This is a genomic window from Paenibacillus sp. FSL R7-0333 (genome assembly GCF_038000365.1).
Taxonomy (GTDB): Bacteria; Bacillota; Bacilli; order Paenibacillales; family Paenibacillaceae; genus Paenibacillus_AQ; species Paenibacillus_AQ silagei.
Genome location: NZ_JBBOBZ010000001.1, coordinates 3,862,546 through 3,920,216 on the forward strand (window position 1 = coordinate 3,862,546; position 57,671 = coordinate 3,920,216).

The 57,671-nt window shown below is 53.4% G+C and carries 52 protein-coding genes (1 of these 52 running past the window's edge); 11 read left to right on the plus strand and 41 right to left on the minus strand.

Features of this window, described 5'->3' with window-relative positions; all coding sequences use genetic code 11:
* The 8 genes from MKY86_RS16100 to MKY86_RS16135 form a co-directional block, all read right to left on the minus strand.
* Positions 1–90 carry the beginning of a molybdopterin molybdotransferase MoeA gene (locus tag MKY86_RS16100; RefSeq protein WP_076079306.1) on the minus strand. 1,257 nt of this gene lie to the left of the window's left edge, so the window shows 90 of its 1,347 coding nt (coding positions 1–90); it begins with the start codon at positions 88–90; its stop codon lies beyond the left edge, outside the window.
* 183 nt (positions 91–273) lie between these two features.
* Positions 274–780, minus strand: a complete 507-nt coding sequence (locus MKY86_RS16105) for a DUF4178 domain-containing protein (RefSeq protein WP_036726503.1) — start codon at positions 778–780, stop codon at positions 274–276.
* A gap of 41 nt (positions 781–821) precedes the next feature.
* Positions 822–1,232: a DUF350 domain-containing protein gene (locus tag MKY86_RS16110; protein WP_036726501.1), complete on the minus strand. Its 411-nt coding sequence runs from the start codon at positions 1,230–1,232 to the stop codon at positions 822–824.
* 126 nt (positions 1,233–1,358) lie between these two features.
* Positions 1,359–2,027, minus strand: a complete 669-nt coding sequence (locus MKY86_RS16115; protein WP_036695416.1) for a PspA/IM30 family protein — start codon at positions 2,025–2,027, stop codon at positions 1,359–1,361.
* Positions 2,028–2,095: 68 nt separating this feature from the next.
* Positions 2,096–2,446, minus strand: coding sequence for a prenylated flavin chaperone LpdD (gene lpdD / locus MKY86_RS16120; RefSeq protein ID WP_339248860.1), 351 nt, complete (start codon positions 2,444–2,446; stop codon positions 2,096–2,098).
* Positions 2,447–2,533: 87 nt separating this feature from the next.
* On the minus strand, positions 2,534–3,466 hold the full coding sequence (locus MKY86_RS16125; RefSeq protein ID WP_076079308.1) for a dihydroorotate dehydrogenase: 933 nt from the start codon (positions 3,464–3,466) through the stop codon (positions 2,534–2,536).
* Complete coding sequence (locus tag MKY86_RS16130) at positions 3,459–4,163, minus strand: dihydroorotate dehydrogenase electron transfer subunit (RefSeq protein WP_036726496.1); 705 nt, start codon at positions 4,161–4,163, stop codon at positions 3,459–3,461. The genes MKY86_RS16125 and MKY86_RS16130 overlap by 8 nt, the downstream gene beginning before the upstream one ends.
* Before the next feature lie 86 nt (positions 4,164–4,249).
* On the minus strand, positions 4,250–5,290 hold the full coding sequence (locus tag MKY86_RS16135) for an NADH:flavin oxidoreductase/NADH oxidase (RefSeq protein WP_076079309.1): 1,041 nt from the start codon (positions 5,288–5,290) through the stop codon (positions 4,250–4,252).
* A gap of 174 nt (positions 5,291–5,464) precedes the next feature.
* Here MKY86_RS16135 and MKY86_RS16140 point away from each other — a divergent pair, with 174 nt between their 5' ends.
* Entirely contained in the window at positions 5,465–6,367 is a 903-nt protein-coding gene (locus MKY86_RS16140) for a polysaccharide deacetylase family protein (RefSeq protein ID WP_083685079.1), read from the plus strand.
* 115 nt (positions 6,368–6,482) lie between these two features.
* Here MKY86_RS16140 and MKY86_RS16145 read toward each other — a convergent pair whose 3' ends face one another.
* Entirely contained in the window at positions 6,483–7,166 is a 684-nt protein-coding gene (locus MKY86_RS16145; protein ID WP_076079310.1) for a 3D domain-containing protein, read from the minus strand.
* A 299-nt stretch (positions 7,167–7,465) separates the two neighbouring features.
* Here MKY86_RS16145 and ppk1 point away from each other — a divergent pair, with 299 nt between their 5' ends.
* On the plus strand, positions 7,466–9,586 hold the full coding sequence (gene ppk1 / locus MKY86_RS16150; RefSeq protein ID WP_076079311.1) for a polyphosphate kinase 1: 2,121 nt from the start codon (positions 7,466–7,468) through the stop codon (positions 9,584–9,586).
* On the opposite strand, the gene MKY86_RS16155 is transcribed toward ppk1, so the two are convergent.
* The 4 genes from MKY86_RS16155 to MKY86_RS16170 all read right to left on the minus strand — a co-directional run bounded on the left by MKY86_RS16155 (position 9,534) and on the right by MKY86_RS16170 (position 13,496).
* The gene (locus tag MKY86_RS16155) at positions 9,534–11,060 is read right to left on the minus strand and encodes a Ppx/GppA phosphatase family protein (protein WP_076079312.1); all 1,527 of its coding nucleotides are present in this window, start codon (positions 11,058–11,060) and stop codon (positions 9,534–9,536) included. The two genes, ppk1 and MKY86_RS16155, sit on opposite strands and share 53 nt — an antisense overlap.
* Before the next feature lie 108 nt (positions 11,061–11,168).
* Positions 11,169–11,891: an amino acid ABC transporter ATP-binding protein gene (locus MKY86_RS16160; protein ID WP_036726484.1), complete on the minus strand. Its 723-nt coding sequence runs from the start codon at positions 11,889–11,891 to the stop codon at positions 11,169–11,171.
* On the minus strand, positions 11,878–12,537 hold the full coding sequence (locus tag MKY86_RS16165; RefSeq protein ID WP_076079313.1) for an amino acid ABC transporter permease: 660 nt from the start codon (positions 12,535–12,537) through the stop codon (positions 11,878–11,880). Before MKY86_RS16165 ends, MKY86_RS16160 begins: the two co-directional genes overlap by 14 nt.
* A gap of 134 nt (positions 12,538–12,671) precedes the next feature.
* Positions 12,672–13,496 carry a transporter substrate-binding domain-containing protein gene (locus MKY86_RS16170; RefSeq protein ID WP_076079314.1) on the minus strand — a complete coding sequence of 275 codons (825 nt, stop codon included), beginning with the start codon at positions 13,494–13,496 and terminating at the stop codon, positions 12,672–12,674.
* Positions 13,497–13,728: 232 nt separating this feature from the next.
* On the opposite strand from MKY86_RS16170, the gene MKY86_RS16175 reads away from it, so the two are divergent.
* Positions 13,729–15,480 (plus strand): alpha-glycosidase, encoded by a 1,752-nt coding sequence (locus MKY86_RS16175; protein WP_076079315.1) that lies wholly within the window; start codon positions 13,729–13,731, stop codon positions 15,478–15,480.
* A gap of 127 nt (positions 15,481–15,607) precedes the next feature.
* On the opposite strand, the gene glgA is transcribed toward MKY86_RS16175, so the two are convergent.
* Entirely contained in the window at positions 15,608–17,044 is a 1,437-nt protein-coding gene (gene glgA, locus MKY86_RS16180) for a glycogen synthase GlgA (RefSeq protein ID WP_076079316.1), read from the minus strand.
* A 45-nt stretch (positions 17,045–17,089) separates the two neighbouring features.
* The gene (glgB, locus tag MKY86_RS16185; RefSeq protein ID WP_076079317.1) at positions 17,090–19,006 is read right to left on the minus strand and encodes a 1,4-alpha-glucan branching protein GlgB; all 1,917 of its coding nucleotides are present in this window, start codon (positions 19,004–19,006) and stop codon (positions 17,090–17,092) included.
* A 216-nt stretch (positions 19,007–19,222) separates the two neighbouring features.
* On the opposite strand from glgB, the gene MKY86_RS16190 reads away from it, so the two are divergent.
* Positions 19,223–20,446: a glucose-1-phosphate adenylyltransferase gene (locus MKY86_RS16190; protein WP_076079318.1), complete on the plus strand. Its 1,224-nt coding sequence runs from the start codon at positions 19,223–19,225 to the stop codon at positions 20,444–20,446.
* 89 nt (positions 20,447–20,535) lie between these two features.
* On the opposite strand, the gene MKY86_RS16195 is transcribed toward MKY86_RS16190, so the two are convergent.
* The 5 genes from MKY86_RS16195 to MKY86_RS16215 all read right to left on the minus strand — a co-directional run bounded on the left by MKY86_RS16195 (position 20,536) and on the right by MKY86_RS16215 (position 25,973).
* On the minus strand, positions 20,536–21,969 hold the full coding sequence (locus tag MKY86_RS16195; protein WP_076079319.1) for a sensor histidine kinase: 1,434 nt from the start codon (positions 21,967–21,969) through the stop codon (positions 20,536–20,538).
* A complete protein-coding gene (locus tag MKY86_RS16200) occupies positions 21,966–22,664 on the minus strand; it encodes a response regulator transcription factor (RefSeq protein WP_076079320.1) in 699 nt (232 codons plus the stop codon). The genes MKY86_RS16195 and MKY86_RS16200 overlap by 4 nt, the downstream gene beginning before the upstream one ends.
* Positions 22,657–23,964: a hypothetical protein gene (locus tag MKY86_RS16205; protein WP_076079321.1), complete on the minus strand. Its 1,308-nt coding sequence runs from the start codon at positions 23,962–23,964 to the stop codon at positions 22,657–22,659. Before MKY86_RS16205 ends, MKY86_RS16200 begins: the two co-directional genes overlap by 8 nt.
* Positions 23,965–23,997: 33 nt before the next feature.
* Complete coding sequence (locus tag MKY86_RS16210) at positions 23,998–24,723, minus strand: phosphonate ABC transporter ATP-binding protein (RefSeq protein WP_036726471.1); 726 nt, start codon at positions 24,721–24,723, stop codon at positions 23,998–24,000.
* A gap of 89 nt (positions 24,724–24,812) precedes the next feature.
* Positions 24,813–25,973 (minus strand): MFS transporter, encoded by a 1,161-nt coding sequence (locus MKY86_RS16215; protein WP_076079368.1) that lies wholly within the window; start codon positions 25,971–25,973, stop codon positions 24,813–24,815.
* A 160-nt stretch (positions 25,974–26,133) separates the two neighbouring features.
* On the opposite strand from MKY86_RS16215, the gene MKY86_RS16220 reads away from it, so the two are divergent.
* The 3 genes from MKY86_RS16220 (at position 26,134) to MKY86_RS16230 (ending at position 28,675) form a co-directional block, all read left to right on the plus strand.
* Positions 26,134–27,051, plus strand: coding sequence for an ArsR/SmtB family transcription factor (locus tag MKY86_RS16220; RefSeq protein ID WP_076079322.1), 918 nt, complete (start codon positions 26,134–26,136; stop codon positions 27,049–27,051).
* 24 nt (positions 27,052–27,075) lie between these two features.
* On the plus strand, positions 27,076–27,828 hold the full coding sequence (locus tag MKY86_RS16225) for an HAD family hydrolase (RefSeq protein WP_076079323.1): 753 nt from the start codon (positions 27,076–27,078) through the stop codon (positions 27,826–27,828).
* A gap of 109 nt (positions 27,829–27,937) precedes the next feature.
* Positions 27,938–28,675 carry a DsbA family protein gene (locus MKY86_RS16230; RefSeq protein ID WP_076079324.1) on the plus strand — a complete coding sequence of 246 codons (738 nt, stop codon included), beginning with the start codon at positions 27,938–27,940 and terminating at the stop codon, positions 28,673–28,675.
* A gap of 84 nt (positions 28,676–28,759) precedes the next feature.
* On the opposite strand, the gene MKY86_RS16235 is transcribed toward MKY86_RS16230, so the two are convergent.
* Both MKY86_RS16235 and MKY86_RS16240 read right to left on the minus strand, forming a co-directional pair.
* Positions 28,760–31,039, minus strand: coding sequence for a type IA DNA topoisomerase (locus tag MKY86_RS16235; protein ID WP_076079325.1), 2,280 nt, complete (start codon positions 31,037–31,039; stop codon positions 28,760–28,762).
* 86 nt (positions 31,040–31,125) lie between these two features.
* A complete protein-coding gene (locus MKY86_RS16240; protein ID WP_076079326.1) occupies positions 31,126–32,832 on the minus strand; it encodes a proline--tRNA ligase in 1,707 nt (568 codons plus the stop codon).
* A gap of 522 nt (positions 32,833–33,354) precedes the next feature.
* On the opposite strand from MKY86_RS16240, the gene MKY86_RS16245 reads away from it, so the two are divergent.
* Positions 33,355–35,355, plus strand: a complete 2,001-nt coding sequence (locus MKY86_RS16245; RefSeq protein WP_076079327.1) for a methyl-accepting chemotaxis protein — start codon at positions 33,355–33,357, stop codon at positions 35,353–35,355.
* A gap of 115 nt (positions 35,356–35,470) precedes the next feature.
* On the opposite strand, the gene MKY86_RS16250 is transcribed toward MKY86_RS16245, so the two are convergent.
* The 7 genes from MKY86_RS16250 to pdhA all read right to left on the minus strand — a co-directional run bounded on the left by MKY86_RS16250 (position 35,471) and on the right by pdhA (position 43,875).
* Complete coding sequence (locus MKY86_RS16250; protein WP_076079328.1) at positions 35,471–36,958, minus strand: glutamate synthase subunit beta; 1,488 nt, start codon at positions 36,956–36,958, stop codon at positions 35,471–35,473.
* A 156-nt stretch (positions 36,959–37,114) separates the two neighbouring features.
* Positions 37,115–37,606 (minus strand): dihydrofolate reductase, encoded by a 492-nt coding sequence (locus tag MKY86_RS16255; RefSeq protein WP_076079329.1) that lies wholly within the window; start codon positions 37,604–37,606, stop codon positions 37,115–37,117.
* Positions 37,603–38,397 (minus strand): thymidylate synthase, encoded by a 795-nt coding sequence (gene thyA / locus MKY86_RS16260; protein WP_076079330.1) that lies wholly within the window; start codon positions 38,395–38,397, stop codon positions 37,603–37,605. Before thyA ends, MKY86_RS16255 begins: the two co-directional genes overlap by 4 nt.
* Positions 38,398–38,639: 242 nt before the next feature.
* The gene (lpdA, locus tag MKY86_RS16265; RefSeq protein ID WP_076079331.1) at positions 38,640–40,052 is read right to left on the minus strand and encodes a dihydrolipoyl dehydrogenase; all 1,413 of its coding nucleotides are present in this window, start codon (positions 40,050–40,052) and stop codon (positions 38,640–38,642) included.
* Positions 40,053–40,055: 3 nt separating this feature from the next.
* Entirely contained in the window at positions 40,056–41,708 is a 1,653-nt protein-coding gene (locus MKY86_RS16270; RefSeq protein WP_076079332.1) for a 2-oxo acid dehydrogenase subunit E2, read from the minus strand.
* 106 nt (positions 41,709–41,814) lie between these two features.
* On the minus strand, positions 41,815–42,792 hold the full coding sequence (locus MKY86_RS16275) for an alpha-ketoacid dehydrogenase subunit beta (RefSeq protein WP_036726449.1): 978 nt from the start codon (positions 42,790–42,792) through the stop codon (positions 41,815–41,817).
* Between the two features lie 15 nt (positions 42,793–42,807).
* Positions 42,808–43,875: a pyruvate dehydrogenase (acetyl-transferring) E1 component subunit alpha gene (gene pdhA / locus MKY86_RS16280; protein ID WP_036726447.1), complete on the minus strand. Its 1,068-nt coding sequence runs from the start codon at positions 43,873–43,875 to the stop codon at positions 42,808–42,810.
* A 265-nt stretch (positions 43,876–44,140) separates the two neighbouring features.
* On the opposite strand from pdhA, the gene MKY86_RS16285 reads away from it, so the two are divergent.
* Complete coding sequence (locus MKY86_RS16285) at positions 44,141–44,872, plus strand: alpha/beta hydrolase (protein ID WP_076079333.1); 732 nt, start codon at positions 44,141–44,143, stop codon at positions 44,870–44,872.
* Between the two features lie 213 nt (positions 44,873–45,085).
* On the opposite strand, the gene MKY86_RS16290 is transcribed toward MKY86_RS16285, so the two are convergent.
* Positions 45,086–45,547, minus strand: coding sequence for a low molecular weight protein-tyrosine-phosphatase (locus MKY86_RS16290; RefSeq protein ID WP_076079369.1), 462 nt, complete (start codon positions 45,545–45,547; stop codon positions 45,086–45,088).
* 166 nt (positions 45,548–45,713) lie between these two features.
* Between MKY86_RS16290 and MKY86_RS16295 the strand changes: the two genes are divergently transcribed.
* Both MKY86_RS16295 and MKY86_RS16300 read left to right on the plus strand, forming a co-directional pair.
* The gene (locus MKY86_RS16295; protein WP_036726443.1) at positions 45,714–46,355 is read left to right on the plus strand and encodes a thiamine diphosphokinase; all 642 of its coding nucleotides are present in this window, start codon (positions 45,714–45,716) and stop codon (positions 46,353–46,355) included.
* Between the two features lie 281 nt (positions 46,356–46,636).
* A complete protein-coding gene (locus MKY86_RS16300) occupies positions 46,637–47,191 on the plus strand; it encodes a C40 family peptidase (RefSeq protein WP_036726441.1) in 555 nt (184 codons plus the stop codon).
* A gap of 74 nt (positions 47,192–47,265) precedes the next feature.
* On the opposite strand, the gene MKY86_RS16305 is transcribed toward MKY86_RS16300, so the two are convergent.
* The 11 genes from MKY86_RS16305 to MKY86_RS16355 form a co-directional block, all read right to left on the minus strand.
* The gene (locus MKY86_RS16305; RefSeq protein ID WP_076079334.1) at positions 47,266–48,024 is read right to left on the minus strand and encodes a winged helix-turn-helix domain-containing protein; all 759 of its coding nucleotides are present in this window, start codon (positions 48,022–48,024) and stop codon (positions 47,266–47,268) included.
* Between the two features lie 133 nt (positions 48,025–48,157).
* Entirely contained in the window at positions 48,158–48,463 is a 306-nt protein-coding gene (locus tag MKY86_RS16310; protein ID WP_076079335.1) for a Dabb family protein, read from the minus strand.
* A gap of 15 nt (positions 48,464–48,478) precedes the next feature.
* A complete protein-coding gene (locus MKY86_RS16315) occupies positions 48,479–49,546 on the minus strand; it encodes a ThiF family adenylyltransferase (protein ID WP_076079336.1) in 1,068 nt (355 codons plus the stop codon).
* A 79-nt stretch (positions 49,547–49,625) separates the two neighbouring features.
* A complete protein-coding gene (locus MKY86_RS16320) occupies positions 49,626–51,185 on the minus strand; it encodes an ABC-F family ATP-binding cassette domain-containing protein (protein WP_076079337.1) in 1,560 nt (519 codons plus the stop codon).
* Between the two features lie 145 nt (positions 51,186–51,330).
* Positions 51,331–52,851, minus strand: a complete 1,521-nt coding sequence (locus MKY86_RS16325; protein ID WP_076079338.1) for a serine/threonine protein kinase — start codon at positions 52,849–52,851, stop codon at positions 51,331–51,333.
* A gap of 127 nt (positions 52,852–52,978) precedes the next feature.
* The gene (locus MKY86_RS16330; protein WP_143803720.1) at positions 52,979–54,016 is read right to left on the minus strand and encodes an SAM-dependent methyltransferase; all 1,038 of its coding nucleotides are present in this window, start codon (positions 54,014–54,016) and stop codon (positions 52,979–52,981) included.
* The gene (locus MKY86_RS16335; protein ID WP_076079340.1) at positions 54,013–54,795 is read right to left on the minus strand and encodes an ABC transporter ATP-binding protein; all 783 of its coding nucleotides are present in this window, start codon (positions 54,793–54,795) and stop codon (positions 54,013–54,015) included. Before MKY86_RS16335 ends, MKY86_RS16330 begins: the two co-directional genes overlap by 4 nt.
* Entirely contained in the window at positions 54,795–55,118 is a 324-nt protein-coding gene (locus MKY86_RS16340; RefSeq protein WP_076079341.1) for a thioredoxin family protein, read from the minus strand. Before MKY86_RS16340 ends, MKY86_RS16335 begins: the two co-directional genes overlap by 1 nt.
* Positions 55,119–55,121: 3 nt before the next feature.
* Complete coding sequence (locus MKY86_RS16345) at positions 55,122–55,973, minus strand: deoxyribonuclease IV (RefSeq protein WP_076079342.1); 852 nt, start codon at positions 55,971–55,973, stop codon at positions 55,122–55,124.
* Positions 55,963–56,778, minus strand: a complete 816-nt coding sequence (locus tag MKY86_RS16350; protein ID WP_036726428.1) for an Fpg/Nei family DNA glycosylase — start codon at positions 56,776–56,778, stop codon at positions 55,963–55,965. The genes MKY86_RS16345 and MKY86_RS16350 overlap by 11 nt, the downstream gene beginning before the upstream one ends.
* Before the next feature lie 45 nt (positions 56,779–56,823).
* Complete coding sequence (locus MKY86_RS16355; protein ID WP_036726426.1) at positions 56,824–57,612, minus strand: TIGR01457 family HAD-type hydrolase; 789 nt, start codon at positions 57,610–57,612, stop codon at positions 56,824–56,826.
* Positions 57,613–57,671 lie beyond the last annotated feature (59 nt).

Consider the following 57,671-nt stretch of genomic DNA (forward strand, 5'->3'; position numbering starts at 1 on the left):
GCGCTGAAATTTATCATTACTATAATCCTTATTGGATTCCTTGTTATTTTCCTCGCTATATTCCTTGTCATGATTCTCTCGGTTAGTCACTGTTGAACTCACTCCTTCTGCTTCTCCGGTAGATTGCTGCTCATTAAACCAATTACGCCCTATTCTAACATGAAGGCATGGCAAAAGGGATGCACAGGCCTGTAACAAGCGCTTGCATCCCTTATTCCATTCCGATTCTATTCCGATGTCAGCAGCGCAGCCGCAGCCCTGCTTCAGTTCAGCTTAAGATGCGCGGATCACTCTTACATCAGCCGAAAGGACACTTTCACCCTCATAGAGCATGAACCGTCCATTCTGCCATTCCACGCGCAGCAGCCGCGAATCATCCGCCTGGTATTGCCAGACATGCTGCTCCCCGCCGTTCATATAAGGTGTCTGCCCGGTAACGGCGGCATATCCTTCATATTCTTCCTCCAGATAAAAGGTCCGGTCATCCAGCTCAAGGGTAGCCGGAACCTCGGAGGGACTGTCCAGACGCCCGTCTATCGGGTGATACAATCTGTATTGCAGCTCTTCCCGCTCTTCTATATACAGATAAGCGATCCGGCTCCCGTCACGCAGCGTCAGTACAACTGCATTACGGCCGCTTGTCTTCGTCCGGCCTGTCACTTCATAAGTGACCAGGGAGACCTCACAGATATCTCCGGGAGACAGGGTCAGCATGCTTGCGGGCGCTTTAGGCGCCTCCGGCTTCGAGAACAGATTGCCGATTCTTTTCCAAAGACCCAAAGCCATCATCCTCCTACAGATTGGTACGCTAACCCTTCTTCTTATCCGCGAATAAAGGCCGCAATAATCAAGGCTCCCGTCACATGCAGCGAGCCTGCCATCAGGCCGTAGCCGACCTTGCCAAGCTGAGTGCCATGATCCAGTTCAAGGTTCCCCCACCGGCTGAGGAGCTGCTCTACCGTCTTCTCCAGCACAAATAACAGGATAAAAGAGACAATCGAGACGATAAGGGCGGTCCCGAGCCGGTTCGCCGCAGCAATGGATGCCGATAAAATATAGCCTTGTGACAGCAGCTTCAACACCAGCCGGGTAGTCACGGCCATATTCCCTGCCTTCAGCTCTTCCATATCATTATAACGGGTAAACAGCGAATCCACGAGCATCAGCACACACAGCAGTACTGCGCCGCTGACCGTCCATACTACCATGGACACCAGGGTATCGAAATCCATTACTCCAGCCCCCGCTTGTTCATATTTCACAACAGGTAAGACAAACATAAAGCGAAGGAGAAACCGCTGGTTCTGTCTCCCCTTCGCCTGTGGACAATTGCCTAAAGTCCGGCTTATGCCAATATGTTATTGTTTCTCGTATTGCTTCATCAGCGCAGCCAGCTCATCTTCAACCGCCTGGTCTTTGCCCAGCTTCTCGAACTCATCATCGAGCGACTTGTTGCCCGAGCTCATCTCGTTGCTGGCTTCTGCCTGTGCTTCGGCCTGCAGCATCTTGTCTTCCATCCGTTTGAGTCCGGCAGAAGCAGAGTCGGAGCTGAAGCCGCTCATCGCTTTGTTGATTTCGGTCTGGGCCTTCGCAGCGTTGTAACGGGCAACGAGTGTCTCCCGCTTGTTCTTCATCTGGGTAAGCTGTTTGCGCATTTCATCAAGCTTGCCGCGCAGGTTGTCGGCGGAAGCCTTGTTCTGGTCGAAGCTGGCCTTGTACTCTACAAGCTTGGCTTCTGCCGATTTCTTCTCTTCAAGAGCACGGCGGGCCAGATCGGCGTTACCGGCCTGCGCGGCTGCATGTGCTTGCTGATTGCGCTTGTTCACCAGCGCTTCCTGCTCTTCATACAACTGTTTGAATTTCTTCTCGATAGCGATCTGGGCAGCTACCGCTTTCTCAGCATCCTCCAGATCCTCCGTCATGTCACGAATGTACTGGTCGGTCATTTTAACCGGATCTTCAGCTTTATCGATAATCGCATTCACATTGGACATGGTCAGATCACGCAATCTTTTAAATATAGACATCGTTCATTCCTCCAAAATAAAAGTTAGTTGTTCAATGGTATCTTTTACGCAGGGAGATGGGGATCGTTTCAAAAATTTGTTCCGGCCTTCTGTACTAAATATTGCTCCACCTTATCATTCACAATATTTACGACCGCAAGGATGCCCTCTTTGCTCAGATCGTCATAGTGAATGCCCATCACAACCGTGACTGTCCGGTTCAATGCGGCAGCAGCCTTCAGCGCAATGGCTTCACTGATCGTATGCTCCTTATGATGGGGAACGGCAGAGGTCATCACCCGTGCGAATTCTCCGTCCATGTACGCCGTGCTTGCTGCACCGATATGGCGCACTCCCCCGGTAATCAGCAGCAGCAGATCACGGCCCACCTCGGTCTCGGACAGCACAATATCGTCAGGATGCACCAGATTCGTTGTCAAGCAGAACTCCCCTCCCTTTATATTAACCATAGGCTGTAGAGATCTCTCATTCTGCGGTAAAAAGATCATTGCAAACCGGCTTGCTGCCTATACAATACCACGGATCTCATCCAGTGAGGAAATATTCTCTTCCTTCATAAACTGCTGCAATTCTTCTACAAGTGTGCTGCCCGCCCGCAAATTCATGAAATTGTAGGTTCCAACCTGTATTACAGTCGCTCCCGCCATAATAAATTCAATAATATCCGTGGCTGAAGTGATGCCGCCCATGCCGATTACCGGAATGGTTACCCGGCGGGCTACCTGATGCACCATACGCAGAGCCACCGGCTTAATCGCTGGTCCGGATAGTCCCGCATAGAGGTTATTGAACACACTGCGGCGGCGGCGGACGTCGATCTTCATCCCGGAGATCGTGTTGATCAGAGAGACGGCGTCCGCCCCCTCTGCTTCACACATCACAGCCATCTCCGCAATATCCTCGGCATTGGGCGACAGCTTCACGGCCAGCGGCAGACTTGTAGCCGCCCGTACCGCACGAACCACTTCCTGCGCTGCCGGAGTCTTCACGCCAAAAGCAATTCCGCCCTCCTTCACGTTCGGGCAGGAGATATTCAGCTCAATCATATCCACGGCCGGCTTTCCGGCCAGAAGACGGGCATCCGCATCCCGCTGGATCAGCTCAGCACCCAGCACGTAATCCGCCAGCGTGTTACCGCCCAGATTCACGATACGTGCGGTATCCAGTGTCTCCCAATACGGCAGCTCTTTGGCCAGAAAGGCCTCTACTCCCGGATTCTCAAGCCCTACGCTGTTCAGCATCCCGGAAGGGGTCTCATAGATGCGGATTCCGGGATTACCGGCTTTGGCATGAAGCGTAAGCCCCTTGCCGGAGATTCCGCCCAGCAGGGACACATCATATAACCGGCCATACTCACGGCCGAAGCCGAAGGTACCCGAAGCCATTACAATCGGGTTCTTGAAGGACACACCGGCAATCGTTGCAGTTGTATTAATCATGGAATAATACCTCCTCAGCCAGGAAGACAGGACCGTCTGCGCAGGCTTTGCGTTGCCCGTCCTTGCAGGAGACGCTGCAGACCAGACAAGCGCCGATTCCGCAGGCCATCCGGTTCTCCAGTGACAGATAGACGTCAGGGCGCTTACCCGCAGGATCTGGAGCGCTGCCCTTGAGCTGTGCAGCCTTCAGCATCGGATGCGGGCCGCAGACGAAGATATGGTCATACGCCGAGAAATCCACGCTGTCCAGAATCAGTCCGCCTACATCGACGGTCAGCTCAGCAGCCAGAGGACGGAAGGCTTCTGTACGGAACGGCTCGCGGCTGAAGCCGAGATAGATATCGCTCTCTGGAAGCTTCTGCGCACAATAATAAAGCGGAGCAATTCCGATCCCCCCGCCCACTAAAGCTACCCTGCCTTCCACCTGCGGGAAGCCTGTGCCGAACGGTCCCTCCAGCTCCAGCGGATCGCCCGGATTCAGTCCGGCAAGGATCTCTGTTCCTTCACCCACTACGTGATATAAGAATTCAACACCGTTATCATTCACCTGATGTATGCTAAGCGGTCTGGACAGCAGCGGATAGGCTCCCCATGCCCGCAGCATGTAGAACTGACCCATCTCCCCGCTGTTTCCTCCTTCAACTACCAGGTGGTACACTCCTTCAGCCAGCCGCTCATTACTAATTACCGTCGCCACGTTATCAAGCTCCTTCAAATTTAATCTTATTAACCATGCCTGAGAAGGAACTTAAAATCTGTGACATTATTCACAAATGATACCCTCTATTTCTTGTTCCAGATTCCGCGCACATAAGGTGCGGGCAGCTCGGACGGATCAATTCCACCCAGCGCCTCAGCAGCATGAAGTACCCAGTAAGGATCGCTGAGCATACCTCTGCCTATAGCTACCAGCTCTGCCTTCGCCTCCGTAATCACCGCCTGCGCTTCCGCATATGACTCCAGACGCCCTACAGCGATAACAGGGACCTGTAATCCGCTGCGTATGTATTCAGCAAGGCCCACCTGATAAGCCGGCCCGGCATTCGGGCCGCCATTCGAGCCAATCGGCCCCTCCCCGCCCGAGGATACATGGAACAGGTCTACGCCTGCATCCTTGTAGCGGCGGCAGAATTCCAGCGCATAAGCTTCATCATAACCGCCCTCGACGTATTCCTTGGCGGACACCCGCATGATTAGCGGCATCTCAGCCGGCAGCACCTCACGCACCGCCTCTACCACCTGTTCACCGAACAGGATGGGGTCTTGGCCATACTCATCATCCCGGACATTGGATAGCGGGGAAAGGAACTGGTGAATGAGGTATCCATGGGCTCCATGTAGCTCAACGGTATCGAATCCCGCTTCAACCGCGCGCCGCGCCGCTTCCCGGAAGGCGATAATCAGCTCCGCAATCTCTTCACGGCTAAGCGCCTTGGGCATAGCATAGGTATCATCAAACGGGATTGCCGAAGGTGCAACCGGCGGAGCGGCATCGACGGCCTTGCGGCCGGCATGTCCTAGCTGGATGGCAACCTTAGCACCATGGGCATGAACGGCATCCGTCAGCCGCCTGAACGCCGGAATCTGCCCGTCCTCCCAGATCCCGGTGTCCCGGTTCGTGATCCGTCCATCGGGGTGAACTCCGCTCATCTCTACAATAATGAAGCCGCTCCCGCCGACAGCCCGGCTGACATAATGCACATGATGCCAATCCGTCGGAATACCGTCCTGCTTCTCAACTGCATACTGGCACATTGGAGGCATGACCACGCGGTTCTTCAGGGTCAGAGCCTTCAGTTCATAAGGTGTGAACAAATCGGTCATTCTTGTCTCCATCCTTCCCGTATCTATGATCCATTTCAGTATACAACGATTTGCGGATGTGATAAATCTTTGAATGCTCTGCTGCCTGTACGGCATAATTTCACGGCTGCTTGGAAATAACAACCCTTATATTCTAAAATAACCGGACCCGTGGTTGGAGGAGGCATCATTCCGATGAAACTGGTAATATTCCGCCGCATTGTGCTGCTCATAACCGTCATTGCCCTGGCCCTGTCTGCTCCTGCACCGGCTGCGGAGCTTGTGTCTGTCTCTGCTACAGCGGCTGATAGTCCTGCGCCAGTGCCAGCACAAGAGATCCTGCCATCTTGCCGGCCACAAGCTTCTATTGAAGAGCAAACGGCGGTACCGGCGGGATCAGCGGCCTCCCAGTCTTCAGTAAGGCGCCATAAAAAAAGCAAAGGCCTCTCCCTCAGCCAGCTGCTGCGCAAATACCCGGAGACCCTCAAGACCCAGGGTCCCCGCCGCAAAATGATCGCTCTCACCTTCGATGATGTGCCTGATCCGCGCTTCACCCCGCAGCTCCTGGATGTGCTGCGCAAATATAAAGTCAAAGCTACATTCTTCGTGGTCGGCAGCCGTGCGGAGAAGCATCCCGCCCTGGTAGCCCGGATGATCCGCGAAGGCCATGCTATCGGCAATCACTCCTATAATCACCCCCAGTTCAGCAAGCTGAGTATGAATGCCTTCCGCATCCAGATTATCCGGACGGAGAATATTCTGCAGCTGTTGGCCGGATACAAGCCAAAGCTGATCCGCCCGCCGTATGGCGATATCAACGAGCCGCAGCTTAAATGGGCGAAAGCGCATGGCTATAAGCTGGTGAACTGGAACGTCGACTCGCTCGACTGGAGAGGGCTGTCCAAAAATCAGGTCAAGCATAACATCCTCTCCCGGGCCGGCAGAGGGGCCATCATCCTACAGCACGGGGGCGGCGGCAGGGGCAGTAATCTTCAGGGAACATTGCAGGCCTTGCCCGAGATTATCAGCAATCTGCGCCAGCGCGGATACAGCTTCGTAACCGTTCCCCAGATGCTCCAGGTCAGCAAAAGCAAATAACCGCTTGATAAGCAGGGTAACAAAAAAGGAAACAAAACCGGCGAAGCTGCCTGGTTTTGTTTCCTTTTCATTAATAACTGTTATGCTTGCAGTGGTGCAACTTATCATTATCGGTTTATTCAATAATATATAAATGTACATACTGATAACCGAAATCGGCTACAAAGCTCTGGCTGCCCGGAATAAAGATATCGATCCGGTTGCCCTTGATCGCGCTCCCCATATCCGTGGCTGTAGCTACGAAAGCTTGCTTCGGAAGGCCCGGATGGGTATACCCGGTTACGAGCACCTTCGTTCCCAGCGGAATCACGCTCGGGTCAACGGCGATGGTTCCGAGCTTCAGCGTATTGCCGAAATAATCGACTGCGCCCCACTTGCCATTCTCGCTGGCTGCTGAGGAATAGGCGGAAGCCTTGACCTGCAGCACTTTGGCATAATTGAATTCTTTGCCCCAGGCTTGAACAGTGTTGGTTGCCGGCTGCACACTCAAGGCTTGAACTTCTGCAGCATCCACAGCTTCTACTGAAGCTGCTGCAGTATTGGCTGCAGCCACAGTCTTGGCTTGAACATCACCCGGGATGGTGAATTTCAGCCCGGGATAAATATTTAGCGCTGAAATCTGCGGGTTCGCATTCATAAGCTCTTCTACGCTTATGCCATAATGATTGGATAGAGTATAATAGGTTGTAGTCTCTCCAGCGATATGTACGCTGTTGGCTTGAACGGGAGCTGCGTGAAGCAAGGTGCCGAGTCCCAGTACGGCCGCCAGGGCGGTGATGGCTCTGATCTTGAGTTTCATGAATTGCCTCCTTCAATGGTGACGCGCGGTTTGTAAACTAACAGTAATGAATATATCACAACTTTGTAACCATTGGCTATGTTTTTGTGGATATTGGAAATAATTAGCCCTAATAAAGCGTTATCAAGGATGTAAATATTACATATTCTTAATCATTTTGAAGAGACTCTGCAGAATTATGCCATGTTTCCTGAATATTCGCAAAAATTTTACACAGTTTTAACATTTCTCGCTTAAGCAAATAGTAGAATGAAAGAATACGATATCTTAACTAGACATTGAAGCAACTTGGAGGGTCCATGAACGTGAATACAGATGAGAAAAAAATCAACAATATCAGTCCTGCAACAGCCTATCTTAACCGTGACCTCAGCTGGATCGAGTTCAACCGCCGGGTGCTCGGCGAGGCACAGGACCCGGAGAACCCGCTGATTGAGCGGGCCAAATTCCTGGCCATTGTGTCGAGTAACCTGGATGAGTTCATCAGTGTCCGGGTAGCGGGCATCCAGGATCAGATCCGGGCGGGATATACCAAAAAAGATTTTACCGGCTACACACCCTCCGGCCTCTATAAACGCCTCAGCAAACGGGTGACCAAAATCGTCGCCGACCAGTACCGCACCTTTAAGGATATTTCACGCAGCCTGCACAAAGAGGGCATTGTGTTCGTTGATTATGAAGACTTGACACCGGCACAGGAGCTGTCGGTTGAGGAATACTACCGTGATATTATTTTCCCTGTGCTGACTCCGATGGCCGTGGACCAGAGCCGTCCGTTCCCGCTGGTTCACAGCCAATTCATCTATCTGGCTGTCGTGCTGACACGCAAGGACAGCCAGGAGGATGAGCCTTACTTCGCCATTCTGCAGATTCCGTCCAATCTGCCGCGTTGCATTCCCTTGCCTCACCGCTCGAACAGCAAAAAACGGCAATTCGTATTCATTGAAGATGTGATCCGCCATCATATTCAGACCTTATTCAGCGGTTATGATCCGGTAGCTGTCAGCGAATTCCGCCTGACCCGTAACTCCGACCTGACGATAGATGAAGAAGGTGCGGAGGATCTGCTGGAGGAGATTGAGAAGGAGCTCCGCAAACGCCGGCGTGGTGTGCCTGCCCGTCTGGAGGTCCAGAAAGGCATCCATCCCTATGCACTGGAGCAGCTTCAGGCTGAATTCGAGCTGGAGGACTTCCTCTTCGAAATTGAAGGTCCGCTTGATCTCGGCTTCCTGCGCAGCTTCACCGGCAGTCTGAAGGGCTTCAGCTATCTGCTCAACCCGCCTGTCGAGCCGATGTATCCGGCAGAATTCGAGGAGAATGAGGATTTCTTCGAGGTGCTGAGCACCCGTGATGTGCTGGTCTATCATCCGTATGAATCCTTCGATGCCATGGCGGATTTCATTACCCAGGCTTCCGAGGATGAGCAGGTCATGGCGATCAAGATGACGCTGTACCGGGTCAGCGGCAAGTCTCCGCTGATTGCGGCGCTGGCCAACGCTGCCGAGTCAGGCAAACAGGTAACCGTTGTGGTGGAACTGAAGGCCCGTTTCGATGAAGAACGCAATATTGCCTGGGCACGCAAGCTGGAGCAATCCGGCTGCCACGTGGTCTACGGTCTTGTCGGCCTCAAGACCCATGCCAAGGTGACGCTGATCGTCCGCCAGGAAGGCTCAGAGCTGCGCCGCTATGTTCACGTGGGAACAGGCAATTACAATGACAGTACCGCCAAAGCCTATACCGACCTTAGCCTGTTCACTGCCAATCATGAGATTGGCCTGGATGCGTCAGAGCTGTTCAATCAAATGACGGGCTACTCTGCCAATTACAATTGGAACTCCTTCATCGTAGCGCCGACCAACATGAGCTTGTCGCTCCAGAAGCTGATTCTGCGTGAAGCGGAGCATGCCGCCGCAGGCCGGCCTGCACGGATTATCGCCAAGATGAACTCTCTGTCGAACCAGGAGGTTATTGATTATCTGTACAGCGCTGCCCAGGCGGGAGTGTCTATCGACCTGATCGTCCGGGGAGTCTGCTGTCTGCGTCCGGGAATTGAAGGCCTCAGTGAGCGCATTACGGTACGCAGCATTGTGGACCGCTTCCTGGAGCATTCACGCATCTATTACTTCGAGAACGGCGGCGATCCTGAGGTCTACCTGTCCAGTGCCGACTGGATGACACGCAACCTGACCCGGCGGATCGAGCTGATGTGTCCGGTGAAGGATAGCAGTATCCGCGGTCAGATTGTCAAGATTCTGGAGCTGTCGCTGATGGACAATGTCAAATCCAGCTTCCTTCAGCCCAACGGATATTATGAACGGATCGACGACAAAAAGGCCCCGCTCCGGAGCCAGTTCGCCGCTATGGATGTTACCCGCTGGAAGGGAAGCCGAGCTTTACCTTCACCGACCAAGCATTCCTGAAGGCTTTGAGTGCATTCTCAATGTCCTCCAGGCCGATAAGCACTTGTCCGCCCTGAAGCTCCAGATCCAGCGTATGATTATGCAGACGGGACTTCAGCCCGCTGACAATGCCGATCTCGGTGCTGTCCAGCGCAATGCTTAACTGCACTAATGTACCCAGCTTATGAATCCATTCCTCGTCGGAAGGCAGCAAAATGTCCTTATGCATCAGGGACAGTTTCTGCTTCCGGCTTTTTGTGCTGTAGGAAGCGATGTACGCGCTCAGAATCAGCTGGCGGTGCGTCAGTCCCCGGATGGGTGAATTCATCAGCCAGTAGTGAGTGTGCCGCTTGGATTGATAATAGTTAATGTTGGAGCCTGTCCGGTGCAGCATAATCGCCACATAGACCAGCATCTCCTGCTCCTCCCGGTCCCCTTCCCGATCAAAGGCCTCCAGCAGGCTCAGCGCCAGCTTGTTGATATGGTCGAGATGCCGCTTGGAGGTACGGATATCGAAGCGGATAATCGTATCCAGACTGTACTCCAGCGCGCTGTCACGCACCGGCTGCTCCGGCTCCAGCAGATCATGCAGCATGCCCTCACGCAGGCCTTCGCCGCTGATCAGCGCCCGGCTGGCACCAATGTAATGATAGACGGTATGGAAAATAATCAGCCCGGACACGATGATATCCGCCCGGCTTTTGGACAGCCCGTCCAGATCCTTGCGCTTCTCAAACGAAGTAGCAGGCAGAACCTCCATGAACCGTTCGATCGTCTCGTTCTCCAGCGCGTAACCATGGGAATTAGGCAGCGAATAATCCCGGTTCCTCTGATCGAGCTTAGCCAGTGAGCGAAGCGTTCCTCCCAGCCCGTATAGCGGAAGTCCAGTGCCCGTCGATAGCCAGTCATGCTCCACCAGCCTGCCGGTTACGTATAATTGCAGCTTGCGGAGCTGATCCGCATTCCAGTTGCCGCCCTGGCTGAACATCTGATTGGTGTTGACCGCACCGAACGGGAACGAGATACTCTGCTGATAACGCCGTCCGCGGAATAAGGTAACCTCGGTACTGCCCCCGCCGATATCAATCACGAAGCCATCCTGGACGTCAAAAGCATTAATCACCCCAAGGAAGCCGAAATACGCCTCCTGATATCCGCTGACCACCTCAATCGGAATCGACGAAGCCTCTGAGAGATAGCTGATGATCTCCGCTGAGTTCGCTGCATTCCTAATGGCGGCGGTGGCGCCTGCGCGGATTCTCTCTACTTCAAAATCATCACAAATCTCCTTGAACTGCTGAAGAACAGGTATGATCGTATCCATATCCTTCTTCTCCAGCCTGCCCTCCTTCGTAATCTTCTCGCTCAAACGGGCAGAGTACTTACATTCCTTGATGATTTTGTAGCCGCCTGCCTGCGTCGTGTCATAAATTACAAGTCGTATAGAGTTGGAACCAATATCAATAATGCCGATCCGGCAAAGATCATCTCTCATCTGTATGTACTCCTTTTCAAGTAGATTGATCATTTGTATACTATATCACCCATTGTGCACTCCGCCAAAATAAAATAACCCCATACAGCGGGGTTATTAGCCAGTCTACTATAATACCTTGCTGAGAAAATCGCGCGTGCGGGCATGCTTGGGATGGCCGAATACCTCTGCCGGTGTCCCCTGCTCCACAATCACTCCGCCGTCCATGAACAGGATCCGGTCCCCCACTTCACGGGCGAAGCCCATCTCGTGCGTCACAATCACCATGGTCATGCCGTTCACCGCCAACTGCTTCATAACCTCCAGCACTTCACCGACCATCTCCGGGTCCAGCGCCGAGGTTGGCTCGTCGAACAGCATGACATGCGGCTGCATAGCCAGCGCCCGGGCGATTGCGATCCGCTGCTTCTGTCCGCCGGAGAGCTGCGCCGGATAAGCATCGCGCTTGTCTTCAAGGCCTACAGTCCGCAGCAGCTCCATCGCGTACTTCTCGGCCTCAGCAGCCTGCTGCTTCTTCACCTTGAGCGGAGCGAGCATAATGTTCTGCAGCACGGATTTGTGCGGGAACAGGTTGAATTGCTGGAACACCATCCCCATTTTCTCGCGGGTCACGTTGATGTCATGCCGCTTCGCGGTAATGGATTGACCCTCGAAGCTGATCTCCCCGCCTGTGGGCTGCTCCAGCAGGTTCAGGCAGCGCAGGAAGGTGCTTTTACCCGATCCGCTGGGACCGATGACAACAACGACCTCACCCTTGTGAATATTCAGATCAATGCCCTTCAGGATCTCCAGCTTTCCAAAGCTCTTCCGCAGGTTCTTAACCTCGATCATCCGTGTTCAGCCTCCGTTCCAATATACCCAGCAGCTTGGATAGTGTGAATGTTAGTACGAAATACATGACCGCAATCACAAGCAGCGGACTAAGTCCTTCATAAGTAATGGTGGTTATTGTTCTGGCTTGGAACAGCAGATCCGCTACACCAATCATCGATACGATAGAGGACTCCTTAATAATTGTAATGAATTCGTTGCCGATGGCAGGCAATACGTTCTTCAATGCCTGCGGCAAAATGATGTAACGCATGGTCATACCCTGCTTCATTCCGAGTGAACGAGCCGCCTCCATCTGGCCGCGGTCCACCCCTTGAATTCCGGCACGGAAAATCTCAGCCAGATATGCCGAGCTGTTAATCGTAAGTGTGATCGCACCCGACTGAATCGGGGACAGCGAAATACCAAACTCCGGCAGGCCGTAGTGAATCAGAAACAATTGCACCAGCATCGGCGTCCCGCGTAAGAATTCCACCCATGCGGTGGCAATAAAGCGCAGAATTCTCCATTTGGACATCCGCAGGAGCGAAACCAGGATGCCTAGTACGAAACCGAAGAATACCCCCAGCACCGCAAGCAGCAGTGTGTACTGCAGACCGGATAAGAATAAATTGCGGTACTCATAAGCCATATCGAATATATTCATTGCCTCAAACCCTCCTCTTCTCAAAAAAATAGAAAACGGCGGATCACCGCCATTTTCTGCATGGTAGAGCATGATCCCGCAACCAGCTGCGGGCCTATCTTGATCTCCGCTAACCGTATATGCGGCTTCGCGTGTTATTTGCTCTCAGCTAGCTCGCTCGCTGCCGCTACGAATTCATCAATCTTGCCTTCGGAGTTCAGCCGTCCGAGTGTCTTATTCACTTGATCGAGCAGCTCGGTGTTGCCCTTCTTCACACCGATGACATAGCCGTCATCTTCAACCTCCGGCTTAGCATCCGTGATCACGAGGCCTTTGACGTTCTTCACAAAGGACTTGGCAACAGGTCCTTCCATGATGGAAGCATCCACCCGGTTCGACTGCAGCTGCAGGACGATTTCGGAGATTTTGCTGAGGGAGGTCAGCTGTGCGCCTTCGATACCCTTGGCGATCCCCTCCTGGATGGAACCGGTCTGAATTCCGATCTTGGCGCCCTTCAGTGCGTCCATGGTAGCGAATTTGTCCTTGTCGGCTTCACGCACTACGACAGCCTGCTCTGCCTTATAGTAGATGTCCGAAAGACCTACAGCTTCAGCGCGTTCCGGTGTCGGGCTAAGTCCCGAGATCACCATATCGATCCGGCCGCTTGCCAGCTCATTCAGCAAAGAGTCAAACGGAAGATCCTTAACCTCCAGCTCCTGGCCCAAATCAGCGGCGATCTCCTTGGCAATCTCGATATCGAAACCAACAATCGTATCCGTACCTTCAACCATCTTGTGGAATTCATATGGAGGAAAGTCTGCGCTTGTACCCATAATCAGCTTCTTGGCTGGCGCCTCCGTGCTTGCAGCACCGCCATTTCCGCTTGCTGCGGTATTGTTCTTATCGTTATTGGAGCCGCATCCGGCCAAGAGTCCTGCTGCCAGCAGCAGTCCCATAGAAAGTTTACCCCATTTGTTCATTTGTCTCGTCTCCCTGTTCTATTTATATTCTCTATTCTATCCGTCCCATGGACCGACTTATTATAAATCACTTCGCATGAATATGCAAAGACGATTTTGTGACAAAAACCTGTTACGGCGACAAAAAAATGCACATCCTATGAAGGTGGTATATAATACTATCTACTATAGATTATCTCCAAATGCCGCACGAATCATTACAGCTTCCACCCAACTTACAGGAGGTGCTACTATGCTGCTTGAAGCGATGTACCATGTTCCCCGTGACAAATGGGCCTATGCCTATGATACTGAAACGATTCATCTGCGTGTGCGCACCAAACGTGATGATGTGGACTACGTAGTCGCCCTCACCGGCGACAAGTATGATTGGCAGCATACCTCTTATGACATTATTATGGAGAAGGCCGCCTCCGATGACAAATTCGACTACTGGGAAGCGGCGGTCCGGCCCAAATATAAGCGGCTTAGCTATACTTTTCGCGTAAGTAAGGGTATGGAGACGGTCTATCTGCTCGATAACGGTATTCGCTCTGAGTGTCCTCCGCCGCCGAATCACTTCTACGAATTCCCCTATATCCACGGGATCGACTTGTTCCGGGTTCCTCCCTGGGCAAAGGATGCCGTATTCTACCAGATCATGACCGAGCGTTTCGCGAATGGCAATCCCCTGATTAATCCGGAAGGCACGCAGCCTTGGGGCGGCAAGCCCGAGCTGAATAATTTCTTCGGCGGTGACCTTCAGGGCGTGCTGGACCATCTGGATGATCTGCAGGAGCTGGGCGTCAACGCCCTCTACTTCACGCCGCTATTCGTCTCCCCTTCCAACCATAAATATGACATTGTGGATTACCGGAGAGTTGACCCGCATTTCGGCGATAATGAGCTGCTGAAGCAGGTTGTCGAGGAATGCCACAGACGGGGCCTGCGCGTCATGCTTGACGCGGTGTTCAACCATTGCAGCGATCAGTTCCCGCCCTTCCAGGATGTGCTGGCCAAAGGGGAGTACTCCGTCTACCGGGACTGGTTCCATGTGAACTCTTTTCCGGCTGAGATTGTAGACGGTATTCCCACCTATGACACGTTCGGCTTCTACGGCAATATGCCGAAGTTCAACACCGCCAATCATGAAGTAAAATCTTATCTGCTGGAGGTGGCCGAATACTGGATCAAGGAGATCAAGGTGGACGGCTGGCGGCTGGATGTGGCCAACGAGGTGGACCATCACTTCTGGCGTGATTTCCGCAAGGTGGTCAAGGCCGCGAACCCGGATGCCTACATCGTCGGCGAGGTATGGAGCGACTCCTTAACCTGGCTGCTCGGCGACCAGTTCGATTCGGTGATGAACTATCCCTTCTCGGGGACGGTGCTGGAATTCTTCAACGGCGGGATGGACGGCATCACCTTCGGTCACCGGATCGGCGGCCTGCTCATGCGTTATCCGCAGCAGACGAACGAGGTGGTCTTCAATCTGCTTGGCAGCCATGACACCCCCCGCCTGCTCACCGTGCTTGGTGAAGACAAACGGAAGCTGAAGCTGACGGTCGTCTTCCTGTTCACCTTCATGGGCACCCCCTGCATCTATTACGGCGATGAGATTGGCCTGACGGGCTACGAGGACCCGGATTGCCGCAAATGTATGGAATGGGATCAGGGCAAGCAGGACCGCGAGCTGTATGACTTTTACCGGATGATGATTAGTTTGCGCAAGGAGCATAAGGCGCTTCGTGAAGGCCGCTTCCGGATTCTTCAGGCCTGTGAGCATGACCCGTGCATTGTCTATGAGCGCGCAGATGAGCTGATCCACTTCACGGTCTGGATGAACAATTCACCGCAGCAACGCACGCTCAGCCACCCGATGGAGACCAGTGACTGGCTGGATGCGCTGACCGGCGAAGCAGTAGCCCCGGAACGCGGGATGATGAATGTGGCACTGGAGCCGTACGAGTACCGGATTCTGTTCCGGCATATTGTGGAGGCTTGATGAAATTAGACACATTTAAGTTTTGAACACGTTGCATGGTCGCCGTTGCGGTGAACAACGTCAAAAAGGCATCCCTTAGTTCATCATGAACTGAGGGGTGCCTTTTCCCATCTAAACCTTACTGTACCTATTCCGCTGCAGTCACAGTAATCTTGTTATAAATATCAATATACTGCTGAGCGGATACGTTCCAGCTGTAGTCGCCGGAGAATGCGTTTTTGGCTACTTTTTTCCAGTGCTCGGGCTTGTGGTAGAACGATACGGCGCGGCGGAGCGTATGCATCATATCATGGGCGTTATAATCCTTGAAGGTGAAGCCGTTGCCCTCTCCGGTGTATTCGTTGTATGCCTGCACGGTATCGTTCAGCCCGCCTGTCTCACGGACCACCGGAATGCTGCCGTAACGCAGCGCGAGGAGTTGGCTGATGCCGCAAGGCTCGAATTTGGACGGCATCAGGAAGATGTCGCTGGCGGCGTAGATTTTGCGGGACAAGGCATCACTGAAGGTAATCTGTGAGGACAGCTTGTTCGGATAACGCCACTGTGCCTCGCGGAACCAGCGTTCGTAAACTTCATCCCCCGTCCCCAGCAGTACGAACTGAATATCATCATAGTACAGCAGCTCATCCAGCACACGGGTTAGCAGATCCAGTCCCTTGGAATCCACCAGACGCGTAACCATAGCTACCATTGGAATGTAAGGGGCCACCGGCAATCCAAGCTCCTGTTGGAGTCCCAGCTTGTTCTCGGCTTTCTTAGCCAGGTTGGAACGGTACTTGGTGAAGATTGCACTGTCACTGGACGGATTATAGCTCTTAGTATCAATTCCGTTCACAATGCCGCTGAGCGCGTCAGAGCGCGCAGTCAGGAGACCATCGAGACCATAGCCGTAGTACGGGGTCCGGATCTCATCGGCATAAGTCGGGCTGACGGTGGTGACATGGTCACTGTAGACAATCCCGCCCTTCATATAATTCACATTCCCGTAATACTCCACGCCCAGGAAATAACTGTCGTCCAGACCCAGCAGCTCACCTAGCACGGTATACGGGAAGACTCCCTGATACAGGAGATTATGTATGGTGAATACCGTACGCATCTCACTGTAGAACGGATTATGCCGGTAATGTGCCTGCAGCAGCAGCGGTACAACCGCAGCATGCCAGTCATGGCAATGGATTACATCCGGCTGGAAGCTAATGGCCGGCAGGCATTCCAGCACCGCCCGGTTGAAGTACGCGAACCGCTCGCCGTCATCCATATAGCCATAGATTCCGTCACGGCCGAAGTAGTACTCATTGTCGATGAAATAGACGGGAATCCCTTCAAATACCACCTTTTCGATCCCGCAATACTGATTGCGCCAGCCAATCGGGACCTCCAGAGTAGCGACATGCTCCATCTGAGCGGAATACTTCTCAGGAATTCCTTTGTATTTGGGCAAAATTACCCGGACATCGACCCCGGCCGCCTTGAGGGCCTTTGGCAAAGCGCCGATGACATCGGCCAGTCCGCCTGTTTTGATAAATGGATGGGCTTCCGCCGCGGCAAATAATACTTTCATTCCATCTCCCCCTTATATAGTGGCTTATTCGGACACTTCCTGCCCTTAAACGGTCTTGCGGCCTGACTTCTTAAGCACCAAGAAGCTAAGTGGCGGCAGGGTCAGTTCTATACTGTTCACCTGATTATGCCACTCGGTCTTGGTGCTCTTCAGCGGCTCATTATGGAAGCCCGATCCGCCGTATTCGTTGCTCTCCGAGCTAAATAACTCTTCATAAACACCCGGACGCGGCACGCCAATACGGTAATGGCGGCGCTCGGCCGGCTGGAAGTTGATGATAATCAGCAGTGTATCCACCGGACGTTTGCCTCTGCGGATATAAGATACGATACTCTGCCCGCTGTCATCGGCATCGATCCACTGGTAGCCCGTCATGTCATGATCGAGCTCCCACAGCGCTTTTTCGGCAAGGTATAGCTTATTCAGCGCAGCTGTATAGGCCTGCATCCGCCGGTGGCTCTCATAATCCAGCAGTAGCCAGTCGAGCTGATCCTGATCCTTCCATTCAATGAATTGCCCGAACTCTCCGCCCATGAACAGCAGCTTCTTGCCCGGATGGCTGATTTGATATCCGAGAAGCTGGCGCAGACCGGCGAATTTCTGCTCATAGGACCCCGGCATTTTGTCCAGCAGCGACTTCTTACCGTGCACCACTTCGTCATGCGACAGCGGCAGTGTATAGTTCTCGGCATACGCATAGCATATCGGGAAGGTCAACAAATTATGATGATAAGGGCGCGAATCGAAATCCCGTTCTATGTAGCCCAAGGTGTCATTCATCCAGCCCATATTCCATTTGTAGTTGAAGCCTAGGCCCCCTTCATGCACCGGCGAGGTTACTCCCGGCCAGGCACTGGATTCTTCCGCCATCATGAGCGCCTTCGGATAATACCGGAAGATCGTCTGGTTGAGCTGCTGAATGAACCGGATGGCCTCCAGATTCTCCAGCCCGCCATGCTCATTCGTCCGGTACTGATGGGGTTCCTTCTCGAAATCAAGCCGCAGCATACTCGTAACCGCGTCCACGCGCATGCCGTCAATATGATACTTCTCGAACCAGAACAAGGCATTGGAAATCAGGAAGGATGAGATTTCCGGCTTGCTGAAATCGAAGGACAAGGTGCCCCAGCCCGGCTTCTCCGCCAGCATCGGATCAGCATACTCATACAGCGGCGAACCATCGAACAGGCGTAGGCCATGAGCATCCTTGGCAAAATGGGCAGGAACCCAGTCCAGAATGACCCCGATGCCGGCCTGATGCAGCTGATCGATCAGATACATCAGATCCTGCGGCTCTCCGAAGCGGCTGGTAGCCGCAAAATAACCGGTTCCCTGGTAGCCCCAGGACAGATCATAAGGATGTTCAGCGAGCGGCATAAACTCCACATGGGTATAGCTCATTTCGCTCAGGTAAGGAATCAGCAGACTGCTGATCTCCCGATAAGTATAGAGTTCGCCGTCTTCCTTTTGCCGCCAGGTGCCCAGATGCATTTCATAAATATTCATGGGTGCCTGATACGGACCTTTGCTCTTCCGCCTCCAAGCAGCATCCCCCCATTTGTAGCCGTCCAGATTCGCTACAACGGATGCTGTTGCCGGGCGAACTTCCGCGTGGAAGGCATATGGGTCTGCTTTGAGGAAGCTTGTACCATCTGCTCCTGTAATCCTGTATTTGTAAAAAGTTCCCGGCTCCATTCCCGGAAAAAAACGACTCCAAAATCCTGAATCGGGTATCTTATATAACGTATCAAGATCGGATGTTCCATCCCAGCTGTTATGATCTCCCGCCAGTCCTACATATGCCGCATGAGGAGCCCACACGGTAAAGCGAACGCCGGCCTGCCCTTCTTGGACGGCAATGTGCGCGCCAAGCATCGTATAGCTGCGATAATTCGTGCCCTCATGGAACAGATAAATATCTTCAGCGGACGGGAGGTTTTCTGTTTTTGGTAAATCGGCCAAATCATCACCACCTTAGGATATATGATGCACCTATTACATTACCCGAATATATAGATTTTGAAAATGATTTTGAGAGAAGTCGGGGCAATTTCTGAATACTGAAAATAAACATGTAATTTTTGCAGATATGCAGCAATATAATTCACCTATGTCGTTTCAAGCGCTTGTTCTGCGTGTATATTACAAGCATTGACAAAAAAATGGGAGGGATAACACATGAGTAAGAAAGAATGTATCGCCATGCTCCTGGCAGGCGGGGAAGGCCGCAGATTAGCCCCGTTGACTTCCAGCATGGCTAAGCCTGCAGTCCCTTTCGGCGGACAGTACCGAATTATTGATTTTCCCCTAAGCAATTGTGTGAATTCCAAGATCGACACCATCGGAGTATTGACTCAGTACGAAGCAGAATCCTTGCATCAACATATCGGTGAAGGCGAGCCCTGGGGCTTGCATAGCCGCAGTGACCGGGGTGTAAGGCTGCTCCCTTCTGGGATTGAAGGCAGAGACAGCTATACAGGCACCGCCGATGCTATTTATAAGAATATTGAATATATTGACAGTCAGAATCCGGAGCATGTTCTTATCCTGTCGGGAGACCATATCTATCACATGGATTACCGCAAAATGCTGGATTATCACATCGCCAAGTCTGCGAAGGCAACGATATCGGTTATGGAGGTTCCTTGGGATGAAGCGAGCCGCTTCGGCGTGATGAACGTGGATGAAGATTTCAAGATCTCTGAATTTGCCGAGAAACCGAAGGCGCCGAAGAGCAACCTGGCTTCCATGGGTATTTATCTGTTCGAGTGGGCGTATTTGAAGGCTCATTTGCTGCGGGATGCTGCAAATGCGGAGTCCGGTCATGACTTCGGTAAGGATGTCATTCCATCCATGCTGGATGCGAATGATGAACTGTTCGCTTACCGCTTCGAGGGCTACTGGAGAGATGTGGGTACCGTTGGCAGCCTCTGGGAAGCTCATATGGATCTCTTGCAAGAAGACGGCTTCCAGCTTGATAACTCACGCTGGCCGATGTACAGCCGTGCACAACGCACCAAGCTGGCTGCGATCAGACCTCGCACTCAACAAGCGGCTTCAGCAGATTGCCTGATTCACGAAACCTGCCAGCTCGAAGGCAGCCCTCAGCGCTCGGTCATCTTCAGCGGTGTAGAGATCGGCAAGCAGAGCAGAATCAAGCAGAGTGTGGTAATGCCCGGTGCCCGTATTGGACGCGGTGTTCTGATTGAACACGCCATTATCGGTGAAGGTGCTGTGATCAAGGACGGCGCTGTGATCAAAGGCAGTGCAGACAACATTGTCGTTGTCGGCCCGCATGAGATTGTAGCTGCCAAGCCGCTGGTCCGTACCCAGCCTGCCCGCCTGCTTCAGGAGGTCTATGAGAAGGCCGGCCGTCTGCGTGCGGAAGGAATGCCTTCATAAATAATCGTTCAGCCCTTAGGGCTGCTACATACAAAGGGATACAGCTCCGGTCTGTCCGGACGAATGCTGTATCCCTTTTGTATGCTTGCTTATGAAGTTACCGGTGAGTTGCTGGGACGGGCATTCCCCTGCTGGCTGTCCTCAAGCGGCAGAATGACGGTAACCTGAGTACCCTTGCCCAGCTCACTGTCCATTTCCAGCTTGCCGTTATGAAGCTCCACAATCTGCTGGGAGATCGCCAGCCCGAGGCCCGTTCCCCCGTTAAGGGCATCGACCTGGAAGAAGCGGTCCCGTACTCTGGCCAGGTGCGCTTCACTAATGCCAATACCGCTGTCACGGACAGTGACAGCCATCTCGGTACCGGATAGACGCTCCGCCGACAGCACGATGCTCGAATCCTCCGGCGAGAACTTCACCGCATTATCCACCAGATTGAGGAAGACCTGCTTGAGGCGGTTGGCATCCGCCTTGATGAAAATCGTCTCCTCACATTCCAGCAGCAGATGAATCCGTTTCTTCTCGGCCTTGGCCCAGATATTGAGCAGTGTCTCCTGCAGCAGAACCTTAATATCCACCTGCCCCATCGACAGCTTCATTTCGTTCTGCTGCAGCTTCGAGAAGTCGAGGATCTCCTCCACCAGCCCGATCAGCCGGTCACTCTCCCTGGAGATAATTCCGACCCCAAGCTTGGTCTCTTCAGGGTCATAGCCGCCGGAGACCAGCGTCTCGCTCCAGCCCTTGATGCTGGTCAGCGGAGTGCGCAGCTCATGAGAGATCGAGGAGATGAAATCATCCTTAATCTGGTTGCTGCGGACAATCTCGTCCGCCATATAGTTGAGCGTTGAAGCGAGTTCGCCGATCTCGTACCGGTAATCGCCTTTGATCCGGGTCGTGAACTTGCCCTTCGCCATCTGCGCCGACACGGCCGTAATATTATTCAGCGGACGCACAATCGAATTGGCGAGCCCGAAGCTGAGCAGCAGCACGATGGTGAGGACTGCTACACCGATGGCAATGGAGAGCAGAGTAAGGTTAAGCAGATTATTGTTCACGCCTTCCATCGACGTCAGATAGCGCAAGACATAAGTGTCATGAGCGGTGATCTGCACCATTTTGGATACTGCCATGACATTCTCATTGGTACCTGCCTGGCGGCCCACCCAACGTCCGATACTACCGCCTACTGCCTCGGGAACATCACTGGTGGTAATCGTCCGGTCCGGCTGGAACCCGGTTGAACTGGTAATAATATCCCCTTTAAGCGTCAGGACCTCCAGCTCGGTAAACTCCACATTGAATAATCTAAGCAGCTTCTGCAGCTGGGCCTGTGACCTGTCTCCTGAAAATTCATATTTCACCAATGTCTCGGCCACACTGATGTGCGTGGTGATTTTGCTGTAGATACTGTTGTAATAATAGGTGCGGATCGACAGAAGGAAGATCGTCTCGACCAGGAGAAGCGCTACAAAGACTACAAGAATATAGTGCAGTACAATCTGTCTGCGCATCCCCTTCTTAATCATTGTACCTGGCCCTTCCATTTATAGCCATGTCCCCACACCGTCTGCAGGTATTCAGGCTCCGATGGATTATTCTCAATTTTTTGGCGCAACCGGCGGATATTGACGTCAACAATCTTGGGGTCCCCCATATATTCCTTGCCCCAGACATGATCAAGCAGGGAGTCACGGCTGAGCGGCGTATTCTCCTTCTCCAGGAAGAACTGCACCAGCGAGAACTCTGTTGGCGTAAGCTCAATGGCTTCCCCGCTCCGCTTGAACTGCTTGGAGATCAGATCCAGAGTGAATGGCCCTGACTGGAACGATACCTTGGCTGACTGCTCGCGGTGAACATTGACCCGGCGCAGCAGCGACTGGATACGTGCGATCAGCTCAGTGGGACTGAACGGCTTACTGACATGGTCATCTGCTCCCACCGACAGCGCATAGACCTTGTCCTGCTCCTGTACCTTGGCTGTCAAGAAAATAATCCCCAGCCGTTCATTGGTCTCCCGGATGCGTCTGCATACCTCAAAGCCGTCGATGCCGGGCACCATCACATCCAGCAGGGCGATATCAATATCATGTATAGTGGTCAGCTTGTGCAGCGCCTCGTTACCGTCTGCCGCCTCCAGCACCTCAAAGCCATTGCGCTTCAGGTTAATGACAATAAAACTGCGGATGGACTCTTCATCCTCCAATATCAGTACTTTACTCATCGATTCCCTTCCTTTCAATAGAGGATTTGATTCGTCCGTCCTCTCCTCCGATTGTACTCTGTTCCAGTTCTCCCCGGTATCCAATCATCTTATCCAGATCGCGTCCGAGCAGCTTCCAGCCGGTGTTCTTCACATTGTCCCATTCCGCAGGCGAGAAGAATTTCACTTCAGCAACCGTCTCTCCGGTATCCGTCATAATAAATTTGAGTGATTTGTTCTGAACCGACTTCGTGTCCACCGTCACCCGCTCCTGCCATTCGGGGGCGAAGTTAATCGTGAACCGGTCCAGCGGATCATTGTAGAGCTGGGTACTGAAGGTCAGGCCGTCTTTCCCGTCCCATTTGTAATAAGAATTGAAATAGGGAATGGTCTCCGGGTCGAAATACTCCCAGCCCTTGGGGGGAACTAGCAAGCCAATCTCAATAATGCCGTCCAGATCAATATCCTCGCTGACAATTCTGCGGTCCTTGAAGGTGTGGCTATCCCCTGGAATAGAGACACGCAGTTTGTTATTCTCCATTACAACTAAGGTTGTATAAGCAGAACGCGCATCCACAGCAGAATCCAGAACTATACCTTCTTTATTTGCAGCTACTTTTCCTGAGACAATATTGTAATAACTATTGAAATAGGGGTCCAGATCGTCGAGTTCATCCAGCACCTTGAAGCCGTCATTATACTGGTAGGTAGTTATTGTAGCGAATTCATTACGCTTGAAGTACACCACGGTAATATCCACAATCCTGTCTTCATTCAGATCATCGATGATATATTTGGTATATGGCTTGCTTAGAATCTCTTCCAGCACTCCCCCGGAATAACTGTAGACAACCATGCCCTTCACACCCTTATCTTCCGTGCGGGAATAACCGGCAATAATGTTGAGCTTACCGTCACCAGTTACATCCTGAAGATCTACAGAATCAAGGTTGTTACCAACACCATCGAACGTAAGCTTCTTGACCCAGGCCTCCCCCTGCTTCTCCAGAATCATCCCGTGATTAACCACGGCTTCATTCTTCGTCTGGTAGAACACAAGCGTCTCCATCACGCCATCCCGGTCCAGGTCCTCTGTAAAAATAGAGCTGTTATCATCATTGTCCGGACGGATCAACGTGCCATCCAGTGCCTTCAAGGAAGAATTGATGGCTGCCATCAGCGAAGCCTTGTCCGCAGGCAGCTGGGGCACCCTCATCTGGGATACCGGATCGCTGATGAAGGTGCAGCCCGACAGGGCAAACAGCGACAGGGCGGCTGCGGCAATTCCTCCCAGTAGACGCATACGCATATTCAACTTCATTTACGCTCTCCTTACTGAACGCCTTGCCTCACTTCACAGATGTAGCCGCTCCTGTGAGGTTAGCCGGCGTCCTTTGACATCATGCTTGATTCTTCCGTCCTCCAGCACCCACAGACGGCTGGCATAACGCTCGGCCAGCTCGATCGGCAGCACCGTAAGCACGGTAAGGCCTGTCTCCTTGCACAGATTGCGGAGGGTCTCCAGCACATTCTCCGCAGTCTTGGGGTCAAGGCCCGTCACCGGCTCATCCGCCAGGATGACCTTGGCGCCGTGGACCAATGCCCGGGCAATGGCTACACGCTGACGTTCACCGCCGCTGAGCTGGCCGGACTTCAGCTTGGCCTTGTCCAGCAGGCCAAGCAGATCAAGCTGGTCCATCGCCCCCATATAATCATCTGAGCGGACCATGCCTGTAGCCATCCGCCACAGCGGCGTCTGGGAGGCCTGTCCGATCAGCACATTCTTCAGTGCAGTGCGGTTCGGATTCAGCTCCGCATTCTGCTCCAGATAAGCCCATTCCCGGCGGATTTTACGTTTACCGGCGAAGGGGCTCTTCATAATATCCTGCCCATCTACCCTGAAATTCCCTCTGTCCCACTTCTCACGCAGGGCCAGGCAGCGCAGCAGTGTTGATTTCCCGCTGCCGCTGGCTCCCAGCAGCGCTACAAATTCTCCCGGTTCTAATTGAAATCCGATATCCTGAAGCACCGGTGTTTTATCTTCCCCGACCGCTTTGGCCAAATGTTCAACTGTAATCATAGGTCAGCCTCTCCTGTCTTCGACTCTACTCTATAGTGTACTCTGAAAGCGGGATCAAATTCCATGCGAGCATTCGTTCTTATTCTACCTCATATCGTCTTCCGTGGCGAGAACAATAACCCTGCCAGCCCAAATACAATATACAGGCCGCCCATTACGGCAAACACACTGCCGCCCCAGCCGAATTGCAGCAGCAGCCCGCCGATGCCCGGCCCCGCAATACTTCCCAGACTATAATGGAAGGAAGCGACTACATTGGCAGCCGGAAGCAGCTTGCGCGGCAGGATATCAGCGGCATAGCTTAATCCTAGTGAGAAAAAGGAGCCGACAAGTCCCCCTGCCACCATCAGCACCAGCAGGGTGAGCAGGAAATGGTCGCCGGTAAGCGGAAGCAGTGTGAAGGCCAGGCCTCCTCCTGTCCCCGCAGCAATCAGGATGGCCTTGCGGCCATAACGGTCGCTCCATATGCCGAGCGGCAGCTGGAGCAGCAGGCCTCCAATGCCTGCAAAGGGCAGCAAAGCGGCAATCTGGTCTGCACTGAATCCGGTGCGCAGCCCGTATACCGGGAAGCTGCTGTTCAGGCTGGCTTCCATATAGCCGTATAGCAGCGCCGGAATCAGCGCATACCAAGCAAGCCGGTAGCTCCGGCCGAATCTGCTCGCCTGGCCTTCGCTGTGATCCATAGCTTCCGGCCGCGAGTCAGGCAGCTTGAAGCCCACAATCAGCAGCACGATTACGAACAGCAGGGCTGTAATCAGGAACGGTGCGGGCTGCCCGAACCGCAGCAGGCTGATGCCCAGCGGTCCGAGGCTGAAGCCGAGTCCGTAGGACATCCCGTAGAGCGACAGGTTCCGTCCACGGTGCTCCGCCGGTGTCATGAGCAGCACCCAGAGCTGCGCGGCGTAATTCACCGCTGAATCGCCGATCCCGACCAGCACGCGGAGCACGAACCAGACCTTCACGCCGGTAAGGAGCGGGAACAGCAGGAGTGATACCAGCACCAGCGCGAGACCCGCGGCGATTAGCTTCTTGAAGCCGATGGCGCCAAGTACCCTTTCTGCAATCAGGGTCATGGCAAATGAGCCTACATACAAGGCGGCCGCGTTAAGTCCGTTCAGCGAGGACGATACGCCTTCCTGCTCCAGCAGAATAGATAAGACCGGCAGCAGCATCCCCTGGCTCAGCCCTGCCAGAATAATCACGGCAATCAAAATCGAATAATTCATTCTACCGCTCTGTCCATGCGGCATCGGTGTAGAATCTGACACAAATAAATCCTCCTATGTAATTCATTGATGTGCGAACCTGATGTCCATGCAGGCAAACACCGAACATTATAGTAGACAACCCTCTTCAAAACAAGAGATAATATATAGAAGTGACTGATTTTCTGGAGGTGACCCGGCTTAAATGAAGTATGAACTGAGCATTGATGTTTCCCCCGTATACGAACTGCTGGACAGTTTCATGTTATATGTAACCAAGAAATGGACCTCCAATCTGGACATCGGCACCGACTGGATCCGGGATGTGGATGGCCGCTTCACCCCCGCACAGCTGGCTGCACTGAAGCAGGCCGCCGAATGGCCGTTCGAAGATTATGATGTACTCTACGCCTGGGCCTACAGCCGGGGCGAGGCTTCCAAGGTGCTGCAGTTCCTGGCTGAGCTGGAGAGCTTGTCTCTGGAGGATTGTCTCCGGCGGACCGAGCCTTTCTTCCATCAATTCACGGCCGAGGAATGCGCGCGGATCAAGAACGGATACACGCCTCTTTTGCGGATATGGTATGAGCATTATTTCCGCCATGTGGAGCATACCCTGCTGCCGCTGCTGATTGAAGACGCCTCTGAGAAAAAAATGCTGGAGAGCAAAATGGACATGGTCCCGCTGATCGAATATGCTTCCGGCGGAATTGTCATTGAGGACATTCCCGGGCTGAAGACGATTGTGCTGCTGCCTACCGTGCATAACCGGCCGATCAACACGTATTGCTTCTACAAGAACCTGATGCTGGTGCAATATCCGGTAGATGTCCCTTCAGACAATGAGGAGGAGCCTCCAACGGTGCTGCTTCGTTTAACACAGGCTCTCTCTGATCCTACCCGGCTGAGACTGCTGCGCTTCGTAGCGAACGAACCGAAGACACTGTGGGAGATGCAGTCGGAGCTGAGCCTGTCCCGGGAGATGCTGATGCATCACCTGCTTAGTCTAAGAGTCGCCGGACTTCTGCGGGTCCATTTGCGCGGTGAAGGCACCGAACGCTACAGCATACGTCCTGACGGGGCCTCGGAGCTCCAGATGTTTCTGGAGTCCTACATCCGTATCTAACAGACCAACTTAGGAGTGAACCTCATGAAGTATTTGACCCAACAAGTGATCTTTGATCTCGACGATACCCTGGTGCATTGCAATAAGTATTTTGACCTTATCCTTGGACAATATTTCGAGCTGATGTCTGACTGGTTCAGCGATTACCAGCCTACCATCGGCGAACTGCGCAGCAAGCAGGTGGAGATCGATGTCGAGACCGTTAGCACAAGCGGCCTGGCCAGCGACAATTTCCCGAAATCGCTGATTGCCACCTACCGTTACTTCTGCAGCAAATATAACCGCAAGCCGGATGCCTTCGAGGAGCGTCAGCTGATGAAGCTGGGACTGAGTGTGTACGACCAGGAGGTGGAAGCTTATCCCGGCATGGTAGAGACGCTGGATACCCTCAAGCAGGACGGCCATTCCCTCTATCTCTATACCGGCGGCGACGACACCATCCAGCAGCGCAAAATCGCCCAAATGAAGCTGGACGCCTATTTCGATGACCGCATCTACATCCGCCAGCACAAAAATGTGGAGGCGCTTGAGAATATTCTGACCACCTATCCGTTCGACCGCAAAATCACCTGGATGATCGGCAACTCCCTGCGTACGGATGTACTGCCCGCGCTGACTGCCGGGATCAATAGCATCTACCTGAAGCAGCCGAATGAGTGGCTCTACAATCTGATTGAGCTGGAACGGGAGATGCAGCAGTCCGTCATGACCATCTCTGCCATTCACGAGGTGCCTCCGGTGATCCGCACCGCTGCGCTGCGGGAGCATCACGGCTGATTGACATGCATCATTAGAATCGGGCAATTGTTACAAATGGCATAGGCAGCCTGCCGCCGGTATGATTATACTATTTGAGTAGATTTTCACATCGTGCAGGAGGCCGGCCATGAATAACAAAGCTAACCGTTCCAGGAATACCCCGAATCACGGGCGTCTGCTCCCTATGCTGCTTGCAGTGATTGCCGTGCTGCTGATCGCTCTTCTTGCCTTCTTCCTTACACAGGGCAAATCGTCCGGCACTGAGGCGCTCGATAATCTCCCCAACTACACCGATGTGAAGGGCAAGATCGTGGTAGACGGGCTGAAATACGAGAAGCAGCCGCATCTGGGCAGCGAATCCGCCAATGTGAAGGTGATTGAATTCGCCGATTTCAAATGCCCTGCCTGCAAAAATTGGACCGCCTCCTACCTGGATACGTTCATCAAAGACTACGTAGACAGCGGGAAAGTCCAGTTCTACTTCATGAACTTCGCCTTCATTGACCGGGACTCTTACCTGGCCGCCAGTGCGGGGGAAGCTATCTATCAGCAGAATAATGAGAAGTTCTGGGAGTATCTCCACAAGCTCTACGAGAGCCAGGGCGATGAGAGCAAGATCTGGGCAACCCAGAAGTTCATCCTTAAGTTCGTGAAGGACAATATTGCAGGGATTGACCAAGAGCGGTTCGAGCAGGATCTGAAGAACCATACGTATATGTACGATGTCAAAGAGGACTTCAAAATCGCCGGAGCCTACGGCGTCAACGGCACACCGAAATTCATGGTGAACGGCGTCCTGCTGCCGGATTCCTCCTATGAAGGCTTAAGTGCCGCCATTGAAGAGGCTTTGAATGAATCCCCTTAATCTTTCTTGCAGGTGAAGCTCATCATCCTATAACAAAGCGCCCCGCCATGAAAATCTGGCCGGGGCGCTTTTGATATTCAGGAATTATGATTCCACGGCCAGCTGGCCGGTATCCATATTCTGCAGCACCAGCTTGCCTTCAAGCGGCGCGCCGTCCTCACCGGTCAGCTTCAGCTTCCCGGTTCGGCCCTTCTCAATCAGGGCCTTCACCTGGGTGTCGGTGAGCGTGCGCCCGTGATTCTCCTTCCAGATCACGAAGGCGCAGCCCTCCTTATAATGGGAGCAGCCGTAGCCCTTGCGGCCCATGAAGATCATGCCGCCGCAGCCTGGACGCGGGCAGCTGCCGATGACCTTCGGCCCGGCATCCCCGCTCTTCCCGGCAGCGGCAGACGCCGCGCTGCGCGGTTTGGCCGTTGCCGGCTTGCGCCCGGCCGCCTTGGATTCGGCGGTCTTGCGCGTCGCAGCAGCCGGGCTGCGGCCCTTGCCGCCGCTGTTCAGCGAAGGTGTATCCCCTTCGAAGGAGGTCTTGGCCGCGCGGGACTGCACGCGGACCTTGTCCACAATCATCGAAGCGAACCGCTTGACGTTCTCCATGAATTGCCCGTCCGCTGCGGTGCCGCGGGCAATCTCATTCAGGCGGCGCTCCCACTGCCCGGTCATTTCCGGAGAGGTCAGCAGCTCCACGCCTGCCCCGCGGATCAGCTCCACCGCCGTCCGCCCCTTTTGGGTGATGGCGATCTTTTTCCCCTGCATCTCCACATAGCCGACATTCTTCAGCCGTTCAATCGTAGCGGCCCGGGTGGCCGGAGTACCCAGCCCCGAATCCTTCATGGCATCGCGCAGCTCTTCGTCCTCAATCTGCTTGCCTGCGCTCTCCATCGCCTTCAGCAAGGTCCCTTCCGTGTAATGCTTTGGCGGCTGGGTGTCCTTCTCCTTCACGATCGCATCGCTGCAGAGCACTTCACCGTCTGCGTTGACCGAGAACGGCTCGTTCACCTCAAGCTCCTCTTCCTCGTCTTCCTCCTTGCCTTTACCCTTGGCCGGTTTGGACTTGTCCTTCTTCTGGTCTGCGTAAATCACCTTCCAGCCGAGGCTGAGCAGTTCCTTGACCGTAGTCTTGAACTTCTCGGCTTCCACTTCGGTCATCACCGTATGCACCTTATATTCCGCAGCCGGGTAGAACTGGGAGAGGAAGCGGCGGACAATCAGATCGTACAGCTTAGCCTCGTCCGCACTCAGCCCGTTCGCCTTACGGTTCGTAGGCAGAATCGCATGGTGATCCTCGACCTTGGACGGATTACAAATAAACTTGTTGCCTTTATGAACCAGATTACGGTTCGCACCCTTCACCCAATCGTCGTATTGCGTACCCTGAAGGGCCGACAGCGTCTTGTGCATTTCAGGAATATTCTGCTCCGTGACATAGTTGGAGTTGGTACGCGGGTACGAGATTACCTTATGCTTCTCATACAGCGCCTGGGCGATGTCCAGTGTCTTCTTGGCGGAGAAAGCATATTTCCCGTTCGCCTCACGCTGCAGCAGCGTCAGATCGTACAGCTTATTCGGATATTCCTTGGTCTCTTTGACCTCATAGAGAACAATCCGGGCGGGCTTGCCTTTGACCTTGGCTGCAAGCGCTTCTGCCTTCGCACCCTCAGTTAACCGGTCGCCTTGCCACATTCCCTTATACGTCAGCTCATTCTGGGTGAAATGCCCTTCCACCTCAAAGAACTTCAGCGAGGAGAACGCTTCAATGGTCTTCTGACGGTCATAGATCAGCGCCAGCACAGGGGTCTGCACCCGGCCTACAGAGAGCAGTACATTATGCTTGGTGGTAAAAGCGCGCGAGCCGTTCATTCCGATCAGCCAGTCCGCCTCGCTGCGCGCCCGGGCTGCTTTGGTCAGATTCTCGTATTCCGATCCGTCCTTCAGCTCCTGGAAGCCCTTGCGGATCGTCTCCGGCGTCAGATCGGAGATCCACAGGCGCTTCACCGGCTGGTTTAGCTCCAGGTAGCGCTGGATCAGCGAGAAAATATGCTGGCCCTCACGCCCGGCATCGCAGGAGTTCACCAGCAGATCGCTGCGCTTCGCCAGCTCCCCGATCACCTTCAGCTGATCCATGGTACGTGCATTGGGCAGCAGCTTGAACTCCTCGGGGATGATCGGCAGATCATTAATGTTCCATTTTTTATATTTATTGTCGTAGGCTTCGGGCTCTGCCAGGCCAATCAGATGCCCAATCGCCCAGGTGATGATGTACTGATCCCCTTCCAGATAGGAACGGTAGTTTTTGGCCTTCGGTTCTATTGCGGCGGCGATATTCCGCCCCATGTCCGGTTTCTCCGCAATAATGAGTGTCTTCAACAATAATCGCTCCTTACCCTTGGTTCATTACAAAAGTTGTCCAGTAGTCTATTATACCATTCCTGGCCCCCAAAATCCGCTGCTCATTATTGAGGCCTGCTTACGCGCAGCACGGCCTCGCCAATATCAATGACTTCCTTGGTACCCGTTCTGCGGTCCATGTATTCAATCCTTTGCTCTGCGGCCAGCTTGCCGACCACCAGCGCAACCGGTATGCCGATCAGTCCGGCATCCTTGAATTTGACCCCGGCCCGCTCATCGCGGTCGTCCAGCAGGGTATCGATGCCCAAGGCAGTCAGCCGTGCATACAGGGCTTCGGCCAGCTCCCGCTGCGCTGTATCTTTGACCGACATCAGAAGAATATGAACTGTATATGGAGCCAGACCCAGCGGCCAGATCAGCCCCTGGTCATCGTTGTTCTGCTCAGCCACTGCGGCCAGCAAGCGGGAGATTCCGATGCCGTAGCAGCCCATTACCATAGGCCGGGTGCGGCCGTCTGCATCCAGATAATCTGCCCCCAGCTTCTCACTATAGACCGTGCCCAGCTTGAAGACATGCCCTACCTCGATGCCCTGCTGGAAATCCAGCTCCCCTTCGCCGCACTGCGGACAGCTGTCGCCGGTAACCGCATTACGGAAATCCCCCACCTGCGTCAGCGGAAAGTCCCGGCCGGGCACCACTCCACGCAGATGGTAATCCTCTTCCCCCGCGCCTGTGACTGCTTCTGTCATGGCTGCAACAGCAGCATCCACCAGGATAGGCACGGACAATCCGGCAGGACCGACATAACCGCTTCCGGTTCCGGCAGCCTCCTGCACATGCATGGCATCAGCCAGTATAATGTCACCGCAGCCGAGATACTTTTGCACCTTCAGCTCATTCACCTCATGATCTCCACGGACCAGCACGGCAAATGTGCCACCTTCGCCCGTATAGATTAATGTCTTGATGATATCCTGCGGTGTGAGCTGACTCTCCTGCTCCAGCTGCTGAATGGTCTTCTGGCCAGGCGTATGGAATCGCTCAGGGGCAGGACGTCCGGCAAAATCTTGTCTATCCGGTTCGGCTCCGCTCCGCACTTCCGCCTGCTCCAGATTCGCAGCATATCCGCACAGGGAGCACACAGCTATCGTATCCTCACCTATATCTGACAGGGCCATGAATTCATGATTTTGGCCTTTGCCTCCAATCGCTCCGGCATTCGCCTGCACCGCCCGGTACTTCAGGCCGCAGCGGTCAAAGATCCGCTCATAAGCGCTGTACATCACCTGATAGGCCAGATCCAGGCCCTCCCAATCCGTATCAAACGAATAGGCATCCTTCATCAGGAATTCCCTGCCCCGCAGAAGCCCTGAGCGCGGACGACGTTCATCCCGGAACTTCGTCTGAATCTGATAGACAGTCACCGGCAGCCGCCGGTAAGAGCTGATCTCTGAGCGCATTAGCGCTGTAACCACTTCCTCATGGGTCGGACCCAGCACGAACTCACGGTCGTGACGGTCCCGGAGCTTCATCAGCTCTTTGCCGTACACCTCATAACGTTCCGATTCTCTCCAGAGCTCTGCCGGCTGCATCGAAGGCATGAGAACCTCCTGCGCACCGGCGGACTCCATCTCCTGGCGCACGATCTGCTCCATCCTGCGCAGCACCCGCCGTCCGAGCGGCAAATAGGTGTATACCCCGGCGGCCACCTGCCGGATATATCCGGCACGCAGCAGCAACTGGTGGCTCCTTGTCTCTGCTTCGGCAGGAGCTTCGCGCAGAGTGGTAACTAATAGATTGGTTTGACGCATACAGATCAGCCTCTTTCGTCGATAAGTGTGAACGGGTCCAGAACATTTCGCTGCCATAATGAGAACGCAAAAAAGACGCATCCGTCAGGGACGAATGCGCCGTGTTACCACCCTGTTTCAACCACAAAACTATCTAAGTTTGCGGTCCTCTAAACCGGATAACGGCCGGCTCCGGCAGACTTATGCCCATCTTCAGCATAAGCTGCAGCTTCCAAGGCAGGATTGGTGTCTTACGCACTCGGGGGATCTTTCAGCCGGTGAATCCCCTCTCTGTTCCGGCGTTTACGGATACCAGGTCCTTGGTCAACGCTGTTACGTTATAAATGTTGGTTCTTAATCTATACGATATTCGAGGTCGCGTCAAGCGGGCGATGAATAGATTGTGAATGCAATTAAATATTTTACACCAAATCCTTAAGATCTGAAAAGAATGTGTCGATAAACCGAATAGGAGTTGAGGTATTTAGAGAGAAACGGCTAGCTACCAGCCGATTTCCATGTACCAGAGGGGGAACCGTTCCAATGTTCAAGTCAGTCAACCGCTTCACCGGCAAGCTCAGATCACGATCACTGCAAAGACAAATGATGATGCTGTTTACCATTATGCTAGTGATCCCGATCCTCTTGGTCAGTTATTTCTCCTATTCCAGTGCGAAACGGGAATTGGAGCTTAAAATGCAGAAAGCCACGCATTCCAGTGTCGATCTGGTCGCCGGGACCATCCAAGAATATGTATCCGCTGCTATGCGGAATGTAGATTTGCTCAGCCGCCAGATTGAGTCTTCCGGGCTCGATGTGAAGGCTCCCGCAACACGCACACTCATCGATCAGTTCATGAAGGCACATCCTGAGCTGGAGATTCTTACGGCGGGCAACGAACAAGGTGCCTGGATGAAGGCTCCGGACCCCGGCAAACAGGATTATGATCCGCGTACACGGGACTGGTATAAGGCGTCCATGCAGAATGCCGGTACCACTACAATCATTGATCCTTTTGTCTCCGCAACAACCGGCAATTATACGCTGTTCATCTCCCATTCGCTGGAGGATGGCAAAGGAGCTGTGACCACAAGCCTCAATCTCAAGGCAATGAGTGAAAGAATCCATACTACCCATCCGGGTGAAACCGGCTACTTCTACATTGTGGACCGTAATGATAAATTCGTCTCTTATCCCGGCAAAGCAGCAGGTGAGGATGTAGCAGATTATATAGTGAAAATGCTGGCAAACGACAGCGGGGACCTGCACTATACCAATCCGGACACGGAGATGGACATGCAGGGTTATTATACAACCGATCCGAACACCGGCTTCAAAATTGTCGGCATCCTGCCTACCCAAGAATTCTCGGATGCCTCACAGCCCATTATCTATACCGGACTGATGGTTCTGGCTGTTGCCCTGCTTGTCGCCCTAACCCTGATGTACTTGATTGTCCGCTCCATCACGAAGCCGATCCGCAGCCTGAACCGTTCTGCACAGCGGGTAAGCGAAGGCTATCTGAATGAGCAGATTCAGATGAACCGGGTGGATGAGATCGGTCAGCTGGCACAGAATTACAACCTGATGGTAGGCTCTCTGCGCGGCATCGTATCGGATATTTCGGACACCTCGGGACAACTCGCAGCCTCCAGCCAGCAATTGAATGCAACCACCGAAGAGAACTCCAGAGCCACCGCTTACGTGGCTGAACTGGTGCAGGACTCCTCCGAGGGTGCGCAGACACAGACCTCGGCCATGGCAGAGACCTCGCGCGCGATGGAGGAAATGTCCTCCGGTATTCAAAGGATCGCCGAAGCCGCCGCCTCCATCGTCGATTCTTCCGCAAGCACTGAAGCAGATGTGCGCAGCGGCAGCCGGAAGATGGAACAGGTCAGCCAGCAAATGGATGCCATCCGGACCTCTACCCACCACTCTTCGCAGCTGATCGGGCAATTAAACGGCTTGAACGATGAGGTGTCCGCGATGAGCAGTGCAATTTCGGCGATCGCCGTACAGACAAATCTCCTGTCGCTGAACGCCGGCATTGAAGCGGCCCGGGCCGGAGAGCAGGGCCGGGGCTTCGCCGTCGTGGCTGCTGAGGTGCGGAAGCTGGCCGATCAATCGAAGAATACCGCCGGAGATATTCAAGATACCCTCCAACAGATGACCCGGTTGATCGACCAGACCTATGAAGCGATCCGGCATACCGTTGCAGCTGATGTTGAGCTGGGTATTCAGGTTACCGCCGAAGCCAAGGAATCCTTCAACAGCATTGAACAGTCTACGGCCAAAATCAACAGCCAGCTGCATGACATCTCGGCTATTACCGAGCAGATGTCAGCGGGAGCGCAGGAGGTCGCCGCTTCCGTTCACGAGATCTCCGGCATCTCCCGTTCTACTTCTGACGCCTTCCAGAGTGTAACAGCAGCTACAGAGGAACAGCTCGCTTCCATGGAAGAGATCTCCGCCTCCTCTACGGAGCTGTCCAGGATGGCGGGCGATCTGCAGCTTAAGATTGAACGGTTCAAGCTGGAAGACTAGCCCCCGTGATCATGTGAGCGGTGAAGGCCATTCAATAATATAGCAGCATAATAAGAGCATAATAAAAAGCCGTCTCTCAGCAATGCTGAAGGACGGCTTTTTCGTACATATAGGGTCAAGCAAGTACAGTCGAACCCATCAGGTATTTATCCACTTCACGCGCTGCTTCGCGTCCCTCGTTGATAGCCCATACCACCAGACTCTGTCCGCGGCGCATATCTCCGGCTGCGAATACTTTATCCACATTCGTGTTGAATTTGCCATAACGGGCCTTCACATTGGTACGGCGGTCCGTATCCAGCTTAAGCTGCTCAATGATATCCTGCTCCGGTCCGTCGAAGCCAATCGCGATCAGCGCCAGCTGGGCCGGATAGACAGCCTCGGTGCCCGGAACCGGCTGGTAGATCTTCCGTCCTGTCTCGTCCACCGTCCGGCGGATCTGCACGGTGTGCAGTTCCTTCAGGTTGCCTTCATCATCACCGACAAATTTCGTCGTCATGATCGAGAACTCGCGCGGATCTTCACCGAAGACCGCCTTGGCTTCCTGCTGGGCATAATCCAGCGTATAGACATTCGGGAATTGCGGCCAAGGGTTGGCAATCGGATCACGCGTAAGCGGCGCTTTGTCATGCGTGCCGAATTGGGTAATGCTGTTGCAGCCATGGCGCAGGGAGGTCGCGACACAGTCAGAGCCGGTGTCGCCTCCGCCAAGTACGATGACATCCTTGCCTGCGGCGGATACGTAATTGCCATCCTCCAGATTGGAATTCAGATAGCTTTTGATCGTGCCGTTCAGGTAATCCATGGCATACATAACCCCTTTGAGGTCATGGCCCTCCACATTGAAGCGTCTTGCCTTGGTCGCGCCGCCGCAGAGAACAACGGCATCATATTCATCCACCAGCTGCTGCGCCGGAATGTCTTTGCCAATCTCAGTGTTAACTACGAACTCGATACCTTCTGCAGCCAGCAGATCGACGCGGCGCTGTACGACACGTTTGTCCAGCTTCATCGTCGGAATGCCATACATCAGAAGGCCGCCGATCCGGTCACTGCGCTCAAAGACCGTTACCGTGTGACCCGCCTTGTTCAGCTGGGCGGCTGCGGCCAGTCCTGCCGGACCGGAGCCGACAATGGCGATCCGTTTGCCTGTACGCTTCTCCGGCGGACTCGGGACTACCCAGCCCTCTTCAAAGCCCTTGTCCACAATGGCCAGCTCGATCGTCTTAATCGTAACAGGCTGTCCAATCAGACCGACGGTACAGGAGCCCTCGCAGGGTGCAGGACAGATGCTGCCGGTGAATTCAGGGAAGTTATTGGTCTTGTGCAGGCGCTCCAGCGCTTCCTTCCACAAGCCACGGTAGACCAGGTTATTCCACTCGGGAATCAGGTTATGCACGGGACAGCCTGAAGTACCGCCGCTCATATCCATGCCGGTGTGGCAATACGGTGTGCCGCAATCCATACAACGGGCACCCTGGGTCCGAAGCTCGTCCTCGGTCAGATGCTCGTGGAATTCTTCCCAATCCTTCACGCGCTGCTCGGGATCGCGGTCCCCTGGGAGCTGGCGCTTATACTCCATAAATCCAGTAGGTGTAGACATATATACGTTTCCCCCATCCGTTCTCTTCGTGTTGATGTATAGTACACCATTTCTAATTTTAATTATATTAGCATTCAATACTTTCGCACTGTAATGGACTAATCTGCTGATTATTTGTACTATTTCACATCTTGTGTCAGAGAAAACGCTTCATTGTCACTCCTTGCGGTCGTACACCATAAAACGATAATCATACGGATTCTGCTCGTTCTTGAGTCCTGGTGTGTTGGAAACTTCCTTCCACTGGCTCCAGTCTACCTCAGGGAATCTCGTATCGCCTTCAATCTCCGCCTCTATCCGTGTAACACGCAGCTTGTCGGCATACGGCAGCATCAGGCTATAGATCTCGGCTCCGCCGATCACCATCAGCTCATCCTCTTTGCGCCCCTCAGCGAGCGCCTCAGCCAGCGAATGGATGACCTCAGCCCCTTCGGGTGCGAAGCTCCGGTCACGGGTCAGGATGAGGCTGGTACGGCCCTTCAGCGGCTTGCTGCCGAGCGACTCCCAGGTTTTGCGGCCCATCAGCATCCGCTTGCCGAGTGTCTCAGCTTTGAAATAAGCGAAATCCAGCGGCAAATGCCAGGGCATGTCATTATTTTTGCCAATTACGCCATTCGAGGCCATCGCCCATATCATGGTAATACTCATATAGCAACCGGCGCCTTGATTCCCGGATGATAGACATAGTCGGTAAATTCAAAATCCTCATAAGTATAATCAAAAATACTGTCCGGTACTCTGCGGATGTTAAGCTTCGGCAGCGCATAAGGCTCCCGTGTAAGCTGTGTAGCCACTTGTTCCATATGATTTGTATATATATGCACATCTCCGCCGGACCAGATGAAGTCTCCGACCTCAAGCCCCGTCTGCTGCGCCACCATATGCGTTAGCAGCGCGTAGCTGGCAATGTTAAACGGAAGCCCCAGGAACGTATCCACCGAACGCATCGTAAGCATGCAGGAGAGCTTGCCGCCCGCTACATAGAACTGAAACACGAAATGGCAGGGCGGTAGCTTCATCTGCTCGATCTCGCCTACATTCCACGCACTAACGATATGACGCCGTGAATCGGGATTATGCTTAATCGACTCAATCACATTCGCAATCTGATCGATATGCTGCCCGTCCTTGCTCTCCCACGCCCGCCACTGCGAACCGTATACCGGTCCCAGCTCCCCGTTCTCATCGGCCCATTCATCCCAGATCGAGACGCCATTCTCCTTCAGATACGTTGTATTGGTATCCCCTTTGAGGAACCAGAGAAGCTCATGTACCACCGATTTCAAATGAATGCGCTTGGTGGTCATCAGCGGGAAGCCCTTCGACAGATCGAAGCGGAGCTGACGCCCAAAGACGGACACTGTACCTGTACCTGTCCGGTCGCTCTTAGCTGTACCGTTGTCGAGAATATCCTGTAATAAATCCAAGTAATTACGCAAGCCGTATCACACCCCACTCTCTTTTTCTTCTATCAGTTTACCATGAGCAGACGGTCGTTGTAACTTCCCTAACGATAAAAATACGCAAAAAAACATACATTTCTCTGCCTGAATTGGGCTGACTGCCAGCTATTTCCGAACGTTCAGGACAGTGGCCTCAGTCAAAAGAGGATGTTCCCTGACCATCTGCATGGCTTCGGGAACATCCTCTTATATTCTTACCGCATAAGCTTAAGCGGTTATTATTTCATTACGTGGATCGGGTGGCCTTCTACCAGCTCAGCCGCTTCCATAACGATCTCGCCAAGGGTTGGATGCGCATGGATGGTCAGTGCGATATCTTCAAGCGTTGCGCCCATTTCAATCGCCAGACCCAGCTCAGCGATCAGGTTGGAAGCTTCGATACCGACGATTTGTGCGCCAAGCACCTGATTGTTGTCGCTCTTCGCTACAATCTTGATGAAGCCTTCAGGAGCATTCAGGGACACGGCACGGCCGTTGCCTGCGAACGGGAACTTGCCGGCTTTCACCGCATAGCCCTTATCCTTAGCTTCCTTCTCGGTCAGACCTACGCTGGAGCATTCAGGATCTGTGAAGACTACAGCCGGCATTACCTTGTAATCCACAACCGATTTGTGTCCGGCAATGGCTTCCGCAGCAATCTTACCTTCGTAAGAAGCTTTGTGCGCCAGGGCAAGACCCGGAACAATATCGCCGATTGCGAAAATGTTAGGAATGTTAGTCCGTCCCTGATGGTCTACCTTCACCAGACCGCGGTCATCCAGCTCAACGCCGATCAGATCCAGGCCCAGCTCGCCATCAGTATTCGGACGGCGTCCTACGGTTACCAGCAGGTATTCAGCAGTCACTTCTTTGGACTCTCCGCCTACGGAGTACTTCACAGTAACTTCCTTGTCGTTCTGAACCGCAGATTCGGCTTTGGCGTTAGTTACAATTTCAATGCCAGTCTTAGCCATATTCTTAGCAACCAGACGGGTCATGTCTTTGTCGAAGCCAGGCAGAACGGTATCCAGCCCTTCAATGATGGTAACCTTGGTGCCGAATTTGGAATACATCTGACCCAGCTCCGCACCAATGTAGCCGCCGCCGATAACGATCATGCTCTTAGGGATTTCAGGCAGATCCAGCGCTTCCGTGGAGGACAGGATGCGTCCGCCGAACGGGAATGGCTTCAGTTCAATCGGACGGGAGCCCGTTGCAATAATGCAGTTATTGAACTTGTAACGCGGGGATTCATGATCATTGAACAGACGGGCTTCGTTTGTGCTGATGAACATAGCTTCTCCGCTGAATACTTCGATCTTGTTGCCTTTCATCAGGCTGGTAACGCCGGAAGTCATTTTCTTGACTACGCCGTTCTTGAAGGCCTGAGTCTTAGACCAGTCCACCTTAACGTTCTCGGCAGTAACACCGAATACTTCACCGTGCTGGGCAGCCTCGAATTGATGAGCGGCCGAGATCAGGGCCTTGGAAGGAATACAGCCGCGGTTCAAGCACACGCCGCCGAGTTCCGATTTATCTACAATGATGACCTTCTGGCCGAGCTGGGCGGCACGAATTGCCGCCACATACCCGCCGGGACCTGCACCAATTACCAATGTGTCGATTTCGATTGAAGCGTCTCCGACTACCATTAATTACACCTCCATAACTAACATATCAGGATTTGCAAGCAGGGTCTTAATGTAATTCATGAAATTCTGTGCTGTTGCGCCGTCAATAATCCGGTGGTCAAAGCTCAGGGACAGAGCCATTACAGGTGCTGCAACGATTTCGCCGTTCTTCACAACAGGCTTCTCAGTGATACGTCCGGTTCCAAGAATAGCAACTTCAGGGAAGTTAATGATCGGAGTGAAGAACATACCGCCGGCAGAGCCGATATTGCTGATCGAGATCGTGCTGCCCTTCATTTCATTCGGAGCCAGCTTGCCGTCGCGTCCACGTACAGCCAGATCTGTAATCGCGCTTGCGATCATCCAGATACTCTTGCGGTCAGCGTCCTTGATGACAGGAACGATCAGACCGTTGTCTGTATCTGTAGCAATACCGATGTTGTAGTATTTCTTGTAGACAATTTCATTCGTAGCTTCGTCAATCATTGCATTAAGCGCAGGGAACTGACGGGAAGCGGCAACGAGTGCCTTCACGATGAACGGAAGGTAAGTAACCTTCACGCCCTTCTTCTCAGCTACAGGCTTCATGCGGGCACGGAAGGCTACAAGCTCCGTAACATCCACTTCGTCCATGATAGTAACATGCGGTGCAGTGTAAGCCGATTTAACCATAGCATTGGCAATCGCTTTACGGATACCCTTGAATGGTACGCGTTCTTCTTCCAGGCTTGCATTGCCGGAAGCGGAAGCTGCCGGTGCTGCCGCCTTAGCTTTTGGCGCTTCTGCTGCTGCCGGGGCAGATGCTGCAGGAGCCGCTGCTGCTGGAGCTGCAGAGCCGCCCTTCAGGAAGGCTTCCACATCTTCCAGGGTGATCTTGCCGTTCTTGCCGGAGCCGTTCACCTTGGAGATATCTACGCTCTTGTCACGGGCATACTTGCGCACGCTTGGTGTTGCCAGCACTTCACGGTCAGGGGCTGGTGCTGCCGCCGCTGCCGGAGCAGTACCTTGGGAAGGAGCTGCTGCCTGGGCACCGGATGCTTCAGCATGGCCGCCTTCCTCATGAGGAACATCACCTTCTGCAGCAATGATAGCCACAACTTCACCTACACGGCAGATCTGGCCGTCTTTGGTGAACACTTCGACTACAGTACCGTTGACTGGAGAAGGAACTTCCACCACCGCTTTATCATTCTGAACTTCCATAATGATATCGTCGTCAGTGATTTTGTCTCCAACCTTAATGTGCATCTTGATGATTTCCCCTTCATGCAGGCCTTCGCCCAGTTCAGGGAACTTATATTCAAAGTTCGTAGCTCCGCCGGTTGCAGGGCTGCTGGTTGCAGGAGAAGAGGTTGTATCTGCTCCGCCTTTGGCTGCATCTGCTTCCTGGGAAGCCTGTTCTGCCGGATGGCCGCCTTCCTGCTCAGGAACGTCGCCTTCTGCATCAATGATAGCTACAACTTCGCCTACACGGCAAACTTGGCCATCCTTGGTGAAGACTTCAAGCACTGTGCCGTTGACCGGACAAGGCACCTCTACTACCGCCTTGTCGTTCTGAACTTCCATTACGATATCGTCATCGGTTACTTTGTCGCCGGCTTTGATATGCATTTTGATAATTTCGCCTTCATGCAGACCTTCGCCCAGCTCAGGGAACCGGTACTCAAATTTTGCCACCTTGATAACCTCCTATAAATTATGTTGAGTTATTCCAACAGTCCTGTTTGATAGAAGACAGAAACGGCTGCCGCCCTTTATACAAGGACGGCAAGGTCGTTACTTCCTAGAATTCCATGACTTTCTTAACTGCCGTGATGACACGTGCAGGGGTAGGAATCCAAGTATCTTCGATTTGAGCAAACGGGAAAATGGTATCTGGACCTGCTACACGAAGCACAGGGGCTTCCAGGTGCAGCAGAGCTTTTTCGTTAATCTGGGCAATAACCTCAGCGGCTACGCCGGAGCTCTTCTGAGCTTCTTGTACAACAATCGCACGGTTAGTCTTCTTGATGGAAGCCACAATGGTGTCGATATCAATCGGGCTAACGGTACGAAGGTCGATAATTTCGACTTTGATGCCTTCTTTCTCGAGCTGGTCGGCCGCTTTGGTCGCTGTATGTACCATTAGACCGTAGGTAATGATAGATACATCCGTACCTTCGCGAACTACATTCGCTTTGCCGAGTTCAACGGTATATTCACCTTCAGGCACCTCTGCACGGAAAGCATGGTACAGGTTCAAGTGCTCCATGAAGAATACAGGGTCATTGTCGCGGATCGAAGCGATCAGCAGCCCCTTCGCATCGTATGGATTAGAAGGAATAACTACTTTGATACCAGGACTCTGGGCAATCAGGCCTTCCAGGGAATCGGTATGCAGCTCGGCTGCCTTAACGCCGCCGCCGAACGGAGTGCGGAAGACTACAGGAGCATTGTACTTGCCCCCGGAACGCCAGCGCAGGCGTGCTGCCTGAATAACGATCTGATCCAGAGCTTCGAAGATGAAGCCTACGAACTGGATCTCAGCGATCGGACGGAAGCCCTGTACGCCGAGACCAAAAGCCAAACCGCCAATAGCGGACTCTGCCAGCGGTGTATCGAAAACGCGCTCCTCGCCAAATTCCTTCTGCAGCCCTTCCGTTACACGGAACACGCCGCCTACATTACCAACGTCTTCTCCGAAGATAAGAACATTGGGGTCACGAGTTAGTTCAACGCGCATTGCGTCACGAATTGCTTCTTTCATATTCATCTGTGCCATTGCGTGATATCCCCCTTATTCAAAATCGGCTTTTTGTTCTTCAAGATGTTTCGGAGTTACCTCGAACATGCTGTCGATCAAGCCGGGAATGGTCATTTTTTCGGTCTGTTCTGCTTTCTTAATCTGCTCGTTCACAGTTGCTTTCGCTTCTTCTCTTACGCGCAGAGTGTCCTCTTCTGTCCAGAGGCCTTTCTTCTCCAGGTACTTGGCGAGACGGGCAATCGGATCTTTCTCATTCCATTGACCTTCTTCTTCCTTCGTACGGTACTTACTGGCATCATCGGAGAGGGAATGCGGACGGAAACGGTAGGTTACCGCTTCGATCAGTGTGGCGCCTTCGCCTTTGCGGGCACGTTCAGCAGCCTGCTGTACAGCAGAGATTACTGCAAAGACGTCCATACCGTCGATCTTGATTCCGGGAATCCCTGCGGCAACCGCCTTGTGGGCGATGGATTTCGCTGCTGTCTGCTTCGAGAACGGAGTGGTGATGGCATAGCCGTTGTTCTGAACGAAGAAGATCACCGGCAGCTTATATACTCCTGCATAGTTAAGGCCTTCGTAGAAGTCGCCTTCAGACGAACCGCCGTCACCGGTATATGTGATTGCAACGTTCTGCTGTTTCTTCAATTTGAAGCCCATAGCAATACCGGTAGCATGAAGGATCTGTGCTCCGATAATGATCTGCGGCATCAGTACATTCACGCCATCAGGAATCTGTCCGCCATGCTGATGTCCGCGGGAATACAGGAAAGCCTGATATAATGGAAGGCCATGCCATACGAGCTGTGGAATATCACGGTAGCCCGGGCAGACGAAATCTTCCTTCTGCAAAGCGTACTCGCTGCCGATCATTGTAGCTTCCTGTCCGGATACCGGTGCATAGAAGCCGAGACGGCCTTGACGGCCCAGGTTGACAGCACGGTCATCCCAGGTACGGGTAAATACCATACGGTACATGATTTCTTTCAATTGATCATCGGTAAGGTTAGGCATCATTTCCTTGTTGATAATTTCTCCATCCGGGGAAAGAACCGTAAGGGCTTCAACGTCCTCTGTATACACTTCATAAGGAACTCTAGTCATTATCTTCACCTCAATAAAAAAATTTGAATATCAGTGGTCTCTGTTATAGAATTATTATACACCTGTTGTATCTGTTTCGTCAAAGAAATACGCATAAAATTTATGTTTCCATAAATTTTGTATGTATAACAGGCGTTTAAATATCCTATAACAGATTGAAGGATATTTATCAAGTAAATGATATATCCCACATTTGCCGCTTGGTTAATTTTAACGCAACACTAAGTCTTAAGCAAAATCCGACATGAAAGGTGACGATTTGACAATGAGCGAACCTGTTTTTCTGAAACGTACAATTGTAAAACAAACACTGTGGAGCGAACACCTGCAGGAAGAGCGCAAGCTGCGTATCTATCTTCCCCCCGGATATAATGAAGTACTCAGCTATCCCGTCGTCTACTGCCAGGACGGTGAAGAATTCTTCAACTTCGGCCGGATTGCCACCTTGGCTGGTCAGCTGATTCTGGAGCAGGACGTGGAACCCTTCATTATAGTGGGCGTCGAAGTGAACGTGGCAGTCCGCACCGCTGAATACGCTCCGTTCGGCAGCCGCTTCAAGCAGTACCTTGCATGCTTCGCCGAAGAGATTATTCCCTTCATTGAACATAATTATCCTGTCCGGCGCACACCGGAGGAGCGGATCGTAGCCGGTGATTCCCTGGGCGGCAGTGTCTCCCTCCACCTGGCGCTGGCGTATCCGGGATTATTCAGCCGTGTGCTCAGCCTCTCCGGCGCCTACTATCCCGAGACCCGCGAGCTGTTATCACAAGAGGAGGATCTCTCCTGGCTTCAGATCAACATGGTTGTAGGGCTTCAAGAGCGCGACTACAAGACCGATACCGGCGTCTATGATTTCGTGGAGATGAACCGGGAGACCAAGGCCATGCTTGAAGCCAAGGGAGCCACGGTGTCCTACCGCGAGAAGGACGGCCAGCATCTTTGGGGTTTTTGGCAAAAAGAGCTCCCGGAATCATTACTCTATTTCTTCAGCTCCTGAAACAGCAAATAGAACCCCAAAAGTGAACATCTTACGAACTTATGTATGCAGCACGACTGACTGCGCTTTCATCACGAATCGGACATACGGTGCCGTTCCTTAAATTATAAGGACGGCAACCGGTCCGGCTGTAGCACTATGCCTGCCAATTGGAAGCGGCTTTGCCGTCCTTTTAAAGGACGGTACCGTTTCAGCGAGAAATAGAAGGATAATTTATTTCTCCTGAATAATCCGTTCCAGCAGCACATCACAACCGGCGTTGATTAAATCATAGACCTGCTCGAAATTACCGGTGAAATACGGGTCAGGCACTTCACGCAGCTCCTCATCCGGCAACAGATCCATGAAGAACAACAGCTTGGACTGCTCACCGCCGGGAATTTTGCGCACATTCTCCCCGTTGGACTTGTCCATGCAGATGATATATTCGAATCTCTCGAAATCCTCACTGGCTACCAGCCTTGCTCTCATATACTCATAGCTGATGCCATGCAGATCAAGGATACGCCTTGTCCCTTCATGCGGCGCTTTTCCGATATGCCAGTCTCCCGTTCCTGCAGAATCCACTGTAATCTGATCCGCAAGCTGACGCTGTTCAATCTTGCTGCGCAGCACAGCTTCTGCCATCGGCGAACGGCAAATATTCCCCAGACATACAAACAACACGTTAACGATCCCTCTCACCTCCTGCGCTCAAGCATTCCTTATCATCCGTAATGGATGGGTGCGGTCAGACGCACTAACCCTATTTTAGCGTCAGCGCGGCAATTGTACAACTTTTGAAACTGCTATATACTGTTCAGGATGATGAACTTAATTGAACAACAAGGAGGGGGAGCTATTGCCATCCGGGCGTATTGTAATTGTTGCAGGCGGTGAACTGACCGCGGAATGCCTGCGCTTATTAGATGAAGAGGATTATATTATCGGTGCTGACCGGGGAGCGCTGTTCCTGATTGATCATGGCTTCACCCCCCAGCTTGCCGTTGGTGATTTCGATTCTGTCTCTCCTGAGGCACTGGAGCGGATTCAGGCGGGAAGCAAGAAGACTATAAGCTGTGATCCGGTCAACAAAGACCTTACCGACAGTGAAATGGCCCTGGATCTTGCCCTGAACCTCCAGCCGCAGTCTATTCTGATGATCGGGGTAACGGGTACGCGCATGGACCATACGCTGGCCAGCATTCAAATGATGACAAGAGCACTGCAACGGCAGGTAGCCTGCTCTATTATGGATGCGAACAACTACATTACGCTTACCGGCTCTCAGGCGGTTGTAGAGGAACGGGGGTATTCCTATGTCTCCTTGCTGCCTCTGACTCCCGAGGTAACGGGCATCACCCTTCAGGGCTTCCAATATCCTCTGGAGAACGCCACCCTCAAGTTAGGGCAATCCCTGGCCGTGAGCAATGTGCTGCTGGAGCAGAGCGGAACCGTTCATATTGAGAGCGGACTTCTGCTAATTATTCAGAGCAAGGACTGAATACATAGATTTTTGGAGACATCGCTGTAACCTTTGTTTCAAAATCGTAAAGCCGGGAAACCCTTTGTACATCAAGGGTTTCCCGGCTTTTTTCGGCGAACTCACTACGCAAATATTAATATTTTGTAACTTTTAATGTGATTTTAATAAAACGCTTACATTGCATATCCCGCCTGCATTTAGCCCATCTCTTCCATAATTTAGGCCTGTCATAACCTGCTATACTACGAATCAGACGAACGAAACTACTAGAATTCATTACAACCTTGGAGGTATACAACATGAATAAGCAACAATGGTTCAAGCAAGCAATGACAATTGGTCTGTGCACAACAATCGGGTTCAGCGCCTTACTCGCAACCGGAGCAGGAACAGCCCCTGCTGCCGCTTCAGCTGTATCCGCTGATGCTGTATCTGCCGATTCTGTAAGTGCCGATTCTGTATCCGCATCTTCCACTGGCTCCAAAGTGGTCAGCTTCGGCAAGAAGTATCTGGGTACGCGTTACCAGTTCGGTGCCTCCACTTCAACTACACGTTATTTTGACTGCTCCTCCTTTACTCAATATATTTTCAAAAAATATGGTGTAGATCTGCCCCGTACGTCCGTTGCCCAATCTAAAGTGGGTAAATCGGTCAGCAAAGCCAATCTGCGTGTCGGCGATCTGGTGTTCTTCTCCAGCGGAAGCCGGGCCAACGGCAAGAACGTCACCCATGTGGCTGTATATGCCGGCAATGGCAAGATCCTGCACACTTACGGCTCACCCGGCGTGACCATTTCAGATCTGAATTCGGGTAACTGGAAAAAAACCTACTTGAAATCACGCCGCGTACTGTAACAGCCAGAAGACCTATTATAGCTTGTACCAAGAGAGTACATGTCTATTAGCCGGAGAGCTGCTTGCAGCGGCCGTCAGTTTGTGGCCCCGCTCTCCGGTGTCCGCAGTACATATCCGGTTCCACGCACCGTATGAATCAGTTTATTCCGGCGGCCTTTATCCACCTTCAGTCGCAGATGCCGGATGTACACATCCACCACATTGGTATCCGCTTGAAAATGATACCCCCATACCTGCTGCAATATTTCAGCACGGGGACAGACTTCACCCAGATTCTCTGCCAGATAATACAGCAGGTCGAATTCCTTGGGGGTCATCTTCAGCTCGGCTCCATCCCGGATGACCTGCCGGCGTCCGCGATCGAGGAGCAATCCGTCCACCTTAAGCAGCGAGGCCGCATCTCTACGGCGGCCTGTCAGCTTAAGTAGATTCAATATTCTGCGTTTGAACTCACCGGTATGTACAGGCTTCTCCATGTATTCGTTGCCTCCGGCATCGAATACGGAGACAGCCGCTTCCCCTTTCACTCCAGGCGCCCCTCCGGATATGACCATCACCGGCAGAATCATCCCCTCCTTCCGCGCCTCCGAGACAGCTTCCCAGCCCGCCCAGCCTCCGGGTTCCTCCAGCTCCGCGAGCAGAAGCACAGGCTCACCGCCTGAGAGCAATAAGCGAAGACTATCCAGGTCTTCGCTTATTGCTGTTCTTATACCAAGGCTATGGATGGCCTCCTCAAGCCCGATACGGCCGGCAGCCCTATCCTCTCTGTCTGCATCAGCTTCAAGGCTATCCGGGCGCGGACCGGGTATATACCATGCTATCTTTTCATTCACCGGGATAGTCCCCCTGTACCAGTCTTGCACCGGCTGTGCCGCCGCAGATGATACCTAGAATTCCCGCAAAACAAAGAGACCATTCGGGGGAATGGTCTCTTTGCGGCACTAATCGTGTGCAACATATAATTTCTTATATTTGTACGAAATCGATCTCCTGGAATGCGGACACCTGGGTGTCCCAGCGCTCTGCGACAAAAGCCTGATGCGCCGGATGATTATTGTAGGCATCATAAGCCGCCTGATCGGCGAACTCCATCGAGAATCCGTACTGGTGCTCACACTTGGCGCTGACCTGACGCAGCACCTCGAAATTCTCCACCACCGGAATCCCGCTAAGAATCTCAGCACCATCCCGCAGGAAAGCTCTGGTCTCCTCCGAATCCGGGGCAGATTTGAGTGTAAATACGGCCATATGACGGATGGTTCCCTTGTTCATTACGTTTCTCCTCCATTATCCGAAATACCGGTGATAATAGCTGCGGGCGGCTGCGATATCACTGGTTCCATGTATTAAGGCTCTCCCGTCTGTGAACACAACCATCCGGTACGGCTCTTCTGTAAAAGAAACCAGATACGGATTGCTCTCCACCTTGCCGCTGCTGAGCCTGGACAGGCGGGCGGCCGTCTCCTCCAGATCAAGGCTTCTGCGGTGTGCCGGACGGATCTGCACCGTATCCCTGCCGCACAGCACGTCGCTGCGCTCTGTGTTAGAGGCTGACAGATACGGATAGCTCCGTGATTCACCGCATGAGGGACAGTCCGTCTTTTTCGCCATCTGAACCCCAATCTCCTGCTGCTCATTACGCCAGATATCGAAGGTCAGCAGCTTGCCGCGCAGCTTGTCCTTGAATCCGCCGAGCAGCTTCAGCGCCTCAGCCGTTCCATTCGTAGTAACCATCTGCACCGCTTGCGGAAGAATGCCCGCCGTATCGCAGGTATCCCCGCCGAGCGGGATCGTGCCCAGCAGACAATTCAGACAAGGGGTTTCACCCGGCAGAATCGTATACGTAATGCCGTAACTTCCGACACAGGCTCCGTAGATCCAGGGGATGCCGTGCTTTTGAGCCAGGTCATTGATGATCAACCGGGTATCGAAGTTATCGGTCCCGTCCATAATCAGATCCACGCCGGGAAGCAGACTCTCCAGCTCCTCTGCACGTACATCGAGCACATGGGCTTCAATCACAATCTCCGAATTGACCGCCATCAGCCGGGTACGGGCTGCAGCCGCCTTGGGCGTGCGCACACGGGCATCTTCTTCCGTATACAACTGCTGGCGTTGCAGGTTACTCCATTCCACATAGTCACGGTCAACAAGGATAAGCCGCCCTACCCCGCAGCGGGCTAATGTCTCGGCGATGCCTGTCCCCAGCGCCCCCATGCCAACGACCAGCACACAGGAACGTGCCAGCCCCTGCTGTCCTGCTGCGCCGAACGGCGCGAAGCGGACCTGTCTTGAATATCTGCCATCCCTGCCGGCCGAAGAAGCCGGAACCGGCGTATTTTGATCAGGACCCATCTCTGAACAGCCCCCTATGTACGTAGGTTTTTGTTAAAAAACCGGGAAAAGCGCAGACCTCCACTTTTCCCGGACTCCATTAGTATACGGTCTGCGCGGACCACTGCTCCACATTCCAGACCTTCGTCACCCAATCCTCGTAAAACTCCGGTTCATGGGACACCAGCAGAATCGTTCCCTTGTATTCCATAAGCGCCCGCTTAAGCTCAGCCTTGGCTACAATATCAAGGTGATTCGTAGGCTCATCGAACAGAATCCAGTTGCTCTCACGCATCATCAGCTTGCACAAGCGGACCTTAGCCTGCTCGCCGCCGCTCAGCATGTTCATCGGACGGGTGATATGCTCGTTTTTGAGACCGCAGCGGGCCAGATGGCCACGCACTTCATTCTGGGTCAGGCCGGAGAATTCATTCCATACGTCTTCAATCGGCGTGATATTCTCCGCCTTCAGCTCCTGCTGGAAATAGGCAGAACTCAGATAATCTCCCAGGTAGGTTTTGCCGCTGTACGTAGGGATAACACCCAGGATCGTTTTGAGCAGCGTCGATTTACCGACCCCATTGTAGCCGACAATCGCAATCTTGTCACCGCGTTCTATGATCATATTCAGCTTACTTGGCAGCAGCGGACGGTCATACCCGATCTCGAAATCAACGCCCTCGAACACCGTCTTCCCGCTGGCCCGGCTCTCCTTGAACTGGAACGTAGGCTTCATCGCCTCTTCCGGCTTGTCAATCCGCTCCATCCGTCCAAGCTGCTTCTCCCGGCTCTTGGCCCGGCCTGAGGTGGAGGCACGCGCTTTGTTGCGCTGAATGAAGTCCTCCTGCTTTTTGATGAAATCCTGCTGCTTCTCGTACGCATCAATATGCTGGGCCTTGTTCATCCCCGCCATCTCCAGGAACTTCTCGTAATTGGCCGTATAGCGGGTCAGCTTGGAGAACTCCAGATGATAGATCACATCGACCACCTTATTCATGAATTCCGTGTCATGGGAGATCAGCATGAACGCATACGGATATTGCTTCAGATAATTCGTCAGCCAGTCAATATGCTCCACATCGAGATAGTTGGTAGGCTCATCGAGCAGCAGTACATTCGGTTTCTCCAGCAGCAGCTTCGCCAGCAGAACCTTGGTCCGCTGTCCCCCGCTCAGGGAAGTGACATCCCGGTCCAGACCGATCGCCGTCAGGCCCAGTCCGTTCGCCATTTCTTCAACCTTCACATCAATAAGGTAAAAGTCGCCGATATCGAGTTGCTCCTGAATGTCGCCCATCTGCTCAAGCAGCAGGTCCAGCTCCTCGGGAGTCGCCTCCCCCATTCGATCGGTAATCGCCAGCATCTCATGCTCCAGCTCCAGCAGCGGCAGGAAGGCATCTTTAAGCACATCGCGCACGGTTTTACCGGCGGTAAGCAGGGTATGCTGATCCAGATATCCGTAACGGACCCGCGGCGTCCATTCCACCTTACCGTTGTCCTTCAATAATTTGCCGGTCAAAATATTCATCAGCGTCGATTTGCCCACGCCGTTCGCACCCACGATTCCCACATGCTCTCCATCCAGCAGACGGAAGGACACATCCTTGAACAACACCCGGTCCCCGAAATTATGGGAAACGTCTTCTACACTAAGTAAACTCATAAATTCTCTGCAAGCTCCATTCTATATTGTAAATACCAAGAGGTTCAATAATTATAGATATCGCTCCATTCTAGCACACCTGCCCCCTGCACTGAAATAGAAATAAAGCCCGATTTCTGAAAAACTGTCAAAAAGCTCTGAGCGTTCAGCTCTTTTTCTGAAACAATCTAATATTCTTTGCAGGAAAACGTGCACCCTTAAGCGGACCAATCAGCCCCCTAATGGCCTGAACCAGCTTCCCTTTACTCTGAAAAGGGTCCTGCTGAAGCGGCAGGCTGTATACGCTGGCAGGTTCAAGCAGGGAAGCCAGCAGCGCCACAGTATGCTCCCCGGCCAGCGGCAGACAGATCCGCCATTCCGGCCGGGGAATCAGGCCTCTGCGGCGCAGCCAGTGCAGGGTATCCTCCAGCCGCCAATCCGCAGCGGAGGCAATCAACAACGGGAAGCTGCTGCCTGTGAACGCTTCCAGCGCCCCCTCACCGCCGTCGGTTCCAAGATCCATGACGATGTAAGCATAGGCTTGATCCGGTACCTGCGGGAGTCCCTCCGAAGGGAGCAGCCTCCAGTAGTCCACTCCCATCCAGTTGAACGGTTGCATCTGTGTCCCATGAACACCGTTTATTTCAGGGCTCCCCGCCATTTCCTTCATGCGGTTAAATACCTGCGAACCGGGATTACAATCTACCCATGCCGTCCGTCCGGAGGACGACAGGCAGCGGCTGACAGCAAGCGAGGTATGCGTGGTCCCAATCCCGGGGGACACTCCTAATACTGCCACTACCACAGGCGATTGCTGCGAGTGTAGGTCATCCGCAGCCTTGCGTATGTTCGTCCGCTCATGTCTAGCTTCCCCCGCACCACCAATCTCCAGCTGCTGGAGGACCATCCTTACCTCCTCAGCACTGCCATACCGTTCCTCCGGGTGATGCCGCAGCAGCCGCCGTATGACCGGAATCATCCGGTCCGGGAGCTGACCCTGCAGCTTCCGCTCCATCCCGGGCTGCCAGGCGCTGAACTCCCCGCGGGAAGCCATATACAGCAGCAGCGCGCCAAGCCCGTACAGGTCCGACACCGGACTGCTCTGCCCGCCCCCATATTGCTCCGGGGCTGCGAACCCGGCTGTTCCTAGCTTCTCCGTATCCTCACCGGAGCCGTTTCTCAGCCTGCGCGCAATCCCGAAGTCAATGAGCCTCAGCTCATGCTCTCCAGTCAGCATGATATTAGAAGGCTTGAGATCCCGGTAGACGATCGGCGGCTCATGGCTGTGCAAATAATGCAGTACCTCCAGCAGCTGCCGGGCATAGCTGAGGATTCGCTCTCCCGTCATTGCAGCGGGATGCTCTGCCATATACTGATGCAGGGTGATGCCCTCGATATAATCCATCACCAGATAGGTGTAGCCGTCAGCGTCCGGCGGAAAGAAATCCGCAATCTGCGGGAGCAGCGGATGACGTAGCGAGATTAACAGCTCCGCTTCCGCCTGAATGGCGCCCGCACCATAACTCCCCTCCCGGATTACACTTTCTTTAATGGCCCGCAGCATGCCCGGCAGCCGCACATCCTCCGCCAGATATACCCGGCTCATTCCGCCTGTTCCTATCAGCCCGGTTACATAATAACGCCCTCCCAGAATCTGTCCGGGACTTAACTTTCCTGTGAATTCCATCTCTTCCCCGCCTGTTCATATAGAATGTTGTATAACGCAAAAAAAGCCCCCACTGCCCGCACCGGAACCAGCAAGAAGCCGGAGGTGCAGACTGCGGGATGCTTTCCCATAATCCTGCAAATATGAATTAATACTTAATCATATAAAGTGTAATCTCGTCCCGGTTGTGGAACAGCTGCTTCGCACGCTGGACCTGCATCCGCTGGCCTTCAAACATGGTGATGATCTCCTTGATCACCGCCATGGGCTTCTTGTGCATCAGCTTCACGGTAACAATCGCGCTGCCGCCCGGTGTCAGGCTATGCAGCAGCTCAGTGACCAGCTTCGCCATCAGCTTGGGGCTCCAGCTCATATCGCAGACCAGCAGGTCAAATTCGTTCTCACGGAATTTGACCTCTCCGGCATTTTTGCGCAGAATCTTGAGTGCCGGATTCTTACGTAAGGACTCGTGCATCAGCGCCGGATCAACAGCAGTAACCTTGAGACCGCGCTCCAGCAGGAACGAAGTCCAGCCGCCCGGAGAAGCGCCGATATCGACCGCATTCTTGAAGCTGTAGAACGGAATAGCGAATTCCTTCTCCGCCTCCATCAGCTTGAATTTGGCCCGTGAGATCTGTCCGTCCTCCTTGCGGAAGCGGATCATGCCGCCATTCCAGCTGGACAGGTTCGCCTCCGGCCGGGATACACCGGCATACAGCGCGTCACCGTCCGCATAGACGGAGATCACCCAAGCGGGCTCCTGCACGGTGAACTCGGCATCCAGGCTGTCAAGCTTGCCTTGCAGCCACTCGCGCAGTTCACCCGGACTCTGCTCCCAGAAGGAGGACGAGCCTTTACGAACATGCAGCGACACCTTCTCGCCTTGCAGCTCCGAACGCCGGCTTAAGTATACCGCCAGCCGTTCCAGAGCCGGCAGATCGCCGGTGTCCTGGAAATCAACTGGCTGGATGTGGCGCAAGAAGACCGGCAGGTTCTGTGCCAGCCGCTGCGTTACCTCCTCCGGCTCCGCCTCAAGCGTGGCCAGGAAGATTTCTCCCGGCAGCAGCAAGGTGCTTTTCACCGCTCCGAACAGGCGTCTAAGCTCCTCCTGTGCATAGGGGGCGAAGCCATGGTTCGCCGTGCAGATATATCTTGAAATGATCTTGTCTTCCGTAACATCGTTCAAATCGTTGTGCCTCCAGAACTTATTTTTATCCAGGGACGTCCATTATCCCATTCAACCTTGACCGGAAGATCATAAGTAGCCATCAGCATCTCCTGCGTCAGCACCTCTTCCTTGGGACCGGCTCCTGCCAGCTTCCCGTCACGGATCAGCGCCACGTGAGTGAAGAGCGGAACAATCTCCTCCACATGATGGGTGACATACACCACTCCAACGTTATGCTGCCGCAGCTTGTCGATCTCGGCAAGCATTTTCTCCCGTTCATATAAATCAAGACCGGCGCAAGGCTCGTCCATAATAAGCAGCTTAGGCTCTGCGATCAGGCAGCGGGCCAGCATAGCCTTCTTACGCTCCCCCTGGGATAACAAGCCGAACGGATGATAAGCCAGTTCGCCGAGGTTCATCTCCTCCAGCAGCTTAAGCGACCTGTCCTTCACACTTTGCGGAATCTCCTGGTAGAAGCGTAAATACGCATAGGCCCCAGTAGCTACAACCTCCCAGACCGGGTCGGTTAGCGAGAGCTTTTCCATCAGGGACGGGCCGATATAACCGATTCTCTTGCGCACCTCGCGCAGATCACATTGACCATACTTGTACCCCAGCACTTCAACGGAGCCCTTGCTGGGGAACAGGTAGCCGGTCATCATTTCCAGCAGGGTGGTTTTGCCGGAGCCGTTACGCCCGAGAATGACCCAGTTCTCCCCCTGCTTCATGGTAAGCGATACATCGTCAAGAATCAGGCTCTCCTCCCTGCGCAGGGACAGATGTTGTAATGATATCATTATAATGTCACTCTCCTTATGTATGCCAGCACCCGTTCAACTGAGTGTAAGGAATAGATGATGTCCGGTTCAGCGCTGCGGTCAGCAGATACGGCCAACAGAGCGGGCACACTTGAGATTTGATAGGTGTTCACCAGATCAGGAAGCCTATTGACATTCCCCTCAGCAATCAAAAGGCCAGGCGGAAGCAGATGCTCCGCCACCTCAATCATCCGCCGGGCTGCCTTACAGGTTCCGCATAGCGGGGTATGCAGGAACAGGACAAGCGGCTCGCCCTTCGTGGCCAGCAGCTCCAGCAGCTCCGGCTGATTCATTTCCTTCATCTTTCAATCCTCCCCCGCCTCAAACCAGCTCCTCACAGCAGCAATTTCCGCTCTGTGCGTGCCATCCGGTCCCTTTTCTGTTTCCATAACGATCACTTTATCAGCCAGGGCCTCCATCTTCACAAGCTGGCTAAGCGCCGCACCCCCGATGTATCCGCTACCGATTCCAGCATGTCTGTCCCGCCTTGAGCCGTAGGGGAACCGGGAGTCATTCAAATGCACAGCCGCCAGATTCGCCCAGTACCCTAGCTTCTCACCGCGTGCGATAAGCTCCTCCGTCTGCTCCGGATTCCAGATACCCGCAGCGAAAGCATGGCAGGTATCGAAGCAAAAGCCGATCTTCTCCGGGTAGCGGCACAGCTCACGGACCTTGACCAGCTCTTCGGGCGTCATGCCTTCATACCCATGGTTCCCTGCCATATTCTCAAGCAGCAGCTTGGTTTGTCCCGTCCAGTCTGCCAGCACCTCGTTCATACATTGTATAATTTTTTGATAACCCTGTAACGGCTCCATCCCGGCAAAATGGCCGAAATGCACCACAATGCCCACCGATCCGCACGCCTCGGCAATCTCCAGATCGTTGCGCAGGGAGGCAATCATCACCTCTCTGTCGCCCGGGCCAGCAGCCAGATTCGTCGGATACGGGGTGTGGGCAATGGAAGCCATCCCCTGCTCCCGGCAGTATTCTGCGCAGCTGCTTGCATCGCGGTAGTCTACCGGCTTCAGCTTCAGACTGCGCGGATTCTTCGGAAAATACTGAAAACATGTAGCCCCGCTCTCCCTGGCGGACCGGGCAGCCTGCCCGTACCCGCCGCGAATGCTGACATGCGCCCCTATGAAGGGGCTATGCGTCATGCTGGCAATCCGGGCAATAGAACACCTTGCGTCCAGACAGCTCTGTCTTCACTATGGTTCCCCCGCCGCGCAGGCAAGGCTCGCCTTCACGGTCATACACTTTACAGGCATCATTATAAGAACCGGTCACGGTGTCGCCGGTCATGAACGGCATTTCCATATACCCGCCGATTTCAGTGGCATCCGTTAACACCTTACGCACGCTGTCGTACAGCCGGGTCACCGCTTCCGGTGACAGATTCTGAACAAGCGTAGATGGTAGCAGACGGGCTTCATAAGCAATCTCGTCGGCATAGCAGTTGCCGATTCCGGCCATAACATGCTGGTTAACCAGCAGACTCTTCAGCGCGCCGCGCCGTCCCTTGAGCAGTCCGGCGAAGCGTTCGGCCGTCATCCGGCGGTCCAGCAGCTCGGGTCCAAGCTTCCCCATTGCCGCTTCACCCTCCTTGACAGACAGCAGATGGAGATAGCCCAAACGCAGTCCCATGAAGTAGAGGATATGCTCACCGAACGCAAGCTCAACCTGTGTAGTACGGTCAGGACGTTCTTCCTCTGTACCATAGAACAGTAGTCCGCCCAGCATCAGATGCAGCAGCAGTCTGCGGCCGTCATGCAGATGGAAGAGGATATGCTTGGCGCGGCGTTCCACGAATACAATTCGGGCACCAACCAGTCCCTTCACGAATTCTTCAGTCTCCATATTGATAGTCTTTTCTCTATTTACGGTTACCCCTGTAATGGGTACGTTTATTAGATGCTGGCTAAGCAGCTTTCTGTAATTCTCCATTTCCGGCAATTCCGGCATATTGTCATCTTCCCTTCTTGGATGGTCAAATGGTCACCTTTGTCATTATACACCGAGCAGTACCATAAGTTCAGCTAAATCAGCACAAATTTCATCAGGCTTGACTCCGGTCAGCTGCTGGTAATGCTCCAGATTATCCCGGGTGGTAAGTCCCGTAAGCACCAGTACAGTCCGGCAGCCTGCATTGGCCCCCGCCAAGATATCCGTTCTCATATTGTCACCCACCATCACCGCATCCTCCGGCTTGATACCGAGCAGAGATGTCGCATATGTCACCAGGTGCGTCTCGGGCTTGCCGATGACCACGGGCGCCACTCCGCTGGCTGCTTCAATAGCTGCACCTATCGTACCTGCACCGGGCATCACTCCGTCATCGGAGGGAAGCATCAGGTCGGGATTGGTCAGGACGAATCTGGCTCCTTCACGAATCCAACGCGAGGCGCGGGCCAGTGCTTCATATGTAAAAGAACGGTCGATCCCCTGCACGACAACCTGCGGATGCTCGGAGACCAGGGTTAGCCCTGCCTCTGTGCAGGCTTCCACCAGCCCCTCTTCTCCAAGTATCGCCACGGATGCTCCCGGAGATTCTCCGGCAATGTAACGGGCGGCAGCCAGCGATGAAGTGCAGACCTCCTCGGGCCTGGCTTCAATGCCCATTCCGCGCAAATGTGCAGCTACACTCGCCGGTGTTCTTGAAGAGTTATTCGTCACATACAGGAACGGAATCTCCGCCGCACGAAGCGCTGATATCAGCCGCTGGGCCCCGGGAATCATTCTGCCGCCATGATACAAGGTGCCATCCAGATCAATTAACAAGCCTCCGATATTGTTCATAACTCCTCCTGTCGATTCGAACTCGTTGGTTCATCTCATTTATTATTAACCCTATGAAT

Bases quoted from the DNA above. Each gene is read 5' to 3' on its own strand.
- MKY86_RS16110 (WP_036726501.1), bottom strand. From the start codon at position 1,232: ATGGATTTCGATACCCTGGTGTCCATGGTAGTATGGACGGTCAGCGGC.
- MKY86_RS16115 (WP_036695416.1), bottom strand. From the start codon at position 2,027: ATGTCTATATTTAAAAGATTGCGTGATCTGACCATGTCCAATGTGAAT.
- MKY86_RS16125 (WP_076079308.1), bottom strand. From the start codon at position 3,466: ATGATTAATACAACTGCAACGATTGCCGGTGTGTCCTTCAAGAACCCG.
- MKY86_RS16135 (WP_076079309.1), bottom strand. From the start codon at position 5,290: ATGACCGATTTGTTCACACCTTATGAACTGAAGGCTCTGACCCTGAAG.
- MKY86_RS16140 (WP_083685079.1), top strand. From the start codon at position 5,465: ATGAAACTGGTAATATTCCGCCGCATTGTGCTGCTCATAACCGTCATT.
- MKY86_RS16145 (WP_076079310.1), bottom strand. From the start codon at position 7,166: ATGAAACTCAAGATCAGAGCCATCACCGCCCTGGCGGCCGTACTGGGA.
- ppk1 (WP_076079311.1), top strand. From the start codon at position 7,466: ATGAACGTGAATACAGATGAGAAAAAAATCAACAATATCAGTCCTGCA.
- MKY86_RS16155 (WP_076079312.1), bottom strand. From the start codon at position 11,060: ATGAGAGATGATCTTTGCCGGATCGGCATTATTGATATTGGTTCCAAC.
- MKY86_RS16160 (WP_036726484.1), bottom strand. From the start codon at position 11,891: ATGATCGAGGTTAAGAACCTGCGGAAGAGCTTTGGAAAGCTGGAGATC.
- MKY86_RS16165 (WP_076079313.1), bottom strand. From the start codon at position 12,537: ATGAATATATTCGATATGGCTTATGAGTACCGCAATTTATTCTTATCC.
- MKY86_RS16170 (WP_076079314.1), bottom strand. From the start codon at position 13,496: ATGAACAAATGGGGTAAACTTTCTATGGGACTGCTGCTGGCAGCAGGA.
- MKY86_RS16175 (WP_076079315.1), top strand. From the start codon at position 13,729: ATGCTGCTTGAAGCGATGTACCATGTTCCCCGTGACAAATGGGCCTAT.
- glgA (WP_076079316.1), bottom strand. From the start codon at position 17,044: ATGAAAGTATTATTTGCCGCGGCGGAAGCCCATCCATTTATCAAAACA.
- MKY86_RS16190 (WP_076079318.1), top strand. From the start codon at position 19,223: ATGAGTAAGAAAGAATGTATCGCCATGCTCCTGGCAGGCGGGGAAGGC.
- MKY86_RS16195 (WP_076079319.1), bottom strand. From the start codon at position 21,969: ATGATTAAGAAGGGGATGCGCAGACAGATTGTACTGCACTATATTCTT.
- MKY86_RS16200 (WP_076079320.1), bottom strand. From the start codon at position 22,664: ATGAGTAAAGTACTGATATTGGAGGATGAAGAGTCCATCCGCAGTTTT.
- MKY86_RS16205 (WP_076079321.1), bottom strand. From the start codon at position 23,964: ATGAAGTTGAATATGCGTATGCGTCTACTGGGAGGAATTGCCGCAGCC.
- MKY86_RS16210 (WP_036726471.1), bottom strand. From the start codon at position 24,723: ATGATTACAGTTGAACATTTGGCCAAAGCGGTCGGGGAAGATAAAACA.
- MKY86_RS16215 (WP_076079368.1), bottom strand. From the start codon at position 25,973: ATGCCGCATGGACAGAGCGGTAGAATGAATTATTCGATTTTGATTGCC.
- MKY86_RS16220 (WP_076079322.1), top strand. From the start codon at position 26,134: ATGAAGTATGAACTGAGCATTGATGTTTCCCCCGTATACGAACTGCTG.
- MKY86_RS16225 (WP_076079323.1), top strand. From the start codon at position 27,076: ATGAAGTATTTGACCCAACAAGTGATCTTTGATCTCGACGATACCCTG.
- MKY86_RS16230 (WP_076079324.1), top strand. From the start codon at position 27,938: ATGAATAACAAAGCTAACCGTTCCAGGAATACCCCGAATCACGGGCGT.
- MKY86_RS16240 (WP_076079326.1), bottom strand. From the start codon at position 32,832: ATGCGTCAAACCAATCTATTAGTTACCACTCTGCGCGAAGCTCCTGCC.
- MKY86_RS16245 (WP_076079327.1), top strand. From the start codon at position 33,355: ATGTTCAAGTCAGTCAACCGCTTCACCGGCAAGCTCAGATCACGATCA.
- MKY86_RS16250 (WP_076079328.1), bottom strand. From the start codon at position 36,958: ATGTCTACACCTACTGGATTTATGGAGTATAAGCGCCAGCTCCCAGGG.
- MKY86_RS16255 (WP_076079329.1), bottom strand. From the start codon at position 37,606: ATGAGTATTACCATGATATGGGCGATGGCCTCGAATGGCGTAATTGGC.
- lpdA (WP_076079331.1), bottom strand. From the start codon at position 40,052: ATGGTAGTCGGAGACGCTTCAATCGAAATCGACACATTGGTAATTGGT.
- MKY86_RS16275 (WP_036726449.1), bottom strand. From the start codon at position 42,792: ATGGCACAGATGAATATGAAAGAAGCAATTCGTGACGCAATGCGCGTT.
- pdhA (WP_036726447.1), bottom strand. From the start codon at position 43,875: ATGACTAGAGTTCCTTATGAAGTGTATACAGAGGACGTTGAAGCCCTT.
- MKY86_RS16285 (WP_076079333.1), top strand. From the start codon at position 44,141: ATGAGCGAACCTGTTTTTCTGAAACGTACAATTGTAAAACAAACACTG.
- MKY86_RS16300 (WP_036726441.1), top strand. From the start codon at position 46,637: ATGAATAAGCAACAATGGTTCAAGCAAGCAATGACAATTGGTCTGTGC.
- MKY86_RS16310 (WP_076079335.1), bottom strand. From the start codon at position 48,463: ATGAACAAGGGAACCATCCGTCATATGGCCGTATTTACACTCAAATCT.
- MKY86_RS16315 (WP_076079336.1), bottom strand. From the start codon at position 49,546: ATGGGTCCTGATCAAAATACGCCGGTTCCGGCTTCTTCGGCCGGCAGG.
- MKY86_RS16320 (WP_076079337.1), bottom strand. From the start codon at position 51,185: ATGAGTTTACTTAGTGTAGAAGACGTTTCCCATAATTTCGGGGACCGG.
- MKY86_RS16325 (WP_076079338.1), bottom strand. From the start codon at position 52,851: ATGGAATTCACAGGAAAGTTAAGTCCCGGACAGATTCTGGGAGGGCGT.
- MKY86_RS16335 (WP_076079340.1), bottom strand. From the start codon at position 54,795: ATGATATCATTACAACATCTGTCCCTGCGCAGGGAGGAGAGCCTGATT.
- MKY86_RS16340 (WP_076079341.1), bottom strand. From the start codon at position 55,118: ATGAAGGAAATGAATCAGCCGGAGCTGCTGGAGCTGCTGGCCACGAAG.
- MKY86_RS16345 (WP_076079342.1), bottom strand. From the start codon at position 55,973: ATGACGCATAGCCCCTTCATAGGGGCGCATGTCAGCATTCGCGGCGGG.
- MKY86_RS16350 (WP_036726428.1), bottom strand. From the start codon at position 56,778: ATGCCGGAATTGCCGGAAATGGAGAATTACAGAAAGCTGCTTAGCCAG.
- MKY86_RS16355 (WP_036726426.1), bottom strand. From the start codon at position 57,612: ATGAACAATATCGGAGGCTTGTTAATTGATCTGGATGGCACCTTGTAT.